Origin of the sequence: Amycolatopsis sp. NPDC048633, from assembly GCF_040650695.1 — a bacterium.
In the GTDB taxonomy this organism is placed as follows: Bacteria; Actinomycetota; Actinomycetes; order Mycobacteriales; family Pseudonocardiaceae; genus Amycolatopsis.
Genome location: NZ_JBEZHS010000018.1, coordinates 112,309 through 167,710, shown reverse-complemented (window position 1 = coordinate 167,710; position 55,402 = coordinate 112,309). Strand labels below are relative to the sequence as shown.

Sequence of the window (55,402 nt, the reverse complement as noted above, 5' to 3'; positions counted from 1 at the left end):
CGTCCGTCCGGCCGTTCCCGCCCGGGCTGGTGATGGTGCAGGGTGACGCCAAGCTGCAGGTACCCACCCCGAAGGGGCAGGGAAACCAATTCTGGTGCGCGGGCAGCGCCGAGGTCGGGCGGAGCGCCGACGGGAACTGGCCGGTGTGTGCCCCTGGTGGGAACCTGATCTTTCAACTCCCGTTCAAGGACTGCTGGGACGGCAAGCACATCGACTCGCCCGACCACAAGTCGCACATGGGGGACCCGGTCGCCGGCAAGTGCCAGGGAGCTTACCCGGTCGCGGTACCGAACCTGTCGTACATGGTCAACTACGACATCCTGGGCGGCGACGGCCTCGCGCTGTCGTCCGGAATGGCGTCGTCGATGCACGGTGACTTCATGAACGGCTGGGACCACATCAAACTGGCCGCACTGGTCAAGACCTGCCTGAACCAGAACGCGAAGTGCGGGACCACGCCGAGCTTCACCGGTGGCTGAGAGCGAAGGCAGGTGGCCGCCGTGCCGTGTCGTCCCGATCGGCCGACACGGCGGCCTTCGTCCCGGACTTCAGGAAATGACGTGATCTCAACTGAAAACTGCGCCACGCTTGGCCTCTCGTGAGCGGGAGTGGTACGCCGGTGCCTTGCGGGAGGAGGTACTGGTGGGCATTCGACCAGATTTTCGCGGTCGTCGCCTCGGAGATGATGGCCTAGGCGCACTTCACGGTGCACCGGCCGAAAGCGTTGCTGCCGCTCCAGAACGGGGTGACGCTGCAGCGCGCTTCAGCTGATCCTTCCCGGCGATCGCGATCGCGGGAGCCGGCAAGTGGTCGATCGACGAGCTCAGGGCGAGGCGTTCCGCGCGGCGCGGCCTAACCTCGGATGGTGACGGCTCGACGTCCGGCCTGATCGCGCTGGCGTGGCACCCCGCCGGGTGCCGCTAGTGAACCAGCGCCGAGAGATGGTCTTGTTCTTGCAGGACTTGCGAAGCCAGGCTCACGGTCTGTGGTTCTTTGCCGGACGACTTCTCGCCGAGCGCCAAACGTCCTGTTTGGTCCAGGTGATCGCGCAGGCACTTTTTGAAGTAGTTGTCGAAATCCGCCTCGCGCAAAGCGCCGGCGTGCGTGATCTGGCTCGAGGTAACCATCCCCGGCATCTCCATCCCCTTGTGGGGGTTTTCCGCCGGGAGGCCGGCCTGATCGTGAAGCCGCCGCAGATCCAACAGCGCCGATTTCGTCGAAGCGTCGGCTTTTTTGCCGAGGTCGCGGACAGCCGCGGATCCAGTGTGGCCGTCGACAAGGTTCAGCATCGGAACAAGCTGCTCGTCCATGGCTATGTTGATCTCAATCCACGCGCGGTCCGTAGCAGTGAACAACGACACCGCAGTGGAGGCGGATGGACTTGTGGACGGATTGCTGGTGGCGCAGCCACCGACGCATATCATGCCTATGATGCCCAATCCAAGAAAAATGCGCATACACCGATTACAGGCTATGCCCGCCGGTGAAGTCAACATGCTGACCGCTCAGCCCGTGTAAGCCTCGGGGGCGGGTGCAATACGTTGATCAACCCGACCGAGCTCGCGTTGGACATGCTGCCGGACCGCGTCCGCCAACAGGCGCGCTACGTCGACGACGTCCCCGCGCCCAGCGTCATCGCGCTCGACTGCGTCGCAGCGGGCGAAGCCGTCGATCACTTCATGCTCGCCGTCACCAACCTCCACAGCACCAACGAAGAACACTCTCTCTCCTACGATTCCCGCGCAGCGGCCGGGACATAGCCCAGCAGGCACGACGCGACCCGAGCTGCCAGCCGTGCTCTCACCAAGGGATTCTGGGCCTGGGCGGCAAGGCGTAGCGGGCAGCTCGGTCTTAGTACTCGATCACCAGGCGTGCCGGAACACGGTTGGCCAAGACCTCTTCGAACGCGTCGTTGATGTCCTCCAGCTTGCGGGTACCAGACGCTCTTCCGCGACCGGAAGGTCCACAAGGAGTACGAGGCGATCGCGCCGTACGGCCCGGCGCTGACGCTGCTGCGGACCGTCCGCAGCTGCATCATCAAGGAACGCGGGGACCTGCTCCCCCACGGCGAGCTCTACCGCGAAGCGGTCGAACACGCGGTGCGCACCCAGGTGCCGGGCGCCGACTGGCTCCGGGTGGAGGTCTCCTTGACGTCGCTGGGCACGGACGTCGTGGCGGCCGGCGCGGCCATGCAGGTGCTCAACGCCCGCTACGGCCTCCCCGACCCGACCCGACCCGGCCACGCGAGCCCGCCGCGGCAAGCCGTAGACGCACGCCGCATCAGCTGCGATGAGGTACGACCCCGCTCTCCCCACCAGCCGGGACATGCGTCCTGCTCACCTCCTTGATCACGAGTCAGGTCCCGGACTTGTAGTCCGCGTCCATCGCGGCCAGCACCTTGTCCGGGGTCGACTGCTTGCTGAAGACCTCCTGGATGCCGGTCAGCATCGTCTGCTGGACCTTCGGGTTCGGCCACAGCTGATCCATGAACGGCACCGTCTTGTTCTGGTTGATGTACGTCGACAGCTCCGTCAGCGACGGGCGCTGCGTGTCACCTTCCCGAACGCAGCCCTGCGGTACGAGCCAGGGGTCGACTTGCACGAGGGTCTCTCGGAGCTACCCCTGTCCCGGATCGTGAACCCCGCGACGGGCGAACCGGGGCTGCGGGTGACCTTCTGCGACGCCGAGGGGGTCGAGCTTTTCTCCGAAGACCGCCTCTCGACGGCGTTGGTCTGGTTCGGCGGCGACGCACCGATCCTGGCGAGCCGCACCGTCGTGCTCGAAACCTCGTTCACGCCGGAGCACTCCGGCGAGATCCGGCTGGGGTTCGCCGGCGCGAACCCCGGACGGCTGTACGTCGACGGAGACCTCATCCTCGACGATGCTCCCGGCGCCCCGGGAGACTCCCGCGGCGCTTCCATCCTCGATCCCCCGTCACTGACCACCGGCGTGGTCGTCGAAGCCGGGCGTCCGATCGAGATCCGGGGCGAGTTCTCCCGGGAGGTGCGCACTGTGATCGACGGCGCGCTGAGCATCACGCTCGGCATCGAGCCGCAATGGACAGACCCCGAGCTGCTCCTCGCCCGCGCCGTCGAAGCGGCTCAGTGCGCTGAAATCGCGGTCGTCGTCGTCGGCACCAGTCCGCAAGTGGAGAGCGAAGGCCACGATCGGACGAGTCTCGATCTGCCCGGGCGTCAGAACGACCTCGTACGCGCCGTCGCCGCGACCGGCACTCCGACCGTCGTCATCGTCAACGCGGGTTCGCCCGTCGTCCTGCCTTGGGCGGACGAGGTCGCCGCGATTCTGCAGGGGTACTTCGGCGGTCAGGAGTTCGGTCATGCGATCGCCGACGTACTGGCCGGCGCGGCCGAGCCGGGTGGGCGCCTGCCCACGACGTGGCCCGCGTCGCTCTCCGATGTGCCGGTGACCGACGTTCATCCGATCGACGGTCGGCTCGTGTACCGCGAGGGCCTGCACATCGGTTACCGGGCTTGGTTGCGGGCCGCCGCCGAACCGGCGTGGCCGTTCGGACACGGCCTTGGGTACACCTCGTGGTCGTGGAGCCTGGCGCGGCGCCACGGCGACCGCCTGCAGGTCGTCGTGACCAACACCGGTGCCCGCGCGGGCAAGCAGGTCGTGCAGGTGTACGCCGAGCGGGGCCTCTCCGCCGTGGAGCGCCCGGTGCGCTGGCTCGTCGGCTTCGCGGTCGTCCGGGCCGAGGTAGGCGAGTCCGTCACCGCGACGATCGCGGTGCCACCCCGCAGGCTGGCGCACTGGGCGGACGAGTGGCTGGTGGAGCCCGGTACCTACACGCTCCGCGCCGGCACGTCCGTCGCCGAGCTTCCGCTGTCCGTGAACTGGGAGGTCGCCGGCTGACGGATCAGGGGTCCACGCGCCGGGTCAGGTCGACGCACCCAGGGGCGGCAGTCTCGAACATCTGCATGACCGCCGGGCCGCCTGAACGCGCAGGTCAGAGCGCCCGACCATCGTCGCGGAGCAAGGGCTCCGTTGTCAGATGGCGACGAAATGGCGATCGGTTCCCGACCGAGGCGACCACCCGGCGTCAGACGGCGGCGACACCGAACCAGCTGACCTTCACAACTTGGTGTCGTCATGTCTCCTTGCTGCTTCTCAGGCGGAGTTGGTCAGTGAGCTACGCGTCGCCGAAGTCGACCTGAGCGGGTACTTCCCTCTGGCAGCTACGACGGTGTCGTGGACGATCCATGCACACCGACCAGGCCCTGGGGCGGACATGACGACTCCTTCGAATACCTCGCCACCATCAGACGGAACACCCCGCCGTCCACGACCACCGGCACTCCAAGACGTCGCCTCGATCTGGTCGGCGGCGCAACATCATCCCTCGGGATCTCGGAGGAAAACGCTCAAGCACTGGCGGCTCACCGGGGATGGCCCGCCGTGGGCGCGGCTTGGCAAGCACGTCCGCTACGACCCGGTAAGCGTACGGGCCTGGCTGGCAAGCCTTGAAGCGGCCTGACAACCGCCGTACATGAACAGCCCTGGTTTCCCCGTTGAAGCGGCCGACCGGTTCGAGAGAAGACGGATCTGTTCGGCAAGGGCGACCGCTACTACGACTCCGGCGGAAAGGAGCAGTCCAAGTCTTTTCCTGACAAGGACCTGACCCGCGCGAAAGTGTTCCTCACAAAGATGCAGCACGACGTGCTCTCGAACGATTACGTCGACCCGAATGCTGGTGAGCTACCGTTCCGCGCCCACACCCGCGAGTGGCGCAAAGGCCAGTCGACAGACGCATCGACTCGTCAGACTGTAACCAGCCATCTCGGCAACGGCATCTTTCCGTTTCTCGGCGATAAGTCGCTGCGAGCCGTCGGGAAGACGGAAACAATCCGTGACTGGCTCGACTGGATGGAGCGTCCGAAGAGTGAGGGTGGACGCCGGTTGGCCGCATCCTATCGAGCTGTCCTGTTCGACATGGTCTCGGCGATCCTCGAAGCCGCGCGGGTCGACCAGAAGATCCGCAGCAACCCGTGCAAGGCGAAGAGCATCAAACGCCCCAAGCCCGAACAGCGGAAGATCGTTCCTTGGAAAGCGTCCCAAATACACCGGCTGAAGCTCGCCCTGCCCGCTTCACAACAGGTGGTCGTGCCACTCGGGGCCGGTCTGGGACTGCGGCAGATGGAGATCTTCGGGTTCAGCCCGGAAGACGTCGATCGTGAGGAGATGGTGGCAAACATCCAGCGCCAGATCCGCTGGATCGGCAACACGCCCGCGTTCGCTCCACCGAAGGGCGGGAAGACCCGGTTGGTGCCAATCGGCGCCGGGGTGCTGGAGGAGATCGACGCCCACTTGGACAACTTCGAGCCCATCACAGTGCCCCTGCCTTGGCTTGAACCCGCGGGGCGTCCGGAAACCGCGCGGCTGCTCATCCGGAGGCCCCAGGGTCTTCAGTGCCACGGCGCTCGCGCTGTCAGCGATGCGATCAGCGGTCCGGATTTCAACAACCTCATCTGGCGGCCTTCTTACCGTACGGCAGAACTTGACTACGTTATGCGACGGGAAGGGATGCACGGCATGAGGCACTTCTACGCCTCGATCGCACTGGCATCCGGGGTGTCGGTCAAGGAACTGGCCGAGTACCTCGGTCACCGCGACCCGGGCTACACGCTCCGGATCTACACCCACGTGGTCCCGTCGAGCCATCGTCGAGCGCGGGAGGCAGCCGACGGGATCTTCAAGCCGCGCCACACCGGGGCGGCACGGCTTGAAGATCCCGAGACGGCCTAGCGACGGCCTGACGCGATCAAAAACTACAAAACAGCAGGTCAGACCCTATCTCTCCTACTTGTGCCAGAACTTCACCCCGCTCCACTGCACGGTGATCGGCCCCGCGCCGCTGGACGTGCGGTAGCTGCCGAACTTGTCGTAGTAACTGCCGCCCGGGCTCGAGATCGTCTGCTTCAGCGAACCGTTGAGGTACACCTTGTGCGAGCTGCCGACCTGGTTGATCGTGTTGACCCGCACCGACGTGCCGACGGTCGCGCCGCTGCCCAGCGTCGCCCCGCCTTCCACCGCGTACATCCGGCCGCCCTTCTCGACGGCCAGCATGAAGTACGGCCCCGCGTTCGAGCCGTCCCGGAACGTCTGCTTGAGACTGATCCGGGAGCCGGTCATGCTGGTGACCTTGAAGGAACCCTCGAACTGGTGGGTTCCGCCGGAATACGTGGTGTAGCGGCGTTCCGCGCGCTGGTCACCGCTGGCCGTCGAGCACGTCAGCTTGAAGGTGAGCCCGGAGACGTCGCCGCACCCCCGCTCCTGCTCCGAATAGCCCGGTGAGTCCGAAACCCACGGGCCGGTCCCGACCTGGGCGTCCGCCGTCGGGGCGAGCACCGCCAGCCCTGCCGCGACCGTCACGAGCACGCCCGCACCGCGAAGTCTGCGCACCGTCGACCTCCTGTATCACTCGAGGCGGCGGTGGCGGGACACAGGTTCAGACCTTTGTCCGGCGTGGGTGTGACTGTACGAGTCCGGGTCGCCACGGACAAGACCCACTTCTTCCCGGCCGAGTACGTCGGAAGATTTCGCGCGTGTGCTGTCGAATCCGGCGGCGGCCGTTCGACACACTGGTGGAAGCACGCAAGATCGACCTAGGAGCACCCCATGCGCACCCTGATCTCCACCTCGTTCGTCTCCCTCGACGGCGTCGTCGAAGGCCCCGGCGGAGAGCCGGGCTACCGCAACTCGGGCTGGACCTTCAAGGACATCGAGTTCGACCCCGCCGCCTACGCGATGAAGGGCACCGAACAGGAAGAGGCGACGGCGCTGCTGCTGGGCCGGGTCAGCTACGAGGCGTTCGCGCCGGTGTGGCCGGGCATGACGGTCGAGTTCGCGGCCTACAACGCGATGCCGAAGTACGTCGTGTCGACCACGCTCCAGGAGTCCGACCTGGTGACGAACTGGGGCGAGACGACCATCCTCCGCTCCCTGGACGACGTCGCCGCGCTCAAGGAGACCGAGGGCGGGCCGATCATCATCAACGGCAGCGCCGCGCTGAACCGCGCGCTGGCCGACGCCGGCCTGGTCGACCGCTACCACCTGCTGGTGTTCCCGGTCCTGCTCGGCGCGGGCAAGCGGCTGTTCGGCGAGACCGACAAGGACAAGCAGAGCCTGAAGCTCGTCGAGAGCGAGTCCTACGGGAACGGGATCCAGAAGCTCGTCTACGACGTCATTCACTAGAACAGGTGTTCGACTCTGGTGTAGGCTGGAGGCCATGAACCCGGGTCTCCAGTCTTCACTGTTCGCCACCCAGGGCTCGATCTCGCCGCGCCCGCTCGCGCCCGAGCGGACCGACCTCGGTTCGGGCGCATGGGTCGACATCCAGCCCGGCTGGCTCGAGGGCGCCGACGAGCTGTTCGCGGCACTCGTCGACGGTGTGCCGTGGCAAGCGGAGAAGCGGAAGATGTACGACCGCGTCGTCGCCGTGCCGCGGTTGCTGAGCTACTACCGCGAGAACGTGCCGCTCCCCCACCCCGTGCTGGACGCGGCGCGGGACGCGCTGAGCAAGCATTACCTGGGAGAGCTGCGCGAGCCGTTCCGCACGGCGGGCCTGTGCTACTACCGCGACGGCCGCGACAGCGTGGCCTGGCACGGCGACCGGATCGGGCGAGGAGCCCGCGAAGACACGATGGTCGCGATCCTCTCGGTCGGCGCGGCGCGCACCCTGGCCTTGCGCCCCCGCGGCGGCGGCAAGACACTGGCGCGCCCCGTGGGTCACGGCGATCTGCTGGTGATGGGCGGAAGCTGCCAGCGCACCTGGGAGCACGCGATCCCGAAGACGGCCAAGCCGGTCGGGCCGCGGATCAGCATCCAGTTCCGGCCCCGCGGGGTGAACTGAGCCCGGACTTCGCGTGCTCAGGACCGGAACTCGCGTGATTGCAAGCGGAACTCACCGGTCCGGTGAGTTCCGGCCTCGATCACGCGAGTTCCGGCCTTGATCACGCCAGTTCCGCTTTCGAGCACGCGAGTTCCGGTTCGACCTCCCGAGCGCACCGTCGGGATCGCGTGCGACCGCGACCGCGGCGAGCCATCCCGCACTGAGGCTCAGTCCACTAGCACCGGCAGCTCGTCCAGACCGTACACAATGGACACGTTGCGGAACGAAAGCTCCTCCGCCGGCACCGCGAGCCGCAGGTTCGGGAACCGGCGGACCAGCGCCGGGTATGCCGTGCGCAGCTCCATCCGGGCCAGCTCCGCGCCGATGCAGCGGTGGATGCCGTAGCTGAACGCCAGGTGCGACGTCGGCTCGCGGGTGGCGTCGAACGTCTCCATGTCCGGGCCCAGCTTCGGGTCGCGGTCCGCGGCCGACAGCGACACCAGCACGATGTCGCCCTCGGTGATGTGGACGCCGCCGATCTCCATGTCCTGCTTGGCGAACCGCGGGAACGCCATCTGCACCACGGTCAGGTAACGCAGCAGCTCCTCGACGAACCGGTGCACGGACTCGTCGTCGCCGCGGACGGCGTCGAACGCCTTCTCGTCGCGCAGCAGCACCAAAGCGCCGAGGGCGAGCATGCTGGCCGTGGTCTCCAGGCCGCCGGTGAGCACGCCGTCGGCGAGGCCGGCCAGCTCGCGGTCGGAGATCTCGTCGCCGTGTTCCTTGATCAGCATGCCGAGCAGGCCGTCGCCGGGCTCTTCCCGCTGCTTCTTGACGATGTCGAGCAGGTAGGTCAGCGACTCCGACATCGCGCCGAGCGAGGCGCTCGCGCCGCCGAAGAGGTCGAAGCGCGCGGTGCCCAGCCGCTGGAAGTCCTCGCGGTCCTCGTAGGACACGCCGAGCAGCTCACAGATGGTGAGCGACGGGATCGGCAGCGCGAACGCCTGCCACAGGTCGACCGGGCCCTCGGTCTTGGCCATCGCGTCGAGCTGTTCGGCGACGATCTCGTCGATGCGCGGGGTCAGGCGGTTGAGCCGGCGCATCGTGAACTCCGGCGTGAGCAGCTTGCGCAGCCGGGTGTGCACGGGCGGGTCCGCGAAGCCGAGGCCGCCCGGGTTCTGGTCCTCGGTCACCCCGGCGCTGCCCACCAGGTTGGTGAAGTCGGTGGAGAACTCCGTCACCTTGCCGAGCACGGCCTTCGCCTCGTCGTAACCGGTGACCAGCCAGGCGTTCATCCCGAACGGCAGGTCGAGCTTGCTGATCGGCGCCTCGGCCCGGATCGCGCCGATCTCGGCGACCGGGTCGAGGCTGTCGCGCCTCAGCGGCATCAATGCCGATTCGGGCAGAAAGGACGACATCTTCTCGAGGTCGAAGCCCTTTTTCGACTGACGCGCGAGATACCGTCGCCCGACCCAGCCCAGGACCCGTGAGCGGAGACTCCCCATGTACCCGACAGTACCGCACTAGCCCGATCGGGTGAGGCGCCGCGAGACGGGACTCACCTCCGGCGCGGGAGCTCCCGGTTCTCGGTGATCAGCCCGTGCTCGCTCGCGACGTAGTGGAAGTACGGCCGGCCGAGGTCGTCGGAACCGGCGAACGACGTGCGCGACCGGCCGTCGGCCTCCGTGTTGACCCCGTTCGTGCGGGCCAGCACGCCGGACGAGCTCAGCCACTCGCTCGACGCGCGGACCGGCCGCCAGCCCCGGCCGTCGCCGGTGAGGTCGGCGAGGATCTGCGTCATCTCGGCCGAGCCGGAGATCCGCAGGTTCTGGTCGTCGGTGATGTTCGCCGTCGCGTCGGTGGTCAGCGGGTAGGACCACGTGTGCCGGGCGGCCGAGCGCACCCGGCCGTCCACAGTGGACGTCGACGTCTGCTGCCCCGAGTCGCCCTGCACGACGTGCTGGGTGAAGCCGCCGCCGGTCACGTCGTCGCTGTTGCGGTAGTCGCGGGTGCGCTCGACGCGGGAGTACACGCGGCCCGCGGAGGTGTCGACGTAGCCCGCGGTGACGTCGTGGCGCTTCGCCGTCACCGTCACGTTCACGCCGCCGGCGATGTCCTTCACCGCCGTCTGCCGCACCGGCGCCGCCGCGACGTCGTGCTGGGTCACGGCTCCGGAGGTCTGCGCGGCTTTTTTGTCGGTGTAGAGCAGTAGCGTCGGGACGACGGTGAATTCGCCGCCGATGTCCGGGAAGGAGAACGAGAGGTCGTGTGTGCCACCGTCCACGAGCCGGCCCGCGAACGGCGTGATGTCGTAGGTTTCGGCCTGCAGGCTGAAGGTGTCGATCGCGACGATCGGCCGCCACAGCTGCGGCACGATCCCGCCGGAGTAGATGTGCGGGAAGGTGAACGCGCTGCCGGCGGGCGTCCCGTCGATCGCGAAGTTCGCTTCGCGGTACGGGCCCTTGCCGCAGAGCCCTGCCGCCGGGTACTTCGCCGACACCGCGTCCGGGACGTCGTCGAACCACTGCTCGTCGCACGCGTGGCCTTCGAGGGTCACCTCGAGGTAGGCGCGGGTGATGTTGCGCGGCAGGTCCTTCGCGCTGAAGTGCACGGTGGGCGCCGCGGGCGTCGCGTCGACGTGCCCGAACCCGGCCACGTGGTCGGCGGTCTCGGGCGCGGGGTGCCGGCGGTCGGCCTGGTAGTAGGTGAGCGTCACGGTCTGGGCGTACACGCCGGTGTAGATCGGCGAGTTGTAGTTCTCGATCCCGCCGTGGAACGGCTGCGGTGTGCGCAGCAGCGCGGCGTACGGCGTGAGGTCCTTGTCGAAGTGGTAGGTGATCGGCCGGGTGCCTTCGCCACTGGGTTCCTCGGTGGTCCCCCACCAGACCTCGGTGCCGCCGATCTTCAGGTCGCCGATCCGGTCGTACTGCCGGCCGCCCACCGTCACGGTCTGGTCCATCACGACCTTCGCCCACGGGCCCGCGCAGTCCTTCGGCGGGGTGAGCGTGCCTTCGTAGAACTGCGAGGTGCCGTCGGCGGTGTTGGAGCGGAAGGCATCCGCCAGCGTGACGCTGCAGTGCGGGGTGTCCGGCCGGGTGACCGCGGGCGCCGGCGTCACGGGATTGTCGGTGCTGCCCTCCACAATGGGCCCGGCAGAAAGGGGCGCGGCCGAGGCGGCCGCCCCGGAGAGCACCCACGCGAGCACCACGGACAGGACGATCGTGAAGATCCGCACCGGACTCCTCCCAGCGGCAGGCACACCGCTGCGCAGCCTAGTGCGGTAATCATGCGACGAACGGCGGGAAAGCGTGAGAGGCTCGGCACCGGAATCGGGAGGAACCGGACATGACAGCCGCGCTCATCGGGCGGGCACACCCCGCGGCCGCGCTGCGGGCCGAGCTCGACCGGGCCGTCGCGAGCCACGGCGGCCTGGTGCTGGTCACCGGCGAGGCCGGGATCGGCAAGACGACGCTCGTCACCGGCCTGGCCGACGACGCGCGCCGGCGCGGCGCGCTCGTGCTCGCGGGCGCCTGCTGGGACTCCGACAGCGCACCCGGGTACTGGCCGTGGGTCCAGGTCCTGCGCGCGCTGCGACGTGAACTGCCGGAAGAGGAGTGGGCGCGGGCCGACACAGCAACTCTGTCGGCGCTGCTCGGCGAGTCGGCGGGCGCGCCGGCCGAGGACGGCTTCCGGCTGCACGACGCGGTCACGACCGCGCTGGCCGCCGCGGCGCACGACCGCACGGTCGTCGTGGTGCTCGACGACCTGCACTGGGCCGACGCGGCGTCGCTGCGGCTGCTGGAGTTCGCCGCGCGGCACACGTGGTTCGAGCGGCTGCTGCTCGTCGGCGCGTACCGCGACGTCGAGGTCGAAGCGCCCGGGCACCCGCTGCGCGAGCTCGTCCTGCCGCTGGTGGCGAAGGCGACCACGGTGACGCTGACCGGGCTCGCGCCGGACGAGGTGGCCGAGCTGATGAGCCGCACCGCCGGCACCGAGCCGGACCCGGCGCTGGCCGCCGAGGTGCACCTTCGGACCGGCGGGAACCCGTTCTTCGTCGAGCAGACCGCGCGGCTGTGGCACAGCGGCAGCCCGGTGTCGGCCGTCGCGCCCGGCGTGCGGGACGCGTTGCAGCGGCGGCTTTCCCTGCTGCCGGCGCCGGTCACCCGGCTGCTGACCGACGCCGCGGTGCTCGGCCGGGAGTTCCACCGCCGGATCCTCGCCGCGCTGACCGGGGTGCCGGTGCCGGAGGTCGACCAGCTGCTGGCCCGCGCCGCCGCGGCCCGGCTGGTGACCGCGCTCGGCGACGGCCGGTTCGCCTTCGCCCACGACCTCGTCCGCGAGTCCCGGTACGCCGATCTGGAGCCGGCCGAGGTCCGGCGAAGACACGCCGCGGTGGTGCGCGCGCTCGACGCGTCACCCGAGCTGGTGCCGCTGGTGTTCGCGGCCGACCGCGCCCGCCACGCGTACCTGGCGGGCGACGAGGTCGAGCCCGCCTGCGCGGCCGGCCTGCTGGTGGCCGCGGCACGCGACGCGAGCGCGCGGCTGGCGAGCGACGAGTCGATCGGCCACTACCGGCGGGCGCTGGAGCGGGCTGCCGCGCCGCGGCAGCGCGTCGTGATCGCGCTCGACCTCGGCACCATGCTGAGCCGCTGGGGCGAGGGCGAAGAGGCGTGGCAGTACTTCGACGAAGCGGTCGCCCTGGTGCGCGAGCTCGACGACGACGCGCTGCTCGCCCGGGCCGCGCTCACGCTGTCCCGCACCGCCCCGACGGGGCCGCGCCTCGAGCTGACGTCCGAGCTGCTGGTGACGGCGCACGAGCGGCTGGCGGGGAAACCGGCCGAGCCGTTGTCGCTCGACCGCGTCACGCTGGAGCTCACCGCGCGGGCCGCGGTGTTGGCGCGCGACGGTGCCGACGACCAGGAGCTGTCGTTCACGCTGTGGGCGCGGCACGACCTGATCTGGGGCCCGGGCACGGCGCGGGAGCGGGAGCGGCTGACCGACGAGCTGGCCGTGCTGGCCCGGCGGACCGGCGATCGCGAGAACGAGTACTTCGCGTCGTCGCTCAAGTGGGTCGCGCTGCTGGAGCAGGGCGACCCGCGGTACCTCGACCAGTTCCGGGCGTTCCAGGCGCTGACCACCGACAGCGGCCTGCGCGGCGCCGAGTTCGCGGCGGTGCTCGACCGCAGCATCATCCGCGCGCTGCGGGGCCGGTTCGCCGAGGCGCACGCGGACCTGGACCGGGTCGAGGCGGGGTTCGGCCGGGAGTTCGGCGGCTACATGGTCGACCAGGTGCGCTGGAGCTTCCTGCTGCTGCAAGGGCGGTTCGACGACGTCGCCGGCCACGTGGCGCGGCTCGCCGCCGGCGACCACCCGCACCCGGAGCTGCTGAGCGCACTGGCCGCGGCTCAGCGGGGTGACGCCGCCGCGGCTCGCGAAGCGGTGGGACCGTTCTCCCGCGAGTTCGCGCCGATGTGGCTGCGGTGCCAGGCCCAGGTGGCCGCGCTGACCGGCGACCGCGACGCGTGCGAACGGCTCCTGGGCGAGCTGACGCCGTACTCCGGTGAGTGGCTGGTGGCGTTGTACGGCTGCGAGATCAGCGGCCCGGTCGACCTCTGGGCGGGCCTCCTCGAAGCCGCGCTCGGCCGCCGGGATTCAGCGGTCGAGCGCCTGAGCGCCGCGGCCGCCTCGGCGGACCGGATGCGCATGCGGCCCTGGGCCGCGGAGATCCGCAGCCGGCTCGCGTCCGTGCTGGCCGCCCGGGACGCCCCAGGTGACGCGGAACGAGCGGCAGCGCTGACCGGCGCGGTCCGTGCGGAGGCCGCGGAGCTGGACATGCCGCACCTCGCTTCCCGGCCGCCGGTACGGGTTTCGCTGCCGGACAACGAGTTCCGCCGGACCGACGAGGTGTGGACGCTGCGGTTCGCCGGCCGCGAAGTCCGGGTGCCGGACGCAAAGGGCTTGCGGGACCTGCACATCCTGCTGAGCAGCCCGGGTTCCGAGGTTCCCGCGGTGCGCCTGCTCGCGCCGGAGGGCGGTGAACCGGTGGTCGCGGCCCGGAGCCTCGGCGGTGATCCCGTCCTCGACGAGACGGCGAAGGCCGCGTACCGCCGCCGTCTCGATCACCTGGACACGGCGATCGACCAGGCCGCAGACCGCGGCGACGACACCCGGGCGGCGACCCTGGACCGCGAGCGTGAGGCGCTGTTGCAGGAGCTGCGGACGGCCGCCGGCCTGGGCGGCCGAACCCGGCGCCTCGGTGACGAGGCAGAGCGGGCTCGGAAGGCCGTGACGGGCCGCATCCGCGACACACTCCGCAAGCTGACGGACTCGCACCCGGAACTGGCCGAGCACCTCAACGAGAGGGTGACGACCGGTTCGTCGTGCCGCTACGCCCCGGACCCGGAGACCCACTGGCAGTTGTAACAACCGCGCCCGGCGGGCGACCCCGTCGCCATGACTCCCCGGCGGCTGGCCGTCGAGCAGCACGGGATCGACATCCGGGCCGGCTGGTGGCGCGAGACGCTCGACCGGCTGGAGCCGCCGGGTGAACGCCCCGCCGGTCCGACGTTGACCCGCGCCGAGGTGTGGGCGCCGACCGACGACGTGTTCACGCTGCTGTGGCGGACGCTGGCGAGGCCGTCCTGACCGAGGCGGCGGAGGCGTCACGGGGTGGACCCGGTGCGCGCCGTCACACTCCTGCGACCGGGCCGCCACAACAGGTTCCGGTCCTTCGGCCCGTCATTCTTCACGAAGTTCCTGTACTTCGCCGGCGGCGGCGCGCCGGAGCACCGGTACCTCATCCCCGACCGGGTGGTCGCGACCGCGTTGCGCGACCACTGCGGATGGACTGCGCCCTGCTCGCCCGCTGGGCCGGGGCCGCCGGATGCGCCGCCGACGAACTGGAGCTCACCCTCTTCTCCGGCAATCACTTGCGGTTGTAGAGCCGCATGGTCAGCGTGCCGAACACCGCCACCAGCAGCGCCGACGCGCCGAGCGTGATCAGCACCGCCGGGATGTCCCACGTGCCCGCCATCATCGACCGCACGCCCGTCACCAGGTGCGAGATCGGGTTGATGTCGACGAACACCCGCAGCCAGCCGGGCATCGTCGTGGGGCTGACGTAGATGTTGGACAGGAACGTCAGCGGGAAGATCACCATCATGCTGACGCCCATGACCGACTTCTCCGAGCGCAGCATCAGCCCGAACATCGTCCACACCCACGAGAACGCGAACGAGAACACCATCAGCAGCGCCACCCCGGCGGCCACGCCCAGGAACCCGCCGCCGGGCCGGAACCCGAGCACCAGACCCACCAGCATGATCACCACGGACGCGATCAGATAACGCAGCACGTCGCCGAGCAGGTAGCCGACCATCGCCGACGGGCGCCAGATCGGCAACGTGCGGAAGCGGTCGAAGACGCCCTTCTCGATGTCGGTGTTCACCGCGAGGCCGGTGTACATCGTGATCATCACGACGCTGCTGGCGAGGATGCCGGGCAGGAAGAACTGCAGGTACTCCCCCGGCGAACCGGCCAGCGCGCCACCGAAGAGGTAGGTGAACATCAGCGTCATCATGATCGGGAACGCGGTGACGTCGAACAGCTGCTCGGGCACGTGCTTGATCTTCAGCACCGCCCGCCAGCCGAAGGTGAACGACGTCGAGAGCGCGCCCGGCCGCGGTGGCCGGTGGGTGGCGACGAGCACCGCGGCCAGGTCTTCGGCCTTCGGTGCGGCGAGTTCGGTCTCCTTGACTGCGGTGGCGCTCACGCTGCTTCCTCTCCGCTCGCGGTGTGGTCGGTCAGGGCCAGGAACACCTCGTCGAGGCTGGGCTGGCCGAGTGAGAACGTGTCGACGGTGATCCCGGCGGCGGCCAGTTCGGCCAGCGCGCGGGCGGACTGCTCCGCGGCGGCCGCGTCGCCGGCCGCCGCGGTGAGCCGCGCGGTGAGCGCGACCGGGTCCGGCTCGTGCTGGACGGCCGCGTCGAGCACCCGGGTGAGCACCTGCTCGGCGGCCTCGCGCTGGGCGGCGTCGCGCAGCCGAAGGTGGATCGCGCCCGCGCCGACCGAGGCCTTCAGCTCCCCCTTCGTGCCTTCGGCGATCACGCGGCCGTGGTCGATCACCGCGATCCGCGACGCCAGCTGGTCGGCTTCGTCGAGGTACTGCGTGGTGAGCAGCACGGTGGTGCCCTGCGCGACGATCGCGCGCACGATGTCCCACACCTGGTTGCGGCTGCGCGGATCGAGCCCGGTGGTGGGCTCGTCGAGGAACAGCAGGTCCGGGGTGTGGAGGATGCTCGCGGCGATGTCGATTCGCCGCCGCATCCCGCCGGAGTAGTGCTTGACCTGCTTGGCCGCGGCTTCGGTGAGGCCGAACGCGGCGAGCAGCTGCGCGGCCCGGTCGCGCGCCGCCGGCCGGGTGTGGCCGATCAGGCGGCACAGCAGCACCAGGTTTTCGGTGCCGGTCAGGTCTTCGTCCACCGACGCGTACTGGCCGGTGAGGCTGACCCGGCTGCGGACGGCGTCGGCCTCCCGGACGACGTCGTGGCCGAACACCCTGGCCTCGCCGCCGTCCGGGCGGGCCAGGGTGGCGAGCATCCGGACGACGGTGGTCTTGCCGGCGCCATTGGGTCCGAGGAGGCCGTAGACGGTGCCGGCCGGCACCACGAGGTCGACGCCGTCGACCGCGCGGGTGTCGCCGAAAACCTTGGCCAGGCCGGTGGTTTCGATCGCGGGTGAGTTCATCTGCGGTCCTTTCACGCGCAGTAGGGGCGCACCCGGCGGGCGTCGCGCAGCGCGAGGCCCCACCAGGTGAGTTCGTCGAGCAGGGCGGTCACGTGGTCGTCGTCGAACGCCGGGGCGAGCAGGTCGAGGGCGACCGCGTCGCGCATCGTCACGGTGTGCAGCTCCAGGAAGACCTCCCGCAGCTGGTCGACGGCGTGGCGGCCGCGGGCGCGGTAGCCGTAGGAGACGAAGCCGACCGGTTTCGCGTGCCATTCGTCGTAGGCGAAGTCGATCGCCTGCTTGAGCGGCCCGGGGAAGCTGCGGTTGTATTCGGGGGTGACGACGACGTACGCCTCCGCCCGGGCGATGCGCTCCCGGAACCGGTTCAGCGCCGGGGTCGGCTCCGCCGGGTAAGCCGCCGGGAGGTCCGCGTCGGCGAGGTCGAGGGGGTCGAGGTCGAGCCCCGCGCGCCGGGCGGCCGCGGCCGTGAACCACCGGCCGACGCGCCCGCCGGCCCGGCCTTCGCGGGTGCTGCCGATGAGCACCGTCACCCGCAACGCGTCGTCCATGCCGTCCTCCTCTCGCTTCACTGGCAGGGCGCGAGACCCGCCGCCAGATCGGATCTGGCTGAAACGTTTCACCGCGCGTGATACGCTCACGCCTTCTCTGCGAGGGGGTGCGGTGGTCGGCATCAAGGACGTCGCCAAGCGGGCCGGCGTCTCGATCGGCACGGTGTCCAATGTGGTCAACCGGCCGCACGTGGTCGCGGTGGCCACCCGGAACCGGGTGCTGTCGGTGATCGAAGAGCTCGGCTACGTCCGCGACGAGTCGGCGCGCCAGCTGCGCGCCGGCCGCAGCCGGATCATGGGCCTGCTCGTGCTGGACCTCGGCAACCCGTTCTTCGTCGACGTCGCCCGGGGCGCCGAGCAGGCCGCGCACGCCGAGGGCCTCAACGTCATCACGGCGAACAGCAGCCAGCGGTCCGACCTCGAAGCGTCGTACCTGGCGATGTTCGCCGAGCAGCGGGTCCGCGGCGTGCTGCTGAGCCCGGTCGCGACGTCCGGCGAAGCCCTGCGCGCGTTCCGCCGCAGCGGGACGCCGTACGTGTTCGTCGACCGCAAGGCACCGGCGTCGGAGGCGAGCTCGGTCGCGGTGGACGACATCGCGGGCGGCGGCCTCGCGGCCCGCCACCTCCTCGAGACCGGCCACCGGCGCATCGCGTTCGTCAACGGCCCCGCGATCCTCGCCCAGTGCCGCGACCGCGAGCAGGGCGTCCGCGCGGCGCTGGAAGGTTCGGGGGCGGAGCTGACGGTGCTGGAGGCGATCGGCCTCGACGTCTCCTCGGGCCGCGACGCGGGTGCCCGCCTGCTGGGCACGAGCCCCCGCCCGACGGCGGTGTTCTGCGCGAACGACCTGCTGGCCCTGGGAGTGCTGCAGGCCATGGTGGGCGCGGGCGTCCGCATCCCGGAGGAGATGGCGATCGTGGGCTACGACGACATCGAGTTCGCCGGCGCGGCGGCGGTCCCCCTGACCTCGGTCCGCCAGCCGGCGAAGCGCCTCGGCCGCACGGCGGCGGAGCTGCTGCTGGCGGAGACGGCGGACACGACGGTGGAGCACCAGGCGGTGGTGTTCACGCCGGAGCTGGTCGTGCGGGAGTCGACCCGGGTGCGTCGCTGAGCGTGACCGGCACTTCCGGAAAATAGTTTGGCTTGCTTACGACTTTTCGGCACACTGCCGATCATGGGGCTTCGCGCGTGACGAACAGGTGGGTGCGGCTGCAGGCCGTCGCGGTGTCCGGTTCCTCCGCCGAAGGGCTGATGCTCGCCGCGCTGCCCTTGCTGGCCGTTTCCCTCACCACCGATCCGCGGGAGATCTCGCTCGTCGGCATCGCCGGGCAGGCGCCGTGGCTGCTGCTGTCGCTCTTCGCCGGGGTGCTCATCGACCGCGTGCGGCGGACCGCCGTGCTCGCTTGGGCCTACGCCGTTCAGGTCGGGGCCGCGCTCGTGCTCGCCGCGGTCGCGTCGGCCGGGCTCCTCAGCCTGCCCGTGCTGCTCGTCGTCGCCTTCATCGTCACCTCCGCGCAGGTGCTCGGGGACGGCGCCAGCGGGGCGCTCGTACCCGAGCTCGTCGAACCGGACCGGCTCGCCCACGCCAACGCGCGCCTCACCGTGATCGACCGGGGTGTCGTGCAGTTCGTCGTGCCGCCGCTGACCGGGTTCCTGATCGCCGTCAGTGCCGGGGCGCCCGCGTGGCTGGCGGCCGGCTGCGCGCTGGCCGCGCTCCTCATGGCGCGGCGCATCCCGTCCGAGTCGAGGACCATCGCGCGCACCCATCCGCTGCGGGACCTGTCGGCCGGGCTCACGCACCTGGTGCGGACGCCGCTGCTGCGGTCGATCACGATCAACGTCGCGCTCGGCTCGTTCGCCGCCAGCGCCGGCAACTCGATGATGGTGCTCTACGCGACGCAGGTGCTGCACGTCGGTTCGGTCGGCTACGGCCTGCTGCTCGCCTGCCTGGCGATCGGCTGGGTGGCGTCGTCGTTCGTCGTGCAGAAGATCGTCGACCGGCTCGGGTACTCGTGGTCGATGCGGTGGGCGCAGAGCCTCGGCGCGGTCGCACCGCTGCTGCTGGCCGTGCTGCCGCCGTGGCCGCCCCTGATCGGCGTGGTGCTGGTCTTCCTGACCTCGACGGTGCTGGTCTGGAACGTCTGCTCGCAGTCCAGCCGCCAGCGCTTCACCCCGGCGCCGCTGCTCGGCCGGGTGCTGACCAGCCACCGCGCGCTCGCCTGGGGCCTGACCCCGCTGGGCGCGCTGACCGGCGGCCTGGTCGCGGCCCACTGGAGCCTGCGGGGCGTCTGGCTGGTGGTGGCGGCGATCCAGGCCGTCAGCGCGGTGCTGGTGTGGTTCCAGCTCTCCCCGGAAGCCTTCCGCCGCACCGAACTCGCGACGGCCGAAGCCTGACCGTGCGCAGCGCGGCAACCTACCGGATCTTCGGCGCACCGGGGCTGACCGCCGCCGAGGTCACCCGCCGGCTCGGCGTCCGCCCGACGACCGCGGCGGAAGCGGGAACACCGCTGGGCCGCCGGACGAGCGCGGTCCGCGCGGAATCCCTGTGGTGCCTCTCGACGTCCGCGGCCGACACCGAACCGGCTGCGCACCTCGGGCAGCTGCTGGACGTCCTCGAGCCGCGCCGGGCCGAGCTGTGGGAGCTGGCCGAGGCCGGCTACCGGGCCGATTGGTTCTGCCTGGTCGCGTCCCACGCCGCCGAGCACGCGGTCGAACTGGATCGCGGGTTGCTCACGCGGCTCCTCTCGCTACCCGGTGAACTGCTGCTCGACGTCTGCGGCGACGAGACGGCTTGATGCCGGGTGGCGCGCCGGGTCGGGGCACCGGCGCACCACCCGGACGGCTACCCGCCCAGCGCCAGCGCCACCGCGCCCAGCAGCGCCGCGTCCTGGTCGAACCTCGCCGACACCAGCTCCGGCGGGAACGGCACCGCGTGGGCCAGCCGGTCCGCCAACGCCGGCAGCAGCACGTCGGCCGACCGCACCAGCCCGCCGCCGACCGCGATGCGGTGCGGGTCCAGCATGATCGCCAGGTTGGCCACGTGCATCGACAGCTCGTCGAGCGCGGCCGTCACCAGTTCCTTGGCCTCGACGTTCTCCTTGGCCAGGGCGAACAGTTCGCCCGCGGTGACCGGGCGGCCGAGCAGACTGCTCGCCCGGCCGCCCAGCCCACGCCCACCGACGGCTTCTTCGAGCGGCGCCGCTCCGCTTGCGAAGCCCTCGGTGTCCTGCGGCGAGAGCAGGTTGTACCCGATCTCGCCCGCAGCTCCGTTGGCGCCGGTCAGCAACCGGCCGCCGACCAGCACCGCCGCCGCGATGCCGGTGCCCAGGGAGAGGAACACCGCCGGGTCGGCCCCGGCCAGTGCGCCCCACCGCCATTCCGCCAGCGCGGCCGCCTTCGCGTCGGTCCCGACCGAGATCGGCACGGCCGGGAACTCGGCCGCCACCAGCTCGGCCAGGTGCAGCTCCTCCCAGCCCGGCACGTTCGGCGCGAGCAGGATCCGGTCCGGCAGCACGATCCCCGGGCTGACGACACCGATCGCGGTGGGGGTGACGCCCTCGTCCGCCAGGAGCGCATGCGCCCCGGCGAGCGCCCGCACCACCACCTGCTCGGCCCCCGCCTGCGCGTCGGTGTCCAGCCGGCGCGTGGCCAGCAGGTTCCCGTCGCGGTCGGCGAGCCCCAGCGCCACTTTCGTGCCGCCGAAGTCGATGCCGAGAATCAATTCCCGTGTCACTCCCTGGTCCCCTCGATCTGCGGCGCCACCGCCGCGTCCCCGTGGTGGCCGTGCCCGCCGGCCGCCTTCACCACGATCCGGCCCGTGTTGAACCCGTCGACGCTGATCACCGGCGTCGCGCCCCGCAGGTCGGACGCCTTGTACGTGGCGGTCAGCGTCTGCGACTGGCCCGGCCACAGCGTGATGTCGTTGTCGTCCCAGGTCGCGTTCGCGAGCTGGTTGTCGCCCGGTCCCTCGTGCCCGTCCGGCGTGCCGCGGCGGACGTCGGCCCGCAGGAAGAACGCCGCCCCCGGCGTCTTCGCCGTGTTGGTCACGGTCACCGTGGTGGTGACGTTCCCGCCACCGCTCGAGCGCGTCGAAGCCACCGCGCCGACCTGCGACTTCGGCAGGTTCTGCAGCGCCTGCAGGTTGCTGTACTGCGACAGCGTCGCCTGCGGGTTGCCCAGCGTCTTGCCCCAGTCGACGACGTCCTTCTGCGTCGAGAGCCAGTAGACGTTGCGGTCGACGACCTTCCCGCCCTGCTTCACCTGCAGCTCGACGAAGTAGACCTGCGCGGCCGCCGGCGCCTTCGTCTCGGCCGGCACCTTCGGCTTCAGGACCCCGGTCTTCACGCCCTGCGAACCCAGCGAGAGCCCGGACGCCGTCTGGTCGTCCAGCACCTTGCCCGCGGTGTCGAGGACGCGGGCCTGCACCGAAAGCCCGGACTGCGTGCCCGCGCCGAGGTTGTCCAGGGTCACGGAACCGTTGTCGTAGCCGTAGATCGCGTGCAGCGGCTTGTTCGCCTTCTTCGCGCCGAAGAACGCGCCCGCCTGGTCGCCGTCGTCGTTGTAGAGCGACCACAGCAGCGTCGGCCAGCCCTTGTTCAGCTGCCAGTAGACGACCCCGGTGGACGGGTTGTCCTTGTCCGTCGAGTGGTGCAGGAACGCCTCGAACTGCGAGCGGGTGTTCTCGTAGTTCGCGATGTTCGCGAGGTCCACATAGGACTTGAGCGAGTTCCACTTCCCGTACCGCTGGGTGATCGACTGGTCCAGCGTGTACAGCGTGCCGAACTTGTAGCCGCCGTGGCCGGGCTCGAAGTTGGCGTGGTACTGGTTGTACGCCGGGTCCTGCCACAGCTTCGCCTGCTCGGCGGGCGACAGGAACCGCTTGATCGAGTCGAGCGTCGGCACGGTGTGCCCGGCGCTCTGCTCGCTCGCGAAGCCCCACGAACCACCGACGTTGGTGCGACTGGAGTCGTCCGCGTCGAAGTGCGAGGTGTCGTACCAGTAGGACGGCGGGACCCAGTCGTACGGGCCTTCCTTCTCCCCCGACTGCCCGAGCGCCGGCGTGCTCTTGTACTCCGCCGAGGCGATCACCGGCACCTGGAAGTCGGCTTCCTTGAACGCCTTCAGCGTCTCGGACTCCTGGCGCGGCACCGGCTCGTTGTCGCTCCAGCCGTAGTTGAAGACGCTCGGGTGGTTCCGCTCCATCTGCGCGATCGTGTACGCCGAGTCGTGCATGATCCGGTAGTCGCGCTCGGTCAGCGTCGAGGCGTCCTCGGGCTGCCAGGCGTCACAGCACAGGAATCCGCCGATCACGAGCAGCCCGGCGCGGTCGGCCTGGTCGTAGAAGTCCTGCGGCATGTCGTGGCCCTCGAGGCGGACGCCGGAGAGGCCCATGTTCTTGATCAGCGCGATCTGGTGCGCGGTGTCGGCCTGGTCGTAGCGCAGGAACAGGTCCGGCGCGAAGCCGCCGCCGCGGAACACGAAGTCCTTGCCGTTGATGGTGAACTGCCGCGCGCCCTCGGGCAGCGGCGCGGACTTCCCGACCAGGCGCGAGGTGACCGTGCGGATGCCGAAGGTGCTCTTCGACGACGTCGACAGCACGCCGTCCTGCGAGACCGCGGTGGTCAGCGTGTACAGCGGCTGGTCGCCCATCGAGTAGGGCCACCAGACGCGCGGCTTGCTGATCTTCACCGGGGCGAACGTCACCGTCCGCTTGGTGTTCGCCGGGATCGTCACGCGCTGGTGGACGACGACCGGCGCACCCGAAGGCGGGTTCACCGTGGCCGCGACGTCGCCGGTCTGCGCGGCGCCCGCGTTATTGGTGACGTCAACCTTGACCGTGAGCGAAGAGCTGGACAGGTCAGGCGCGTTGTCCTGCACGACGTGCGCGTTGTCGCCGGTGAGCGCGTCGGACACCTGCAGCGTCGGCGGGAACTGGATGCCGGTGTTGTTGTCCGGCGGGATCTGGCCCCAGTCGACCTGGTCGAGGGTGTACATCTTCAGCGGGTCGTTGGGGTAGACCTTGATCGCCAGGGTGTTCTTGCCCGGCTTCACCAGCTTCGAGACGTCGAACGTGTGCCCGGCGAACGCGCCGCTCACGACGTCCTTCGTGGCGACGAGCTTGCCGTTCACCCAGACGTCGCCCTCGCCGACGATGCCCGGGATGGTCAGCTTCGCGTGCTGGCCGTTCCTGAAGTCCGGGGTGAAGTCGGTGCGGTACCACCACGGGTCCGAGAACGGCTTCGTGACCACAGGCCCGAGCTTGTCGACGTACCCGAAGCACTTGCGCATGTTGTCGGAGTAGAAGACGTCCGGGCACTTTCCGTTCTGCACCAGGGCGTTGATCTCGGTGCCCGGCGCGCCCGCGTCGTCCGGCTTGACGGGCAGCCAGCCGCGCGTGCCGTAGCCGGGCGTCGAGACCTTGTCGCCGCCGTCCTTGACGTTCGCGGTAGTGAGGACCTGCCAGCCTTGCAGGCCGATCGTGCTGAGGCCGTGCGGTTTCGCCGCTTCGGTGTGGACGTCCTGCGCCGAGGCCGGCGCGGCGACGCTCAGCACCCCCGGCACCAGGAGCAGCGCGGCCAGCGCCGCGAGCTTCTTCGTCATGCCTGAGCCCCTTCGGTTTCGGTGTCGGCGAAGGCTTCCTTGATCTCCTTCGGCCCGAACGGCCAGGTGTTCTCGGTTTTGGCGTAGACCAGGTACGCGATCGCGCCGACGGCGATCCAGCCCAGCGAGAGCCCGATCGAGAGCCAGGTCGCCGAGACGTAGATGTAGACCCAGCCGACCAGCGCGACGATCGTCGGCACCGGGTAGAGCCACTGCCGGTACGGCCGCTTCAGGTTCGGCTGGCGGCGGCGCAGCGTCACGATCGCCGCGACCTGGGCCAGCGACTGGATGATCACCAGGGTGGCGACGGCGGCGTTGATGACGTCGGTCAGCGTGAACAGCGAGCCGATGATGGTGATCGCGCCCATGGTGAGCACGCCGGCGGTCGGCAGGTTCAGCTTCGGGTGCAGCTTGCCGAACATCGACAGGAACACCTTGTCCCGCGCGGCTTCGAACGGCACGCGCGAGCCGCCGAGCAGGCCGGCGAACACCGAGCCGACGGCCGCGACGACGATGAAGACGGTGACGATCTTCGCCGTGACGGTGCCCCACGCCTGCTCGAGCACGGTCGAGGCGACCGAGGTGGCGGTCTTCAGCTCCTCCAGCGGGACCGAGCCGAGCACGCCGACCTGCAGCAGGAAGTAGAGGCTCATGATGCCGACGATCGAGAAGAGGATCGAGCGCGGGAGCGTCCGGCCGGGGTTGCGGACCTCGCCGCCGAGGTAGGCCGTCGTGTTGTAGCCGAGGTAGTCGTAGATCGCGATGATCAGGCCGGCGCCGAGGCCGCCCCAGAACGTGCCCTCGCCGGCCGAGCTGAACGCGCCCGGGGTGAAGGCGAACGCCTGCGCGCCGCTGAAGTGCGTGAACGCGGCGACGACGGTGGTGAGCACCGCGATCAGCATGACCACGAACAGCACGGTCGTGAGCTTGCCGATCTGGCCGATCTTGCGGAACAGCGCGGCGACGATGACGAGCGTGATGCCGACGCCGATGATCTTGCCCAGCGGCGTGGTGCCCGCGTCGTCGGTGACGCCGGGGATCAGGTAGCCGAGGTACTGGACGAGGCCGATGATGCCGGTCGACATGATCAGCGGGATGAACAGCACCGCGCTCCAGACGAACAGGAACGGCATCAGCCGCCCGGTCCGGTACTGGAAGGCTTCGCGCAGGTAGAGGTAGGTGCCGCCGGCGCCCGGCATCGCGGCGCCGAGCTCGGCCCAGATGAGCCCGTCGGCCAGCGCGACGATCGCCCCGATGATCCAGCCGAACATCGCCTGCGGGCCGCCCATGGTGGCGACCATGGCCGGGATCGTGACGAACGGGCCGATACCGCACATCTGGGTCATGTTGATCGCGGTGGCCTGCATCGGGCCGATCCTGCGCTCGAGGGCGGGTTGCGGCTCCCCTGAGCGAGTGGGTGAACTCACGACGTGCCTCCGTCTAGTAGTTAGTAAAGTTTCTTAACATAGAACGTGCGGAGTCGAAAGAGTTCCGTGGATAAACTTGCGGCAACGCGGATCGGAGATGGGGACGTCGTGGGGCGAATCGGGCCGCGGGTGGGAACTCCGGCGAGCATGCGGGCGCTGAACCGGCGCTTGGTGCTGGAGCGGCTGCGCGGGCAGGGCGAAGCGACGCGACCGCAGATCGCGGCCGCGACAGGACTGTCGAAACCCACGGTCGGACAGGCGCTCCTCGATCTTGAGCAGCACGGATTGGTCCGGACCACTGGGCGCAGCGTGGCCGGCCCGGGCCGCGCGGCGGTCGTCTACCGGGCGGCACCGGACGCGGGGCACGTCGTCGGCGTCGACATCGGACGGCGGGCGATCCGGATCGCCGTGGCCGACCTGGAAGGCAGCATCGTCGCGCGGCTCGACGAGCCCAACCGGTGCCGCTCCGCGAGCGCTTTGGTGCGCACCGTAAGCGAATCCGTCGAACGGGCGGTGACCTCGGCCGGGCTGGCCCCGCACGACGTCGTCTCGACGGTGGTCGGCACGCCGGGCGTCCCCGACCCGGCGAGCGGAACGGTCCACCGCGCGCCGAACCTGCCGGGCTGGGAGCGGCGCGGGCTGCTGCCCGAACTGGTCGCGGCACTGGCCGGCGCGGGCTCGGACGTCGTGGTCGAGAACGACGCGAACCTCTGCGCGGTGGGCGAGCACGCGCTCGGGGCCGCGCTGGGGGTCGACGTCCTGGCGTGCCTCACGGTCGGCACGGGAATCGGCATGGGATTGCTGGTCGATGGCCGCCTGTTCCGGGGAGCCCACGGCGCGGCGGGCGAGATCGCGGACTTGCCGTTCGGCCCCCTCCCGGCTTCACCCGGAGCGCGTCGCCCTGGCCCGACGGAGACGGCGGCGGCGGGCCAGGCGGTGGTCTCGGCGGCCCGTTCGCTGGGACTGGCGGTGCGGTCGGCGAAGGACGTGTTCCGGTTGGCGCGTGCCGGGGACTCTCGGGCGCTGCGGGTGGTCGCGGAGGAAGCGGAGAAGCTCGCGTACGTGGTCGCGGCGGTGACGGCGGTGCTCGACCCGCGGCTGATCGTGCTGGGTGGCGGCATCGGCGGGAACGCGGACTTGCTGGCTTCGCCGATGCGGGAGGCGCTGGCCGCGACGGTGCCGGTGGTACCGGAGATCGTGGCGGGACAGCTGGGCGAGGACGCGGTACTCGCGGGCGCCATCGCGACGGCACTGGGCACGGCCCGGGAGCTGGTGTTCGACCGGCGGGGCTTGCAGCGCGCGACCAGTGGGGCTTAGTCCGGGGTTGCGGCCGGGTGGGGCTCAGTCCGAGGGACCCCGAAGGGTCAGCACCACCCGCAGCACGTGCTCGACCGCCGTCGGGAACGGGGCTCCCCTCAGCTCTCCCCGCTCCGCCAAGTTCTCCGACGCGAACTCCAGCACCCGCTCCGGCCCGCCCCTCCGCACCACGAGCGCCGCCAGGTCCTCGAGGTCCAGGTCCGGGTGGTCCAGGCGCGTCAAGGCGAACTCGATCATCAGCTCCTCCGACGTCATGTCCACCTCCTCACTCCATCCTAAGCACTTCGAGCTAACACTTGATCGAACAGACTTCGAGCCCCGATGTGGTGACGTACACACGACATCCGGACACACACAGCAGGCACGATTGGGCCGTTCGGCGAAGATTTCGGGCGATCGTGTACGGAACGCGAATACCCGGTAACCCGGACGAGCCGGTCAGTCATGATGTTGGACCCACCCGACGGCGGATCGGAGGCGACATGGCCCTGCACCGGCAACCCACGCGAACCAGGATCCGGCGCCCGCGCCACGCCCTCCCCGCCCGCTGGTGGCCGCCGGTCCTGGTGGCCGCCTCGGTCGCCGCCGTGGTTCCCGGCGACACCGTCGGGGGCCTGCTCGTGGGCACGAGCGTCCTCGTGACCTTGACCGCGCTCGCCGCGGCGCGGCGGGTGCTGGGCCACGCCGCCGTGCACGTCAACCTGATCCTCGCGCAGGAACTGGCCGGGACGCGCCTCGACGACTGATCTCGCGCTTCGCCGGCACTGTGACCTGGTTTACGTCGCTTACTGTACCGTCCAGACGGTATAGTAAGTCCCATGACCGCCATCCTGCCGACCCCGGGCCCCGTCCTGAGCCACCGCCGCCGCTGGGCCGCGCTGGGCGTGCTGGTCGGCGCGGTGCTGCTGCTCGCCGTCGACGGCACCGTGCTGTACCTCGCCGTGCCCTCGCTGACCCGCGAGCTCGCGCCGACCGCGACCGAGATCCTCTGGATCGGCGACGTCTACTCCCTCGCCCTGGCCGGCCTGCTGGTCACCGCCGGGAACCTCGCCGACCGCTTCGGCCGCAAGCGAGTCCTGCTCATCGGCACGGCCGCGTTCGGGCTGGCGTCCGCACTCGCCGCCTTCTCCCCCACCGCGGGCGTGCTCGTCGTGGCCCGCCTGCTGCTCGGGGTCGCGGGCGCGACGATCATGCCGTCGACGCTCTCGATCATCCGCACCCTGTTCGCCGACCCGCGCGAGCGCACCCGCGCCATCGCGATCTGGTCGGCCGGGTCCGGCGGCGGCATCGCGCTCGGCCCGCTCGTCGGCGGGGTGCTGCTGGAGCACTACTGGTGGGGCTCGGTGTTCCTGATCAACGTGCCGATCGTCATCGGCTTCCTGATCGCGGGCGCCCTGCTGCTGCCGGAGTCGCGCGATCCGCACCCCGGCCGCTTCGACCTGCTCTCGGCCGGGCTGTCGATGGCCGCGATCGTCCCGCTGGTCTACGCGGTCAAGCACGCCGTCAGCTCGGGGATCGACGCGCAGGTGGGTGTCACGGCCGCCGCCGGAGCCGTGTCCGGCATCCTGTTCGTGCGCCGTCAGCGACGGGCGGCGAACCCGCTGATCGACGTCACGCTGTTCCGCAACGCGGCGTTCAGCGGCGCCGTCCTCGCCAGCTTCGTCGCGGTGTTCGCGTTGATGGGCCTGCTGTTCTTCTTCTCCCAGTACCTGCAGCTCGTCCGTGGCTTCTCGCCGCTGCAAGCCGGGTTCGCGGAGATGCCGGCGACGCTGGCCTCGATCGTCGTCGTGGCCGCGGTCGGGGTGGTCGTCGCCCGGCTCGGCCGGGGCCGCGCCGTCGCGGTGGCTCTCGCCGTCGCCGCGCTGGGGCTCGCGCTGGTCGCGGTGGCCGAACGGGCGCCGCAGTACTGGTGGCTGGGCCTGACGCTGGTGCCGGTCGGGCTCGGCGTCGGTCTCGCGCTGACGCTCACCGTCGACTCGGTGCTGTCCGCCGTCCCGCGGGACAAAGCCGGCTCGGCGTCGGCGATCTCGGAGACGGCGTACGAACTCGGTGCGGCACTGGGCATCGCGATCCTCGGCTCGCTGGTCACCGTCGTCTACCGGGCGAACTTGCCGGCCGCGGCGCCCGGCGAGGTGCGCGACTCCCTCGCCGCCGCGGTGAACGTGCTCGACCCGGCGTCCGACCTCGCCCGCACCGCACGAGAAGCGTTCACCGGCGCGATGCAGGTGACGTCGCTCGCGGCGGCGGCCGTCACCGCCGTCGCCGCGGTGATCGCCTGGCGTACGATTCCGTCCGGAAAGGACTGAGCATGCCTCGCAAAGCCGGGCGCGGCCCGGAGGAAACGCGCCGGGCCCTGCTCGACGCGGCCGGGACCGTCATCCGCACCCGGGGGATCTCCGCGTCGCTCGACGACATCGCGAAGGCGGCCGGCGTGTCGAAAGGCGGGCTGCTGTACCACTTTCCCGCCAAGGACGCGCTGGTCCGCGCGCTCGCCCAGGACATCCTGGACACCTACCGCGCCGAGGTGCGAGCGGCACTGGACCCCGAAGACACGGCACCGGGGCGGCTGACCCGCGCGTACGTCCGCGCGTCGCTGGACACGTCCTACAACGAGATCGCGATCCGCGAGAACATCGCCTTGGTCGCCCAGCTGATCTCGATCCCCAAGATCGCCGAGCTCGCCCGCGCGGACGCCGAGCAGTGGAACGAGGAGCTGCGCGCCGACGGCCTCCCCGACCACGTGGTAACCCTGGTCATCGCGGCGGCCGACGGCGCCAGCACGGCGCCGCTGTGGGGGGTCGGCATCGAGGTGGCCGCCGCGCGGAGACTGGAACAGCAGCTCATCGACCTCACGCTGGACGCCTGACTCAGACGACGAGTCCCGCCAGCAGCACGTCGATCGCCTTGACCTGGGTGTCCGGGTCGCCGGCGGTCAACGTCATGCGCACGAACCGGGCGATGTCGTCGACCGTGATCCCGGCCCGCAGGCCCCCGGCGTCGCGCAGGCGGGTGGTGGCCGGCCCGACGACCGCGGCGATCAGGCCTTGGGCGTGGGCGTCGGACCGCGGGCCGGCGGCGGCGAGCCGGGCGAACGTCGCCATGTCGCGCTCGGTCAGGTCGCAGCCGCGGGTGAACACCGCCCGGAACGCGGCGCGCGGGTCGGCGTCGTCCGCCAGACGTTCCGCGTTTTCCCGCACCGAGGCGATCAGGTCGTCGAGCACCGCCTCGATCAGGTCGTCCTTCCCGGGGAAGTGCCGATACAGCGTCGTCGGGCCGACCCCGGCCCGGCGCGCGATCTCCTCCAGGCTGGCCTCGGAACCGTGCTCACCGAAGGCGTCCCGGGCGGCCGACACCAGCCGCTGCCGGTTCCGCAGCTGGTCCTTGCGCATGTGATCCACCCCTCCGAATGAAACGGTAGCGACACTACCGTTTTAGGGATACGCTGAAACGGCAGTGCCACTACCATATATCTCCGGAGGTCCGGCCATGACCGCGCTGGAGCAGCTGAACCGGAGCCACCACGTGCTCCTCACCACCTACCGCCGGGACGGCCGCCCGGTCCCGACGGTGCTCGGCGTCGCCGTAGACGAACTCGGACAGGTCTGCATGCTGACCAAACCCGCCACCGGCAAGGTCAAGCGGATCCGCGCCGGTTCGCGCGTCACCGTGACCCCGTGCGACGGCCGCGGCCGGATCGCCGACGGCGCCACGGGCGTCGACGGCACCGCCCGGCTGCTCGACGACGCCGGGACCCGCCGGGTCCGCCGGCTGATGACCCGGAAGTACCTCACCGCCCGGCTGGTGTTGTGGACCGACGGCTTGCGGCCGCGGAACCGGCGCTGGGTCGGCATCTCGGTCACCCTCTGTACGGAGCAGCGCCCGTAGATCATCCACAAAGGACCGTCGCGACCGCGCTCGCGATGGGCGTCGCCGGTGTCCTGACCCCGGACCGGCAGGTGCGGCTGATGGGGTTCACCGGCTCCCGGACCGCGCGCCACCTGCTGACGGTCAGCTCGCTCGCCGCCGTGAACACCGGCCTGCTCAACCTGCTCGGCGCCGCGAAGGGGTGGCCGGGCTTCCCCGCGTTCACCGTCCGCGCCCGGCTCCTGATGGGTGGCGGCCTGGTCGCCCTCGCCGGCGCGGTGGTGACCGCGGCAGCGCTCGGCCGCGAGCGGAAGCGCGCCGCCTGGCGTTTGTCAACCCGCAGTTAGTGTTGGTAAATCACCACTCCGACCGCCCTACGGAAGTCGGCTCCGGTTCCGGCGAACAACCGGTAAATTTTCGACAGCGCGCGCAAATCCGGCAAATCCCCGTCCCCCACGAGGAGTCTTCCGATGTCGAGGAAGTTCGCCCTGGCCGGCGCTGTCGCGCTGGCCCTGGCCGTGACGCCGATCGCCGCGGGCACCGCGTCCGCCGCTCCGGCCGGCACCCAGCAGGAAGCCGCCGTCACCACGGTCTACTACAGCACTGCCAGCGCACCGTCGTTCCGCTCGGTGATCAACGCCGGTGCCGCCAACTGGAACCGCAGCGTGACCAACGTCAGACTGGTCGAACGCAGCTCCGGCGCCAGCCTGCGCTACACCGAGGGCAACGACCCCCGGGGCTCCTACGCCTCGACCAACGGGCACGGCAGCGGCACCATCTTCATCGACTACACCCAGGCCCGCCAGTACAACCCGACGCGGATCGCGGCGCACGAGACCGGGCACGCCCTCGGGCTGCCCGACCACTACTCGGGCCCGTGCTCCGAACTGATGTCCGGCGGCGGCCCCGGCACGTCCTGCACCAACGCGGTGCCGAACGCGGCCGAGCGCAGCCGGGTGAACTCGCTGTGGGCCAACGGTCTCGCGGCGACGAACCAGCAGCAGGTCTTCGAAACGATCTACGGCTTCTGATCCAGTCGCACAGCGCGCCGGTGGCCCCCGTGGTCACCGGCGCGTTTCACGTCCGGGACGGCTCCAGGCGCCGGTGGCGAACCGGCCGACCCTGACCGGGACGAAATCGGTGATCATCCCGATGGCGTGGCGCGCCCGCGTCAATACGGTCAAACCATGCGAAAAGCACTCGTCGCCGGGCTCACCGGCGTCCTCCTGACCACCACGGCCGCAGCCGCCGCGGCCACTCCGGCCCGGCTCGGCCTGCCCGCGCCGACCGGCCCGTACGCCGTCGGAACCACCGATCTGCACCTCGTCGACCACGCCCGGCAGGATCCGTGGGTCGCGGGCACCACGCGGGAGCTGATGGTGACCGTCCGGTACCCGGCGCGGCCGGGCAGCGGCCCGAAAGCGCCGTACCTGACGCCGGGTGCCGCGAAGGTCGTGTCCGAAGAGGACGCGGCGCAGCTCGGCATTTCCGCGGACCGCCTGGACTACACGTTTCCCACGCACGCCCGCACCGGTGCTCCCGCCGCCGGCGGACGGCGCCCCGTCGTGCTCTACTCCCCCAGCGCCAAGTACCCGCGTTCGGTCGGCACCGCGCAGCTGGAGCAGCTCACGAGCGAGGGCTACGTGACGGTGGCGATCGACCACACCCACGAGTCGGCGGCGGTGGAGTTCCCCGGCGGCCGCGTCGAACGGCGGGTGCTGCCCCCGGGCACCGACGGCAAGCTGCTGATCGCCACCCGGGTGGCCGACACCCGGTTCGTCCTCGACGAGCTGAAGTCCCTGAAACTCCCGGCGGGGCTGTCCCTCGACCTGACCCGCATCGGCATGTTCGGCCATTCCGCGGGCGGGTTCACCACCGGCGAGACGATGGTGTCGGACCCTCGCATCGAGGCGGGCGCGGACCTCGACGGCAGCATGGCCTACTCCCAGTCGGCCCGCGACTTCGGCCGCGTCGCGAACGAAGGGCTCGACCGGCCGTTCCTGCTGCTGAGCGCGGGCGACCACAGCGCGGCGTCCGACGGTTCGTGGCAGGAGTTCCTGAGCCACCAGCGCGGCCCGGTCCGCGAGTACCGCCTCCCGGACGGTGAGCACTTCAGCTACACCGACTACCAGGCGCTCCTCCCCCAGCTCGGCCTGGACCCGGCGGCGATCGCGCCGTTCATCGGCACCGTGGACGCCGGGCAGAGCGTCTGCACGCAGCGCACGCAGCTCGGCGCGTTCTTCGCGCAGTACCTCCGGTGACGGACCGGTTCGTGGCGGCCACCCGGCCGCCACGAACCGGGGACGTCAGGTGAGCTGGAGGTAGTCGAGCTCGGCGTAGCCGGTGCCGCCGGCGAAGTACGGCGCGCCCTTGGCCAGCCGGATCGTGTTGTAGCCCGCGTGCAGGGTGACGCTCGTCGAGACGGCCGAGCCGAACTGGCCCCAGCCGGCGGTCGGCGGGTAGCTGACCGTCGACCAGCCGCCGCCGTTGTAGGCCAGGCCCTGGGTCGACGTCGCTCCCGTGCCGTTCGCGTAGCCGATGGTCATCGTGTAGGCGCGGGCGCTCGGGACGTTCACCACGAAGTCGAGGTAGCTGTCGCTGCGCGGGTCACCGCTGTTGTCGATGCGGCCGACGTAACCGCCGTTGGACGCACTGCCGCTGGAGAGCCGCTGTGCGCGGAACACCGACGCGTTCTCCGCCTCGTACCGCTGCTGGTAGGCGGGCACACCGCTGGTCGGCTCGACGACCAGGTGGTACGCGCTCGTCGCCGACATGTTCGGCACGGGCACGGTGATCTGCCCGTTCGCGACGGTGTAGGTCGACATCGACAGCACGGTCGGCGCGGTCACCGCGGTGAACCGGCCCGACGACGGCGTCGACTCCAGCGTGACGCGGACCGTGCCGCTGAGCCCGGTCACCCGCACCGAGTTGGTGCCCGCCTCGTCGCCGAACACGACGTCGACGCGCTTGCGGGTGGTGTCGTAGGAGGCGAACCCGTCCAGGCCGGACTGCGCGGGCGGCGTGGTGCTCACCATCGAGCCCGCCATGTCGCCGTACCACTTGTACAGCCACCACGTCCCGGTCGGCTGGGTGGTGTTGACGACCAGGCCGTTCACCGTCCCGTACTCGTACCAGAACGCCCGGTCGGCGGCCGCCACCCCGGCGCGTTCCAGCTTCGAGACGTAGTTCGCGACGCGCCCGGGTACGTCGACCTCGTCGGTCCACGCGTATTCGTTGATGAAGATCTGCCGCGGGCTGATGCCGAGCGACGACTCCAGCGAGCGGTACGCCGCGACGTCGGCCGCGATCGCCCCGCTGCTGTGGTTCAGCTCGTGCCAGATCACGAGGTCGGGCACGGTGTTCGTGGTCTTCGCGTTCGTCAGGAACGCCCGCATCCGCGTGGCGTCCCAGCCCGCGTAGCCGGGCCCCGCGACCGGGGTGAGGGTGTCGCGGGTCCGGATCCGCTGGACCGTGCGCGTCCACCCGGAGGTGAAGTCGCCCGCCTTGGCGGTGTCCCAGGTCCAGTCAGGCTCGTTCCAGATCTCCCACGCGGCCACGTTGCTCACCGAAGTGGCGGCCAGCCGCTTCGAGACCATGGTGTCCACTTTGGCCAGCCAGTCGTCCCAGCTCACCCACTTGTAGGGGAAGTCCGGGTAGATGTCCGGCATCCGGATCACCTGCGCGGCGCCGGCGCGGTCCGCCTGCGGCGCGATCTTCAGCGCGTCCCCGCCGGCCGGCTGGCCGTTCGGCTTCTGCCCGACGTCCGGCGGCGGCTGCGTGAGGGTGTTCAGCTTGAGGGGCAACAGCGTCGAATCCGCCGGCCGGTTGTTCTCGGCCAGCGCGTAGAGGCCGCCGGCGGCGGCGTGCGTGACCGGCCGGAACGGCGCCGCGGCGTTCACCACGAGGGTGTGCCCGGCGGCTTGCGCCGGAACCACCACCGTGAGGGCGGTGAGAACGGCGACCGCGAGCGGGAGAGTGCGTCGTGACATCGGTACCTCGATCCTGACGGGGGACGGGGTCACTCCGTGGTGGCGACCGGGATCCAGACCCGCATCGGGCCGGGAGTCCGGTTGCCCCACAGGAAGTACGGGATCGCGGTCAGCTCGACCGGTTCGCCGGGAGCACTGGCGCCGGCGCCGTACAGCTCGTCCGACGCGGGCGCCTCGACGAAGCCCCGCGCGGTGAGGGTCACCGGCACGTCCGGCAGCTCCCCCTCGGCGAGCCGCGCCGCCGGGTCGATCCGCACGTCTTCCAGCGTGACGCCGTCGGGCAGGTCGGCCTGCTCCAAGCAGTACACGAGCGGCCCGCGCGTCACGGCGACGCAGCCGCGCACGGCGTCGATCCGCGGGTGGGGCCGCACGACGCGGGCGGGCATCGGCAGCTCCAGGGTCACCGTGGCGCCCGCGGACCAGTCGCGGCGCACCTCGGCGTAGCCGTCGCGGACGTCGGCGGGCGCGCCGTCGACCAGCGCGCCGGACGCCCAGGCCGGGACGCGCAGGGCCAGCATGAGCGCGGCGTCCGTCGTCACGGTCAGCTCGATCCGGCCGTCCCACGGGTATCCGGTGCGCGTGACGACGTGGACGTCGGCACCGTCCACAGTGGTCCGCAGCGAACCGGCGGCGTACAGGTGCACCTGGAGGCCGCCCTGGTCGGTGGTCGCCACGTACCCGGACAGCGACGCGACCAGCCGGGCGAGGTTGGGCGGGCAGCAGGCGCACGAGTACCACGGCAGCCGCCGCGACGGCGCGTCCTCGTGCGAGCCGTCGTGACCGGTGCGCAGGTGCAGCGGGTTGGAGTAGAAGAAGTGCGCGCCGTCGAGCGCGGTCGAGCCGGCGATCACGTTGTACAGCGCCCGTTCCATCTCGTCGGCGTACCGGCCCTCGCCGGTGGCCAGCAACAACCGCCAGTTGCCCTGGAAGCTCGCGATCGCCGCGCAGGTCTCGCCGTACGCGCGGTCGGGCGGCAGCTCGTACGGGTCGCCGAACGCCTCGTCGCGGTGCCGGGAGCCCTGGGCACCGGTCAGGTAGGTCTTCGCGCCGAACGCGTCGGCCCACAGGCGGCGGGCCGCGTCCAGCAGCTCCTCGTCGCGAGTCTCGACGGCGACGTCCACGACGCCGGCGAGCAGGTACAGCTGGCGCACGACGTGCCCGGCGACCTCGTCCGCCGCCCGTACCGGCACGTGGTCCTGCAGGTACCGCGGGCCGAACCGCTCACCGTTGGGCAGGCCGTGCCCGCGCAGGTCGAGGAACCGCCGTGCCATCTCCAGGTAGGGCCGGTGTCCGGTCACCCGGTAGAGCTCGACCAGCGCGGTCTCGATCTCCGGGTGTCCGTCGACGTCGTCCACGGTCGAAAACCGGTCCACGATCAGGTCCGCGAAGCGCCGGGCGACCGTGACGAGCTCCGAGCCCACCCCGGCCCGCGCGGCGGCGACGGCAGCCTGGATCAGGTGGCCCGCGCAGTACAGCTCGTGGCTCCAATGCAGCTCCCGCCACCGCAGCTCGGGCTTGTCGACGGCGAAGTACGAGTTCAGGTAGCCGTCCTCCCCCTGCGCCTTCGCCACCAGCGCGGCGGTGGTGTCGAGGAACGCGCGCAGCTCGGCGTCGTCCGGGGTCCGGCCGAGCTGCCAGGCGGCGGCTTCGAGGGTCTTGTAGACGTCGGAGTCGGCGAACCACATGTTCCGGTGGCCGCCGTCGACCTCGCCGGTGACGCGCCGGAGGTTGTCCAGGGCGCCCGCGGCGTCGAGCTTGCCGGCGCAGTGCGGCAAGGTCCGGGTCGCGTTGCGCTCCTGCCAGTCGCCGAGCGGGCTGCCCGGCGCGAAGGTGACGGCGCCGAGGAACAGCGGCCACAGGATGGACGTCGCGGCGGACGTGGGGTGGGCGGGGCCGAGGACGCGTTCGGTCATCGAGTGCTCCTGTCACAGCCTTGAATTTCTCAGCCCTTGAGGGCTCCCGAGGTGAAGCCGCGGACGTAGTACCGCTGCAGGACGAGGAAGACAGCCACGCACGGCAGGGCGGAGACCACCACTCCCGCTTGCAGGGCCCCGAAGTCGACCGAGCCGAGGCTGCCGGACTGGAGGTTGAACAGGGCGACCGGCAGCGTGAACTTCTCGCCGTCGGTGAGGAAGATCAGCGGCGCGACGAACTCGTTCCACGCGGCCAGGAAAGAAAACAGCGCGATGGTGACGACGCCCGGGAGGACCCCGCGCAGCAGCACCCGCCGCAGCGCGCCGCCGACCGAGCAGCCGTCGATCAGCGCCGCCTCCTCGAGCTCGATCGGCAGCGCTTCGAAGGAGTTGCGCATCATGAACAGCCCGAACGGCAGCTGGAGCACGGCCATCACCAGGCCCAGCCCGATCAGCGAGTTCTGCAGGCCGAGCCAGCCGAGCAGGATGTAGAGCGGCACCAGGATCGTCGTGTAGGGCACCATCAGGATGGCCAGCGTCACCAGGAACAGCACGTTGCGCCCGGGGAAGGCGAGCCGGGCCATGGCGTACCCGCCGAGCGTGGTCGTCACGACGGTGACGACCACCGCGACGAGCGCGACCACGGTTGTGTTGAGCAGGTAGGTGCCGAGGCCGGTGCCGTACTCGGCGAGCCGCCGGTAGTTGTCGGTCCCGGAGTCGCCGGCCTCCCGCCCGGTGAGGGACGAGTAGAGCGTCCACAGCAACGGTAGCAGGAACAACACGGCCAGCGCCGCGCTCGTGACGTACCGGCCCACGCCCCGGATCACCGGCCCTCCCGGCGGATCAGGCGCAGCTGGGCGACGTTGAGGACGACCAGCACGGCGAGCGTCGCGACCGACACCGCGGCGGCCCGGCCCAGGTCCTGCGACAGGAACGCTTCGCGGTAGATGTCGATGACGACCGTGGCGGTGTCGTGCCGGCCGCCGGTGAGGATGAAGAACTGGTCGAACGCCAGCAGCGAGCCGGTCAGCGACAGCACCGCCGCGAGCGCGAGCGTCGGGCGCAGCAGCGGGAGCGTCACCCGCCACAGGATCTGCCACCGGGTGGCGCCGTCGATGCGCGCGGCCTCGTACAGCGCCGGGTCGATGCTCTGCAGGCCGGTCAGCAGGATGAGCATGTAGAACCCGGCGAACCGCCAGGTGATCATCCCGACGGTCGAGCCGAGCGCGCCGCCGCCCGAGCCGAGCCAGTCCACGCGGCCGAAGCCGAGGAAGCCGACCAGGTGGTTGAGGGCGGACGAGTCCGTGTTGAACAGCCCGTAGAACAGCAGGCTGGTCGACGCGAGCCCGACCGCGCTGGGCAGGAAGAACACCGTGCGGGCCACGCCGGTGCCGGGCCGGTCGTGCTGGACCAGCAGCGCCAGCCCGAAGGCGACGACGCCGAGCACCACGGTCGTGACCAGCGTGTACTTGACGGTGAACCAGACCGCGCGCAGGAACAGCGGGTCGCTCAGCGCGTCGTAGTTCTCGACTCCGTTGGGCGCCGAGACGCCGACCAGCGGCCAGTGGTTGACCGACATCCACAGCATCAACCCGAGCGGGATCACGAAGAAGACGGCGACCAGCACGGCCATCGGCGTGGTGTAGGCGATCCCCAACCGGCGCCGGTTCCGGGCGATCGAGCCGCGGCGGCGGGGCGCCGGTGCCGAGGCCTCCGGCGCCGGCACCCGCGAAGACACCAGCGACACCATCGTCAGCTGCCGCCGGCGAGGGACTCGGTGACGGCCGCGTTGTGCTGCTTCAGGGTCGAGCCGACGTCACCACCGCCGAACACCGCGTCGATCACCGTCGCGGTCCAGGGACCGTTGGTGTCGTTGAACGTCTTGCCGAAGTTGACCGAGATCGGCGTCTGTCCCTGGCCGGCGAGCCGGTTGAACACGCCGAGCCGCGGGTCCTGCTTCGCGTAGGTGTTGTCGGCGAGGTCGGCGCGGACGGTGATGTTCTTGCTCTTCGCCACGACGTCGACCTGGGCGTGGTCGGACAGCGTCCAGGCGATGAAGTCCCACGCGGCCGCGGCGTGCCGGCTGTTGCTGCCGATGCCGACGACGTCCCCGCCGACGAACGACGAGCTGCCGCCGGTCAGGCCGGGGATCGGCGCGACGCCGACCTGCAGGTCCGGCCCTTCTTTGATGCCCTGCAACGCGGTCGCGCCCATCGGCTGGATGCCGATCTTGCCGTCCACGAACGGCTGCGTCCACGTCGGCCCGGACTCGTTCTTGGCCGACGTCGGCACGACGCCCTCGGTGTAGAGCTGCCTCAGCAGCGAGTAGACCTGGGCGGCCTGGGGGCTGTCGAGCGTGGCCGCGGTGCCCTGGTCGTTGAGCACCGTGCCGCCGGAGGCCCAGATCATCGGCCAGCTGGTGAACAGCTGACAGCCCGGGCAGGCACCGCCGAAGAAGTAGCCCTTGACGTCCCCGCCGAGCGCGGCGATCTTGCGGGCGGCCGCGGCCAGCTCGTCCAAAGTGGACGGCGGTTTCGCGGGATCGAGGCCGGCGCGGGTGAACAGGACCTTGTTGTAGAACACCGCGGACAGGTCGATGTCGTGCGGGACCGCGTAGTGCTTGTTCTCGTGGGTGGCCGCCTTCATGTGCGCCGGGGCGAGGGAACCCTTGAACGACAGCTGGTTCACGCGGTCGGTGAGGTCGAGGAACAGGCCTTTCGCCGCGTAGTTCGGCGCGTAGACGACGTCGGCGGCGAGCAGGTCCGGCAGCTGCCGGGCGCCCGCGGCGGTACCGACCTTCTGCTGGTAGGAGTCGGCCGGGAAGACGGTCAGCTTCACCTTGTTCTTGTGGCTCGCGTTGTAGGCGTCGATCAGCGTCTGGCTGAAGGTGGCCGTCGGCGACCGGGTCCACATGGTGATCGTGGTGCCGTCGTCCACCCCGGCGGTGTCCCCCGCCGCCGGCCCGGACGGCCCGCTCTGGCAGGCCGCGAGGACGAGCACGCCCGCAAGGGCGGCCACGACCCGCCCGGCCCTGGTTCGGATGTGCGAAGTCATCGACTCTCCTAACGGGAGGCCGCCGCCTGTGGACGTCGAGGAGCGCAGTGAGGCGATTTCCAGGAAAACTAGGAAACCGGTTGCCGAACCAAGTTAGGCTCTTCCTCACCGGGCCGTCAAGCGCCGTTTGCACCACTGCGTCGGCGTTGCTGGTGGTCGTCGATCGAGGCCGGAGGTACTGTGCCACCATGCCCCCGAGGAAACTTTCGGAAACTCCCGGAAACGTCGCCAAGCCGGCCACGATCAGCGAGGTCGCACTGCTGGCCGGCGTCTCGGTCGGCACCGCGTCCAAGGCGCTCAACGGCCGCGGGTCGCTGCGCCCGGAGACCCGCCAGCGCGTGCTGTCCGCCGCCGAACAGCTGGGCTTCCAGCCCAACCGGGCCGCCGTCACCCTCAACTCGGGCCGCACCTACACCGTCGGCATGATCACCACCGACACGATCGGCCGGTTCAGCATCCCGCTGATGATGGGCGCGGAGGACGCGCTGGGCGCCGGCGAGATGTCGGTCTTCCTGTGCGACGCCCGCGACGACCCGATCCGCGAGCAGTACTACCTGCGCACGCTGCTGTCGCGCCGGGTCGACGGCATCATCGTCACCGGCCGCCGCACCCAGGCCCGACCGCCGATCGGCGCGGCCCTGCCCATCCCCGTCGTGTACGCGTTCATCAGCTCGGCCGACCCGCACGACTGTTCCGTGGTGCCGGACGAGGCGGGCGGCGCCCGCAAGGCCGTCGAGCACCTCCTGGCCACCGGACGGCGTCGCGTCGCCCACGTCACCGGCCCCGAGCACCACCATTCGGCGACAGTGCGCGCTTCGGCCGCCACCGAGCGGCTGGGGGAAGCCGGACTCGAACTCGTCGGCGCGCCGATGTTCGGCGAGTGGAGCGAGGCGTGGGGCCGCCAGGCGGTCCGGATGCTGCTCGGCGCGAACGCCCCCTTCGACGCGGTGTTCTGCGGCAGCGACCAGATCGCCCGCGGCGTCGCCGACGCGCTGCAGGCGGCCGGGCGTCGCGTGCCCGAGGACGTCGCGCTGGTCGGCTTCGACAACTGGGACGTCATGGCGCTGGCCTGCCAGCCGCCGCTGACGAGCGTCGACATGGAACTGGAGGCGCTCGGGCGGACCGCCGCCGACCTGCTGCTGGCCGCGATCAACGGCGCACCATCTCCAGGCCGGCACACGCGGCCGTGCCGGCTGGTGATCCGGGACTCGACCGCGTAGGTCACCGCCGGGTCCACTGCTGGTTGGCCCCGCCGCCGCAGGCCCAGAGGATGGTCTTCGTGCCGTTGGCGGTCCCGGCGCCGCTCGCGTCCAGGCAAAGCCCGGACAGCGCGTTGGTGATCGTGCCGTTCGCGTTCAGGGTCCACTGCTGGTTGCGCTGGCCGTTGCAGTCCCAGATGACGACGGCGGTGCCGTTCGCCGTGCCGTTGTTGTACGCGTCCAAGCACTTCGTGCCGTTGACCACGAGCTGCCCGCGCGCCGGTGCCCACGTCTGGTTGGGGCCGGCGGCGCAGTCCCACAACTGCGTCTGGACACCGTTGGCGATGCTGTTGTCGTCGACGTCGAGGCACCGGTTCGACTGCGTGCCGGCCACCTGGACGCCGTTGCTGCCCGGCAAGGGCAGGATCGCGACGTCGGTCAGCTGCGGCGAGGTGCCGGTGAACGCCAGGGAGTTCGTCCCCTTGCCCAGGGAAACCACGGCGGAGACGGTCTTGGCCACTCCCCCGGTCGCCGGGAAGGCCACGACGGTCGGCTGCTGGCCGTTGACCGCGAGGGCAGGCGTCCGGGTGGTCGTCGCACTGTAGGTGAAGGTCGCGACGGCCAGACCCGTTGCGGCCGCGGTGATCCCGGTGAGCTTCGTGCCGTAGTGCGCCGAGGCGGCGTCGGTCCCTTGAACGGTCAGGAGCACCGAGTCATTGGCCGGGACGCTCACGCTGTAGCCGGTGGCGAAGGCGCCGTTGTCCTTAGCCGCCCAGAGATTGCGCACCTTCGCCGACGCCGCCGTCAGGCCGAGATCGGCCCAGCGCGCGGTCATCGTCGCGGCCGACGACGTCCGGTTGAGCAGCAGCACCGCGCGTTTCCCTTCGCCGGCAAGAACCTTGCCGTAGACCTGGAGGCCGGCGGCGTCCTCGGCGACCTTCACCCCTTGCAGGCCACGCGGATCCTGGTCGACGGCGATCACCTCGCGATTCTTCAAGACCGCCGCCGTCTCCGCGCTCATCGTCGCGAGGTTGTTGCCCGCCAGCAGCGGCGCGCCGGAGACCGCCCACATGCCCAGCTCGGTCCGGCCCTGGGCGGCGGTCAGCCCGGGCATCCCGACGGTGAGCATGTCGGGGTCGTTGACGTACCCGGTGTGCTGCGAGACGGGGTGCTGCGCCTGGTCGAAGTTGGTCAGCGCCTGCGGGAGGGTCGCCGTCTGGCCGTAGTAGATGATGTCCGTGCTGGTGCGCCACATCGGGGCCGTGCCCCGCGCCCCAGTTCCACGGGTTCTTCTTGCCCCAGTCGCAGATCGAGAGGACGAGCGAGCGGCCCGTCTGCGCGGTCGCGGCGCGGTTGGCGTCGCTGATGGCGCGGTAGGTGCTCGCCGGGTCGAGGCCCTCGGCGTCGCCGCCGCACCAGTCCACCTTGACGAAGTCGAAGCCCCAGCGCTGGAACTGCAGCATGTCCTGCAGGTAGTGGCCTTCGCTCCCGGAGCCGGGCGCCGCGGGCCGGCCGGTCGGGAAGTAGTAGCCGCAGCCGTCGCGCCCGGCGTCGGTGTAGATGCCGGCCTTCAACCCCTTGCCGTGCAGGTAGTCCGCGATCGCCTTCATCCCGCCGGGCCATTCGGTCTGGTCGACAGTGATGTTGCCCGCGCTGTCGCGGGTTCCCTGCCACCAGCCTTCGTCGATGTTGACGTAGCTGTAGCCGGCGTCCTTCAGGCCGGACGACACCAGTGCGTCGGCTTGCGTCTTGATGACGTTGTAGTCGATCTTCGCGGCGAAGGAGTTCCATGAGGCCCAGCCCATCGCTGGAGCCGGTCCCGCGGTTTCCGCGGCGCTCGCGGTTTCTGCTCCCAGGAGCGTTCCGGCGATCAGGAGGAGCGCGGACATCGCTTGGCGCAGCTTCATGGCTTTGCTCCTCGCCGCCTATGTTAACGTGAACATTTCTGGCTACGGCTGAATTGTTGACCTCTTACGGGTTCCGCGTCAACCCCCTGGGCTGGGTTCTACTGATACGGCTTCGCCGGGGCGTGGGAAATCGGCGCTTCGTGTTGTTGCTTGCCGCTCGGTGCGGGAGCGCCGATTCCCCACGCAACGGTGCCCCTGCCGCGCCGCCGCTTCCACCTGATCGTGTGATGCCCATGCGTTCGACCGTCGGTAATCTTGTTGCGTGGACAGCGAAACGGTGTGGAAAGCGGATGCGGTGGCCTTGGCCGATCGCATCTCTGCGCTGCTCACTGTTGTGCGGTCTGCCGAGGCGGAGATCGGTTCTCTGCTCGTCGAAATCGAGTCCCGCGGTGTCATGGAACTCTTCGGATACCGCTCTGTGGCGCGGCTTTTCGAACACCTCGCCGATGTTCCCAAGTCCGCCGCCGAGGCGGTAGTCAAACGAGCTCGAGCCCTCACACCCGGCCGCAACCTCGACGGCACTCCCATCCCCGCGGTAGCTCCCGCCACCGGTCTCGCCGCCGCGGACGGCCGGTTGAGCACCCCGATGATCGACACCATCGTTGGTGTAGTGACTCAACTTTCGCCCGAGCACCGCGACGAGGCCGAGCAACACATGCTGACCTTCGCCTCGGATGCCGGGCACAAACAGGTCGCCGCGTTGGGCGCACGCATCGTGGCCCACCTCGATCCCGACGGCACCGAACCCGACGAGACTGAACCGGCCACCCCCACCCGCGAACTGTCGTTGCGCCGCAAGAGAACCGGGGTGTGGGAGCTGAGCGGCCGCTTCGACGACGAGACCGGCATGCGCGCCAGCGCCCTGCTCGATACGCTGGCCCAGCGCCGCGCCACCGACGAGGGCCCAGATCTCCGCTCGCCCCAGGAACGCTACGGCGATGCCTTCTCCGACGCCATCGACCTCGCGCTCAACACCCCGGACCTGCCGATGCAGGCCGGCGAACGAGCCCACGTGATGATCGCGGTCTCATTGGAAGACCTGAAGTCCGGCATCGGCCGGGCCATCCTCGGCGACACCGGCACCATCTCCGCGGCCGAAGCGCGGATCCACGCCTGCGACTGCAAACTCATCCCCGCCGTGTTGGGCGAGAAGAGCGAACCCCTGGACCTCGGCCGCCAAAGCCGGTTGGTCACCCCCGGAATCCGCCGCGCCCTCTACCTACGCGACCGCGGTTGTGCCTTCCCCGGCTGCCACCGCCCACCGCGCCATTGTCAGGGTCACCACATCCGCCACTGGGCTGATGGCGGCCCGACCGAGCTGGGCAATCTGGTCCTGATGTGCGCTCATCACCATCGGCTGTTGCATCGTTCGGGTTGGCAGGTCCGCATCGCTGCCGACGGTCTGCCGGAGTTCTTGCCGCCGGTGTTCCTGGACAGGCGCCGAAAACCCAGGCGCAACAACCTCCACCAACCCTTGCCCTTCGCAGCCTGAGCATGGGAAAGGCCCGCAGCCACCGGCTACGGGCCTACACCCACGCCCAAACACAGCCCACAACAGCTAAGCCGAACCCCGAGAGTCGGCGGGCGTCACGAGACCCGCTCAACTCCAGGTCAGGAACCGGTAGTGCAACCCGGTCGACGACTCCTGCCACTCCCCCACGGAATCCGGCTCACGGCCCACCTCCGGTGCCCGCGTGTCGCCGTCGAAGGTCTCGCGGATCTCCGTCACCACGATCCGGTCCGCGAACGGCAGCGCCGCCCGGTACACCGCCGCGCCGCCGATCACCCACCCGTCGCCGGACACCGCGGCGAGCGCGTCCGGCAAAGCCGTGAACGTCTCCACGCCCTCCTGCGGCGTCTGCGACAGCACCAGGTTGCGCCGGCCGGGCAGCGGCCGGAACCGCGGCGGCAGCGACTCCCACGTACGGCGTCCCATCAGGACGGTCGCGCCCGCGGTCAGCGTGCGGAAGTGCTTCAGGTCCTCCGGCAGGTGCCACGGCAGTGTGCCGTCGCGGCCGATGATGCCGTTCGCCGACTGCGCCCAGACCAGTCCGATCACACCGCCACCGGGGCCTTGATGCCCGGGTGCGGGTCGTAGCCGTCGAGCGCGATGTCGTCGTAGGCGTAGTCGAACAGGCTGCCCGCCGGCTTCAGGCCCAGCGTCGGGAACGGCCGCGCGTCGCGAGCCAGCTGCTTGCGGACCTGCTCTTCGTGGTTGTCGTAGATGTGACAGTCGCCGCCGGTCCAGATGAAGTCGCCGACGCCGAGACCCACCTGCGAAGCGATCATGTGCGTCAGCAGCGCGTAGCTGGCGATGTTGAACGGCACGCCGAGGAACAGGTCCGCGCTGCGCTGGTACAGCTGGCAGGACAGCTCACCGTCGGCGACGTAGAACTGGAAGAACGCGTGGCACGGCGGCAGCGCCATCTGCGGGATCTCCCCGACGTTCCACGCCGACACGATGATCCGCCGTGAGTCCGGGTTCTCGCGCAGCGTGCGCAGGACCTCGGCGATCTGGTCCACGTGCCCGCCGTCCGGCGTCGGCCACGACCGCCACTGGACGCCGTAGACCGGGCCGAGGTCGCCGTCCGGCGCCGCCCACTCGTCCCAGATCGTCACGCCGTTGTCCTGGAGCCACTGGACGTTGCCGTCGCCGCGCAGGAACCACAGCAGCTCGTACGCGACCGAGCGGAAGTGGACCTTTTTCGTGGTGATCAGCGGGAAGCCGTCGGCCAGGCGGTAGCGCAGCTGGTGTCCGAAGATCGACCGCGTGCCCGTGCCGGTGCGGTCGGCCTTGCGGGCTCCCGTGTCGAGAACGTGGCGGAGCAGGTCTTCGTACTGCGTGTCGGGCATGCCCGCGAGCCTAGACGAGCCGCTCCAGGTAGGCCCGCAGCATCGCCTTCAGCTGGTCGAGCAGCGCGGCGGCACCGCCGGGATCCGCGCGGAACGCCTCCTGGATCACGGCGTCGGCGGCCAGGAACGCGGTGCGGCACGCCATCGCGGCCGCTTCGTCGTCGCGGAGCAGGCCCTGCGCGACGAGCACGCGGTGCACTCCCGCGGCCATCACACGCTTGTGGGCGACGTCGGCTTCCCGCGTCGCCGCGGTCAGCCCGCGGCCCAGCCACAGGGCGCGGAACCCCGGTTCGGCGCGGTAGAGCGCGGCGAACGCGTCGACGAGCAGGCCCACCGGGTCGTCCCAGGTCTCCTTCGCTGCCTGGTCGGCGAAGGACGTCATCAGGTCTTCGAGCCGGGTCAGGTAGCCGTCGGCCAGGGCTTCGGTGATGGCGTCGCGGTCCGGCAGGTACTGGTAGAGCGTCCCGACCGAGACGCCGGCCGCGGCGGCGACCCGGGTCGTCGTCAGCGCCTCGACGCCCTCCTCGGCGAGCAGCCGGTCGGCGGCCTCCAGCACCCGGGCCAGCTTCTCCCGGGCCCGGGCCTGACGCGGTACTCGCCGCTGCATGCCGCTCCAAACCTGAACGTGACTTTGTTTCGCATTTATTCTAGCCTCGGACCATGGCAGTGGGAAGTTCCGTACTCGAGGACGCGCGGCGGGCGGTGGCCCGCGCGAGCAACGGCCTCGCCGGCGAGGGCCTGCTGATCGGCACGGCGGGCAACGTGAGCGTCCGGACCGGCGAACACGTGGCGGTGACCGCGACGGGAGTCGTGCTGGGCGCGGCCACGCCGGACGACGTGACCGTCGTCGACCTCGACGGCACGGTCGTCGCCGGGGACCTGGAGCCGACCTCGGAGCTGGAGCTGCACCTGGGGATCTACCGGCGCTACGACGCGGGCGCGGTGGTGCACACGCACTCACCGCAGGCCACCGCGGTGTCGCTGGTGCTCGACGAGCTGCCCTGCGTGCACTACCAGCAGCTCGCACTGGGCGGCTCGGTCCGGGTGGCGCCGTTCGCCGTCTTCGGGTCCGCGGAGCTGGCCGCGAGCACCCTCGCGGCGCTCGACGGCAAGGCGGCGGCGCTGCTGGCCAACCACGGCGCGATCGTCCACGGCCCGACGCTGGAGGCGGCGATGGACAACGCGCTGCTGCTGGAGTGGGCGTGCGGCCTGTACGTCCGCGCGGCCGCGTTCGGCGCGCCGCGCGTGCTGGACGACCTGCAGCAGGAAGCCGTCGTGACCGCCGCCGTGCAGCGCGGGTACGGCCGGACCCGGCGAATCGAGGACCGGTGACGCAGACGATCGTGACGCTGGGGGCGCACGTGTTCGACGTGCAGGTCCGGCCGGTCGAGGCCATCCCGGAGGGCCAGGGCGCGGCGCTGGTCGAGCAGATCCGGTTCGGCCCGGCGGGCACGGCCGCGGGCACGGCGGTGACGCTGGCCAAGCTCGGCGCCCGGGTCCGGTCGGCGGGCGCGGTCGGCGACGACCCCATCGGCGACCTGCTGCTGGCGATGCTCGCCCGGTACGGCGTCGACACGTCGCTGGTGCTGCGTCGCGCGGGCGTGCAGACGTCGGCGTCGGTGCTGCCGATCCGCGCGGACGGCAGCCGGCCCGCGTTCCACGTGCCGGGCGCGAACCTGGACTACGAGCCGTCAGAGGCTCCGGTCACTGAAATTTCAGCTGCGACTCACCTGCACCTCGGCGGGCCGGAGCTGATGGGCGGCGAGAAGGCGGCGGCGATCCTGGCGCCGGCGTGCGCTGCCGGTGTCGTGACGTCGGCCGATCTGCTGGCGCCCGGCGACCCGGGAGTACTCGCCTGGCTCGACCCCGCGCTGTCCTCTTTGGACTACCTGCTGCCGAACGAAGAGCAGCTGCTGGGGTTGACGAGCGCGGTCTCGGCGGAGGACGGCGCCCGCGCACTGCTGGAGCGCGGGGTCGGCTGCGTCGCGGTCACCCGGGGTGCACGAGGAGCACTGGTGGTGACGGCGGAGTCGACGATCGCGGTACCGGCGTTCGAGGCCCCGGTGGTCGACACGACCGGCTGCGGCGACGCGTTCTCGGCGGGCTTCCTGCGGGGCGTGGGTCTGGGTCGCTCGCTGCGGGAGGCGGCGGTGCTGGGCTGCGCGGCGGCCGGTCTGGTGGCCCAGGGGCTGGGCAGCGACCACGGCGAGTTCGACCTGGCAACGGCTGACGCCTTCGCGGCGGCCACGCCGGTGCTCCCGACACACTGATCCCCAGCGCCCCAATGTGGCCTTCGGTGCGTTCAACGCACCGAAGGGCCCCTTGGGTGCGTTCAACGCAACCAAGGCCACATTGGGGCGCTTGCCCCTCGCCGCCTCGCAATCCAGGCCGTCTTGCAGCTTTCATGCACTCCTACCCCTTGACTTGACGTTTTCCTGCATTCAGGATGCCTCCTGTGCAGAACGAAGGCAAAGCGACCGAGCTGGACCGCCGCATCGTCGCGGCCCTCCAGCTCAACGGCCGGGCGTCCTGGGGAGCCATCGCCCGCCACGTCGGGGCCAGCGAGTCCACCGTCCTCCGGCGGGCCGAAAAGCTCACCGAGAGCGGTCGCTTGCGGGTCATCGGCGTCGTCGACGTGCTCCGGTGCGGCCTCGGCGTCCCCGTCATCGCCCGGCTGAAGTGCCGCCCCGGCACCGCCACCACCGTCGCCGAAGCGCTCGCCGCGCGGCCCGATGTGCGGTACGCGACCGTGCTCGCCGGGAGCGCCGACTGCTCCGCCGAGTTCGTCCTGCCCTCCTACGCCGACATCGCGAGCCTGCAGGACCATGGCTTCCCCGCCGCCGAGGCCGTCCGGGACGCCGAGACCTTCGCCGTCATGCGCACCTTCACCTCCAACCACGACTGGGACTCCGGCGAGCTGACCCCCGAGGCGGCGAAGGACCTGCGCGGCGGCGACGTGCGGCCGTTCGAGGAACAGCACTGGGAGCGCCCGCCCGAGCAGCTCGGCGAGCTCGACCTCGCGCTCTGCGCCGCCCTCGGCGAAGACGGCCGGCTGCCGTTCAAGGAGGTCTCCCGGCTGGTCGGCACCAGCGAGTCCACCGTGGCCCGCCGCGTCGACTCGCTCGTGCGCCGGGGCTGCCTGCGGTTCCGGACGCTGGCCGAACCCGCCATGTTCGGCTACGCGCTCGAGTTCATGCTCTGGCTCTCGATCGTCCCCGGCGAGCTCGACCGCGCCGGCCAGCAGCTCGCCGCCCACCCCGGCACGAAGTACCTGAGCGCCACCACCGGCCGGTTCAACCTCGTCGGCCAGATCGTGCTGCGCCACTACGGCGAGCTCTACCGCCACACCACCGACGTCGTCGGCGCGCTGCCCGGGCTCCGGGAGGCCGACGTGACCCTGCAGGTATCGACGCTCAAGCGCGCGTGGGCCCCGACGCCCGCCGCCAGCTTGGAGGACGCATGACCGAACAACCGTGGCAGTGGGACGAACAGACGTGGCGCGGGCACGTCGAGCACGTCCGGGCCGGACGCTCGCTGCGCCCGGCGTCGTGGCCCGGCAGCGCGAAGGTCGCCGTGGCGCTGTCCTTCGACTCCGACCACGAGACGCCCGCCCTGCGCGACGGCGACGTCCTGCCGGGCAAGATGGCGCAGGGCGAGTACGGCGCCCGCGTCGGCGTACCGCGCATCCTGAAACTCCTGCAGCGGCACAACGCGCCCGCGTCCTTCTTCATGCCCGCCGTGTCGGCGCTGCTGCACGACGGCGAAGTCAAGTCCTATGTGGACGCCGGGCACGAGGTCGCGCTGCACGGCTGGATCCACGAACGCAACACCGCGCTCTCCGAGACCGAGGAGCGCGACCTCGCCTTCCGCGCCGCCGACGTCCTCGAACGCCTCGCCGGCACCCGGCCGGTCGGCATCCGGACGCCGTCCTGGGACTTCTCCGCGCACACCCTCGCCATCACGCGCGAGCTGGGCCTCAAGTACGACTCGTCGCTGATGGCCGACGACGACTGCTACGAGCTCATCGAGAACGGCGAACCCACCGGCATCGTCGAGCTGCCGGTGGAATGGATCCGCGACGACGCGCCGTACTTCATGATGGACCGGTTCGCGTCCCTGCGGCCCTACACCCCGCCGCGCGGCGTGCTGTCGATCTGGCGCGACGAGTTCGACGCGGCCTACGCCGAAGGCGGCATCTTCCAGCTCACGATGCACCCCCACATCATCGGCCACCGCTCGCGGATCGCGATCCTGGCCGAGCTCCTCGACCACATCACCGGCCACGACGGCGTCTGGTTCGCCACGCACGCGCAGATCGTCGACCACGTCCTGCGGGAGCAGTCATGACCACTGTGGACACCACCGTCGTCTCGCACCGGCTGACGACCCAGCAGCGCAAGGCGATCGTCGCCGGCGCCGTCGGCAACACCGTCGAATGGGTCGACTGGGCCGTCTACGCCACGTTCGCCCCGGTCTTCGCCGGCCAGTTCTTCGCCGGGGGCAACGAAACTACGGCCCTGCTGTCCACTTTGGCCGTCTTCGCCGTCGGGTTCGTCATGCGGCCGATCGGCGGCGCGGTGCTCGGCGCGTACGCCGACCGGAACGGCCGCAAGAAGGGCCTGACCCTCACCATCTCGCTGATGGCCGTGGCGTCGCTCGTCATCGCGCTGTGCCCGACCTACACGCAGATCGGCGTGCTCGCGCCGATCGTGCTGCTGCTGGCGCGGCTCGTGCAGGGCTTCTCCGCGGGCGGCGAATTCGGTTCGTCGTCGGCGTTCCTCATCGAGTCGGCCGCGCCCGGGCGCCGGGCGTTCGCCGGTTCGTGGCAGCAGGTCTCGGTCGGGCTCGGCTCGCTGCTGGCCGCGCTGATGGGCACGATCCTCAACTCGACGCTGTCCGACGCCGACCTGCACGGCTGGGGCTGGCGGCTCGCGTTCGGCCTCGCCGGGCTGCTCGGCCTGGTCGGGCTGTGGCTGCGGGTCTCGGTGCACGAAACCGAGGCGTTCACCAAGATCGCCGAGAAGCCCCGGCGCAACCCGGTGGTCGCGATGCTGCGCGACCACCCGAAAGCCGCCTTGCGCGTGGCCGGCGTGACCATCGCGGGGACGCTGATCTACTACGTGTGGGTCTCCTACATGCCGGCCTACGCCCACCTGGCCACCGGCATCCCGCTCAAGACGGCGCTGCTGGCCAACACCCTCGCCATGGTCGTGTTCATCGCGTTGCTGCCGTTCGGCGGCCTGCTGTCCGACCGGCTCGGGCGCAAGCCGACGATGACGATGTTCGCCGGCGGCTTCGTGGTGTTCGCCTGGCCCGCGTTCCACTTCCTGGGCAACAGCTTCTGGAGCGTGTTCGTCATCGAGCTGATCGGGCTGGTCCTGATCGTCGGGTACTCGGCGAACTGCGCGGTGATCATGGCCGAGCAGTTTCCGCCCGAGGTCCGCACCACCGGCATCGGCCTGCCGTACGCGCTCGCCGTGGCGATCTTCGGCGGGACCGCGCCGTACGTCACGACCTGGCTGAACGCGAACCACCTCGGCAACCTCGTGTGGGTCTACGTCGCGGCCGCCGCGCTCGTCGGCGTCGCGGTCTACCTCACCATGCCCGAGACGAAGGGGAAGGAGCTGTAGTGCGGACCGTGCTCGTCACCGGGGCCGGCGGCGGTATCGGCGCCGCGATCGCGGCCCGGTTCGCCGCCGCCGGCGACCGCCTCGTCCTGTCCGACCTCCGCGCGGCGGAACTGTCCACAGTGGCGGCCGGACTGTCCACTGAGGTCGTCGAACTGCCCGGCGACCTCGCCGACGCGGAATACGCCGAAGGCCTGGTCGAGCAGGCGGGTCCGGTCGACGTCCTCGTCAACGCCGCCGGGATCTACCCCGCCACTCCCCTGCTCGACATGACCGCCGCGATCTGGGACCGCGTGCAGGACGTCAACGTCCGGGCCGCGCTGCTCACGACCGTCGCGTTCGGACGCGCACACGTAAAGGCCGGGACCACCGGCAACGTCGTCAACATCTCCTCCGGCGCGGCCACCCGGGCGCGCCCCGGCGCCGCGCACTACGCGACGTCGAAGGCGGCACTGGAGATGGTCACCAAGGCCTGCGCGGTGGAGCTCGGCCCGCACGGCATCCGCGTGAACGCGGTGAGCCCGGGATTCGTGACCGTGGACAGCGACGCGACCCCCGTCACCGAGGCGTACGCGGCGGCGGTGTCGGTCAACCCGCTCGGCCGGCGCGGCGAGCCACGCGAGATCGCCGACGCGGTGTTCTGGCTCGCCGGTCCCGAGGCGGGCTGGATCTCCGGCGCCGTCCTGCGCGTCGACGGCGGTTCGACCGCGGGCGCGGCCGGGCTGCCGCTGCACTGGACCGGCGAGACACACGTGCAACAAGGAAAGGAAGCGCATGTCTGACCGGCGCTCGTACACGGTGGTCGGGGGCGGCGCGATCGGTGGGACGCTCGCGTTCCACCTCGCGCGGGCCGGGCACCCGGTGTCCATCGTGGACACCGACGCAGGCCACGTGGCCGCGATCGCGGACCGCGGCCTCACCCTGCGCCGCCCGGACGGCGACGAGACCGTCGAGCTGCCCGCGTTCCTCCCGGACGCGGCCCCGCCGGTGTTCGGCCGCGTGCTGCTGGCCGTCAAGGCCCAGGCCACCGAAGCCGTGTTGCCGTGGCTGGCGCCGCGGCTCGCGTCCGACGGTTTCGTCGTCTCGCTGCAGAACGGGCTGAACGAAGGGCTGATCGCGGCGCACGTCGGTCCGGAACGGACGGTCGGGGCGTTCGTGAACCTCTTCGCCGACGTCGTCGAGCCCGGTGTCGTGCGGGACGGGGGCCTCGGCGCGCTGGTCGTCGGCGAGCCCGGCGGCCGGATCACCGACCGCGTCGAGCAGGTCGTCGCGGACCTGCAGGCGTGGGGCCCGGCGAAGGCGACCGCCAACGTCGAGGGCTACCTGTGGGCGAAGCTCGGCTTCGGCGCGATGCTCACGACGACGGCGCTGGCCGACGCGCCGATGGCCGACCTGATCGACCGGCACCGCCCGCTCATGTACGCGTTGACGGCCGAAGTGTTCGCGGCGGCCGGCGACCGCGTCCTGGAGCCGTTCGACCAGTTCGACCCGGCGGCCTACCTGCCGGGCGCGACCGGGCGCGAGGCGGCGACCGACCGCCTGGTCGCGTGGCTGCGGACCCAGCCGAAGGATCGCAGCGGCATCTGGCGCGACATCGCCGTGCGGCACCGCCCGGTCGAGGTGCACCACCACTACGCGCCGGTGCTCGCGGCGGCGGACGTGCCCCTGCTGCGGGCGATGCTGACGCGGTTGCGCGACGTCGAGACCGGCGCCGCCGCGATGTCCGAAGACCACCTGACCGAACTGGAGCGAGCGCTGTGATCCGCGAACTGCACGAGTGGGTGCGCACGCACCTCGACGAGATCTTGGCCGACGTCGCGACCTACGTCGGCATCGAGACGCCCAGTGACGACAAGTCCGCTTTGGACCGCGGACTGTCCTGGGTGGACGGCTGGCTGCGCGAACGGCTGGGCTCCCCCGGCACCGTCCGGGACGTCGACGGCGGGCAGTACGGCGACATCAAGGTCTACGACTTCCCCGGTGCCGGCGAGCCGGTGCTCCTGCTCTGCCACTACGACACGGTGTGGCCGCTCGGGACCCTGGAAGCCTGGCCGTTCACCGTGGACGGTGACCGCGCGACCGGCCCGGGGATCTTCGACATGAAGTCGGGCCTGGTGCACGCGGTGTGGGCGTTGCGCGCGCTCGACGCGGCCGGGCTGCCACGGCCGGCCGTGCGGCTGGTGCTCAACGGCGACGAGGAGATCGGCAGCCCGGCGTCCCGCCCGGTGATCGAGGAGGCCGCCGCGGGCACCCGCGCGACGCTGGTGTTCGAGGCGAGCGCCGACGGCGCGGTGAAGACCGCGCGCAAGGGCGTCGGCCTGTTCCGGGTGCGCACGACGGGCGTCGAGGCGCACGCGGGACTCGACCCCACCAAGGGCGCGAGCGCGATCGACGAGCTGGCGCGCGCGATCCTCGCCCTGCACGGACTGTCCGATCCGGACGCCGGCACCACGGTGAACGTCGGCGTGATCGCCGGCGGCACCCGGCAGAACGTGATCGCGGGCGCGGCGTCCGGCGAAGTCGACGTCCGCGTGTCCAGCGCGGCCGAAGCGGCCCGCATCGACGCCGGACTCGCGGCGCTGAAAGCCCACGACTCCCGGGCGGCGGTCGAGGTGACCGGCGGCTGGAACCGGCCGGTGATGGAACGGTCGGAAAGCATCGCGCGGCTGTACGAGCTGGCCCGCGAGGAAGCCGCGGAACTGGACGTCACGCTGCGGGAATGCTCGGTCGGCGGCGCCAGCGACGGCAACTTCGTGGCAGCTCTGGGCCACCCGGTCCTGGACGGCTTCGGCGCGGTCGGCGACGGCGCGCACGCGCGCCACGAGCACATCAGCATCGCCGGGATGCTCGAACGGACCGCGCTGGCGGCCGCCGTCCTCCACCGGCTGGCCGGATGACCGCTCTCGGTTTACAACCGGTCGCGGAGGGGTAATACTGCTCTCATAACGCAACCAGTTGTGAGGTGGGAGCAGTGCGGGACGCACGGTCGGGCTGTCCGATCAACCTGTCGCTCGAGATCTTCGGCGACCGGTGGACGCTGCTCGTCCTGCGTGACGTCGTCTTCGGCGGGGCCCGGCACTTCCGCGAGCTGCTCGGCGGTGAGGAGCGGATCTCGTCGAACGTGCTGGCCGACCGGCTGGCCGTGCTCGTCGAGCACGGCCTGCTGACCCGGGCCGGCGATCCGTCGCACAAGCAGAAGGTCACCTACAGCCTGACCGAGCGGGCGATCGAGCTGGTCCCGGTGCTCGTGCAGCTCAGCTCGTGGGGCGTCCGGCACCTGCCCGTAGCCGACGAGTACGCGGCCCGGGCCGGGGTGCTCACCGCCGGCGGTCCCCCGCTGTGGGAAGCCTTCATGGACGAACTGCGCGAAGCCCACCTCGGCACCCGCCGTGGACAGGCGCCGGACGGCCCGACCGTCGCCGCGCGCCTCGAAGCCGCCTACACGGCATCCGTGCGCGACCGACGATCGGAGTGACCATGGAAACCCGGCTCGACGAACGGTTCAGCGACCCCGGCACCGAGGCCACCGCCTGGGCCGAAACCGTGCAAGCGCTGGAAGCGGCGCAGATCAGCTGGCTCACGACGGTGCGGGCCGACGGCCGGCCGCACGTGACCCCGCTGGTCGCGATCTGGCTCGACGGCGCCCTGCACTTTTCGACCGGCGAAACCGAGCAGAAGTACCTCAACCTGCTGGCGAACCCGAACGTCGTGCTGACCACGGGCCGCGACTCGTGGGACGACGCCCTGGACGTGATGGTCGAAGGCGTCGCCGAGCGCGTCACCGGCCGGGCCAAGCTGGCACGGCTCGCCGAAGCCTGGCTGGCCAAGTGGGACGGCAGCTGGGTCTACGAGGCGACCGACGAAACGCTCCGGCAGGGCGAGCACGACGCGGTGGTGTTCGCGGTCGAGCCGGCGAAGGTGCTCGCCTTCGGCCGCAAGCGCTCGAGGACGGACGAGTCGATGCTGTCCACAGTGGAGTTCACCCACACCAGCCAGGCCCCCGCGGCCCGCTGACCGGCACCAGACGCCATGAAAGGGTCGTTCACCGCGCCGGGCGTGGTGAACGACCCTTTCATGACGTGCAAGCTCAAGCCCGGCCGAAGACGCGGCCACGCCGCCGGGTGCGCAGCCGGCCGGCGACCGCGTCCTCCAGCAGCGCTCCGACCGTCTCGCGGGCGCACGCCTTGTTCGCACCGATCCCGCCCGACGGCCCGCGCTTGATCCACCCCGCCACATAGGTGCCCGGCGCGACCCGGCCGGCCGTGTTCGGGACCGTCCCGGTGGCCTCGTCGAACGGCAGGCCCGGCACCGGGGCGCCGCGGAACCCGGCCGCCCGGACGACGCGTCCGGCGGTGATCTCGACGTCGCCGGTCACGCGGACGCCCCGGACCTCGCTGTCGCCCGTGAACGCGACCGGGGAGGAGTGGAACCGCAGCACGACCCGCCGCCCGGCAACGGGCGGAGACGACCAGTCCACCGTCTCCCGCGGCAGATCCCGCAACCAAGCGGC

General features: G+C 70.9%; 55 protein-coding genes and 2 pseudogenes (2 of these 57 running past the window's edge). 33 read left to right on the top strand and 24 right to left on the bottom strand.

The features are described from left to right. Positions 1-479: the 3' portion of a DUF1996 domain-containing protein gene (locus AB0C38_RS28965; protein WP_360679087.1), read on the top strand. It extends 448 nt beyond the left edge of the window; 479 of the gene's 927 nt are visible here — the last part of the coding sequence; its start codon lies beyond the left edge, outside the window; it ends in the stop codon at positions 477-479. A gap of 441 nt (positions 480-920) precedes the next feature. On the opposite strand, the gene AB0C38_RS28960 is transcribed toward AB0C38_RS28965, so the two are convergent. After that, positions 921-1,457 carry a DUF305 domain-containing protein gene (locus AB0C38_RS28960; protein ID WP_360679084.1) on the bottom strand — a complete coding sequence of 179 codons (537 nt, stop codon included), beginning with the start codon at positions 1,455-1,457 and terminating at the stop codon, positions 921-923. Between the two features lie 84 nt (positions 1,458-1,541). Between AB0C38_RS28960 and AB0C38_RS28955 the strand changes: the two genes are divergently transcribed. Both AB0C38_RS28955 and AB0C38_RS28950 read left to right on the top strand, forming a co-directional pair. Next, positions 1,542-1,760, top strand: a complete 219-nt coding sequence (locus AB0C38_RS28955; protein WP_360679081.1) for a hypothetical protein — start codon at positions 1,542-1,544, stop codon at positions 1,758-1,760. Between the two features lie 159 nt (positions 1,761-1,919). Beyond that, a pseudogene (locus tag AB0C38_RS28950) lies at positions 1,920-2,057 on the top strand (pseudouridylate synthase); the annotation flags it as partial. A 298-nt stretch (positions 2,058-2,355) separates the two neighbouring features. Here AB0C38_RS28950 and AB0C38_RS28945 read toward each other — a convergent pair. Next, positions 2,356-2,601, bottom strand: coding sequence for a hypothetical protein (locus AB0C38_RS28945; RefSeq protein ID WP_360679078.1), 246 nt, complete (start codon positions 2,599-2,601; stop codon positions 2,356-2,358). On the opposite strand from AB0C38_RS28945, the gene AB0C38_RS28940 reads away from it, so the two are divergent. After that, positions 2,596-3,876, top strand: coding sequence for a glycoside hydrolase family 3 C-terminal domain-containing protein (locus AB0C38_RS28940; protein ID WP_360679075.1), 1,281 nt, complete (start codon positions 2,596-2,598; stop codon positions 3,874-3,876). The two genes, AB0C38_RS28945 and AB0C38_RS28940, sit on opposite strands and share 6 nt — an antisense overlap. 792 nt (positions 3,877-4,668) lie before the next feature. Next, positions 4,669-5,766 (top strand): tyrosine-type recombinase/integrase, encoded by a 1,098-nt coding sequence (locus AB0C38_RS28935; protein ID WP_360679071.1) that lies wholly within the window; start codon positions 4,669-4,671, stop codon positions 5,764-5,766. Positions 5,767-5,820: 54 nt separating this feature from the next. Here AB0C38_RS28935 and AB0C38_RS28930 read toward each other — a convergent pair whose 3' ends face one another. Beyond that, on the bottom strand, positions 5,821-6,399 hold the full coding sequence (locus tag AB0C38_RS28930) for a hypothetical protein (RefSeq protein ID WP_360679126.1): 579 nt from the start codon (positions 6,397-6,399) through the stop codon (positions 5,821-5,823). Between the two features lie 240 nt (positions 6,400-6,639). Between AB0C38_RS28930 and AB0C38_RS28925 the strand changes: the two genes are divergently transcribed. Then, the gene (locus AB0C38_RS28925) at positions 6,640-7,215 is read left to right on the top strand and encodes a dihydrofolate reductase family protein (RefSeq protein WP_360679068.1); all 576 of its coding nucleotides are present in this window, start codon (positions 6,640-6,642) and stop codon (positions 7,213-7,215) included. A 34-nt stretch (positions 7,216-7,249) separates the two neighbouring features. Next, entirely contained in the window at positions 7,250-7,873 is a 624-nt protein-coding gene (locus AB0C38_RS28920; protein WP_360679065.1) for an alpha-ketoglutarate-dependent dioxygenase AlkB, read from the top strand. 206 nt (positions 7,874-8,079) lie between these two features. Here AB0C38_RS28920 and AB0C38_RS28915 read toward each other — a convergent pair whose 3' ends face one another. Both AB0C38_RS28915 and AB0C38_RS28910 read right to left on the bottom strand, forming a co-directional pair. Further along, the gene (locus AB0C38_RS28915) at positions 8,080-9,357 is read right to left on the bottom strand and encodes a cytochrome P450 (protein WP_360679062.1); all 1,278 of its coding nucleotides are present in this window, start codon (positions 9,355-9,357) and stop codon (positions 8,080-8,082) included. A 53-nt stretch (positions 9,358-9,410) separates the two neighbouring features. Further along, positions 9,411-11,087, bottom strand: coding sequence for a peptide-N4-asparagine amidase (locus AB0C38_RS28910; protein ID WP_360679059.1), 1,677 nt, complete (start codon positions 11,085-11,087; stop codon positions 9,411-9,413). A gap of 110 nt (positions 11,088-11,197) precedes the next feature. Here AB0C38_RS28910 and AB0C38_RS28905 point away from each other — a divergent pair, with 110 nt between their 5' ends. The 3 genes from AB0C38_RS28905 to AB0C38_RS28895 are packed head-to-tail and all read left to right on the top strand — an operon-like array spanning position 11,198 to position 14,851. Beyond that, positions 11,198-14,275: an AAA family ATPase gene (locus tag AB0C38_RS28905; protein WP_360679056.1), complete on the top strand. Its 3,078-nt coding sequence runs from the start codon at positions 11,198-11,200 to the stop codon at positions 14,273-14,275. A 30-nt stretch (positions 14,276-14,305) separates the two neighbouring features. Then, a complete protein-coding gene (locus tag AB0C38_RS28900) occupies positions 14,306-14,497 on the top strand; it encodes a hypothetical protein (RefSeq protein WP_360679054.1) in 192 nt (63 codons plus the stop codon). A 24-nt stretch (positions 14,498-14,521) separates the two neighbouring features. After that, complete coding sequence (locus tag AB0C38_RS28895; RefSeq protein ID WP_360679051.1) at positions 14,522-14,851, top strand: hypothetical protein; 330 nt, start codon at positions 14,522-14,524, stop codon at positions 14,849-14,851. Here AB0C38_RS28895 and AB0C38_RS28890 read toward each other — a convergent pair. From AB0C38_RS28890 to AB0C38_RS28880, 3 genes are read right to left on the bottom strand one after another with little or no spacing between them, the layout of a single operon-like run. Then, positions 14,778-15,623, bottom strand: a complete 846-nt coding sequence (locus AB0C38_RS28890) for an ABC transporter permease (RefSeq protein WP_360679049.1) — start codon at positions 15,621-15,623, stop codon at positions 14,778-14,780. The genes AB0C38_RS28895 and AB0C38_RS28890 overlap by 74 nt on opposite strands. Then, complete coding sequence (locus AB0C38_RS28885) at positions 15,620-16,597, bottom strand: ATP-binding cassette domain-containing protein (protein WP_360679047.1); 978 nt, start codon at positions 16,595-16,597, stop codon at positions 15,620-15,622. The genes AB0C38_RS28890 and AB0C38_RS28885 overlap by 4 nt, the downstream gene beginning before the upstream one ends. 11 nt (positions 16,598-16,608) lie before the next feature. After that, entirely contained in the window at positions 16,609-17,145 is a 537-nt protein-coding gene (locus AB0C38_RS28880) for an NAD(P)H-dependent oxidoreductase (RefSeq protein ID WP_360679044.1), read from the bottom strand. A gap of 112 nt (positions 17,146-17,257) precedes the next feature. On the opposite strand from AB0C38_RS28880, the gene AB0C38_RS28875 reads away from it, so the two are divergent. The 3 genes from AB0C38_RS28875 to AB0C38_RS28865 all read left to right on the top strand — a co-directional run bounded on the left by AB0C38_RS28875 (position 17,258) and on the right by AB0C38_RS28865 (position 19,937). Then, positions 17,258-18,253: a LacI family DNA-binding transcriptional regulator gene (locus AB0C38_RS28875; protein ID WP_360679042.1), complete on the top strand. Its 996-nt coding sequence runs from the start codon at positions 17,258-17,260 to the stop codon at positions 18,251-18,253. A 77-nt stretch (positions 18,254-18,330) separates the two neighbouring features. Continuing rightward, entirely contained in the window at positions 18,331-19,536 is a 1,206-nt protein-coding gene (locus AB0C38_RS28870; RefSeq protein ID WP_360679039.1) for an MFS transporter, read from the top strand. 2 nt (positions 19,537-19,538) lie between these two features. Next, entirely contained in the window at positions 19,539-19,937 is a 399-nt protein-coding gene (locus AB0C38_RS28865) for a DUF4279 domain-containing protein (RefSeq protein WP_360679037.1), read from the top strand. A gap of 47 nt (positions 19,938-19,984) precedes the next feature. Here AB0C38_RS28865 and AB0C38_RS28860 read toward each other — a convergent pair whose 3' ends face one another. The 3 genes from AB0C38_RS28860 to AB0C38_RS28850 are packed head-to-tail and all read right to left on the bottom strand — an operon-like array spanning position 19,985 to position 25,109. Continuing rightward, positions 19,985-20,875 carry an ROK family protein gene (locus AB0C38_RS28860; protein WP_360679035.1) on the bottom strand — a complete coding sequence of 297 codons (891 nt, stop codon included), beginning with the start codon at positions 20,873-20,875 and terminating at the stop codon, positions 19,985-19,987. After that, positions 20,872-23,742, bottom strand: a complete 2,871-nt coding sequence (locus AB0C38_RS28855; RefSeq protein WP_360679032.1) for a beta-mannosidase — start codon at positions 23,740-23,742, stop codon at positions 20,872-20,874. Before AB0C38_RS28855 ends, AB0C38_RS28860 begins: the two co-directional genes overlap by 4 nt. After that, a complete protein-coding gene (locus AB0C38_RS28850) occupies positions 23,739-25,109 on the bottom strand; it encodes an APC family permease (RefSeq protein WP_360679030.1) in 1,371 nt (456 codons plus the stop codon). The genes AB0C38_RS28855 and AB0C38_RS28850 overlap by 4 nt, the downstream gene beginning before the upstream one ends. Before the next feature lie 207 nt (positions 25,110-25,316). On the opposite strand from AB0C38_RS28850, the gene AB0C38_RS28845 reads away from it, so the two are divergent. Continuing rightward, on the top strand, positions 25,317-26,486 hold the full coding sequence (locus AB0C38_RS28845; RefSeq protein WP_360679125.1) for an ROK family protein: 1,170 nt from the start codon (positions 25,317-25,319) through the stop codon (positions 26,484-26,486). Positions 26,487-26,510: 24 nt separating this feature from the next. Here the strand turns inward: AB0C38_RS28845 and AB0C38_RS28840 are convergent, their stop codons facing one another. Continuing rightward, on the bottom strand, positions 26,511-26,741 hold the full coding sequence (locus tag AB0C38_RS28840) for a hypothetical protein (RefSeq protein ID WP_360679027.1): 231 nt from the start codon (positions 26,739-26,741) through the stop codon (positions 26,511-26,513). A 227-nt stretch (positions 26,742-26,968) separates the two neighbouring features. Here AB0C38_RS28840 and AB0C38_RS28835 point away from each other — a divergent pair, with 227 nt between their 5' ends. The 3 genes from AB0C38_RS28835 (at position 26,969) to AB0C38_RS28825 (ending at position 29,352) form a co-directional block, all read left to right on the top strand. Then, entirely contained in the window at positions 26,969-27,232 is a 264-nt protein-coding gene (locus AB0C38_RS28835) for a hypothetical protein (RefSeq protein ID WP_360679025.1), read from the top strand. Positions 27,233-27,304: 72 nt separating this feature from the next. Further along, positions 27,305-28,792 carry an MFS transporter gene (locus tag AB0C38_RS28830; RefSeq protein ID WP_360679023.1) on the top strand — a complete coding sequence of 496 codons (1,488 nt, stop codon included), beginning with the start codon at positions 27,305-27,307 and terminating at the stop codon, positions 28,790-28,792. Positions 28,793-28,794: 2 nt separating this feature from the next. Next, entirely contained in the window at positions 28,795-29,352 is a 558-nt protein-coding gene (locus AB0C38_RS28825; protein ID WP_360679020.1) for a TetR/AcrR family transcriptional regulator, read from the top strand. Position 29,353: 1 nt separating this feature from the next. On the opposite strand, the gene AB0C38_RS28820 is transcribed toward AB0C38_RS28825, so the two are convergent. Next, entirely contained in the window at positions 29,354-29,875 is a 522-nt protein-coding gene (locus tag AB0C38_RS28820; RefSeq protein ID WP_360679018.1) for a helix-turn-helix domain-containing protein, read from the bottom strand. 97 nt (positions 29,876-29,972) lie between these two features. On the opposite strand from AB0C38_RS28820, the gene AB0C38_RS28815 reads away from it, so the two are divergent. The 4 genes from AB0C38_RS28815 (at position 29,973) to AB0C38_RS28800 (ending at position 32,611) form a co-directional block, all read left to right on the top strand. Beyond that, positions 29,973-30,371 (top strand): PPOX class F420-dependent oxidoreductase, encoded by a 399-nt coding sequence (locus AB0C38_RS28815; protein ID WP_360679015.1) that lies wholly within the window; start codon positions 29,973-29,975, stop codon positions 30,369-30,371. A gap of 35 nt (positions 30,372-30,406) precedes the next feature. Then, positions 30,407-30,697, top strand: a complete 291-nt coding sequence (locus AB0C38_RS28810; RefSeq protein ID WP_360679012.1) for a hypothetical protein — start codon at positions 30,407-30,409, stop codon at positions 30,695-30,697. Positions 30,698-30,820: 123 nt separating this feature from the next. After that, positions 30,821-31,381 carry a snapalysin family zinc-dependent metalloprotease gene (locus AB0C38_RS28805; RefSeq protein ID WP_360679010.1) on the top strand — a complete coding sequence of 187 codons (561 nt, stop codon included), beginning with the start codon at positions 30,821-30,823 and terminating at the stop codon, positions 31,379-31,381. Positions 31,382-31,537: 156 nt separating this feature from the next. Next, the gene (locus AB0C38_RS28800; RefSeq protein WP_360679007.1) at positions 31,538-32,611 is read left to right on the top strand and encodes an alpha/beta hydrolase; all 1,074 of its coding nucleotides are present in this window, start codon (positions 31,538-31,540) and stop codon (positions 32,609-32,611) included. A 45-nt stretch (positions 32,612-32,656) separates the two neighbouring features. Here AB0C38_RS28800 and AB0C38_RS28795 read toward each other — a convergent pair whose 3' ends face one another. Genes AB0C38_RS28795 through AB0C38_RS28775 form a run of 5 tightly spaced genes read right to left on the bottom strand, consistent with a single transcriptional unit; the run spans position 32,657 to position 39,306 of the window. Beyond that, entirely contained in the window at positions 32,657-34,339 is a 1,683-nt protein-coding gene (locus AB0C38_RS28795) for a CBM35 domain-containing protein (protein WP_360679004.1), read from the bottom strand. 29 nt (positions 34,340-34,368) lie between these two features. After that, a complete protein-coding gene (locus AB0C38_RS28790) occupies positions 34,369-36,252 on the bottom strand; it encodes a beta-L-arabinofuranosidase domain-containing protein (RefSeq protein WP_360679001.1) in 1,884 nt (627 codons plus the stop codon). Positions 36,253-36,281: 29 nt separating this feature from the next. Then, complete coding sequence (locus AB0C38_RS28785) at positions 36,282-37,079, bottom strand: carbohydrate ABC transporter permease (RefSeq protein WP_360678998.1); 798 nt, start codon at positions 37,077-37,079, stop codon at positions 36,282-36,284. Beyond that, positions 37,076-37,990, bottom strand: coding sequence for a sugar ABC transporter permease (locus AB0C38_RS28780; protein ID WP_360678995.1), 915 nt, complete (start codon positions 37,988-37,990; stop codon positions 37,076-37,078). Before AB0C38_RS28780 ends, AB0C38_RS28785 begins: the two co-directional genes overlap by 4 nt. Positions 37,991-38,004: 14 nt before the next feature. Further along, entirely contained in the window at positions 38,005-39,306 is a 1,302-nt protein-coding gene (locus tag AB0C38_RS28775) for a sugar ABC transporter substrate-binding protein (protein ID WP_360678993.1), read from the bottom strand. A 188-nt stretch (positions 39,307-39,494) separates the two neighbouring features. Here AB0C38_RS28775 and AB0C38_RS28770 point away from each other — a divergent pair, with 188 nt between their 5' ends. After that, entirely contained in the window at positions 39,495-40,526 is a 1,032-nt protein-coding gene (locus AB0C38_RS28770) for a LacI family DNA-binding transcriptional regulator (protein ID WP_360678990.1), read from the top strand. Position 40,527: 1 nt separating this feature from the next. On the opposite strand, the gene AB0C38_RS28765 is transcribed toward AB0C38_RS28770, so the two are convergent. Both AB0C38_RS28765 and AB0C38_RS28760 read right to left on the bottom strand, forming a co-directional pair. Then, on the bottom strand, positions 40,528-41,760 hold the full coding sequence (locus tag AB0C38_RS28765) for a ricin-type beta-trefoil lectin domain protein (protein WP_360678987.1): 1,233 nt from the start codon (positions 41,758-41,760) through the stop codon (positions 40,528-40,530). Between the two features lie 97 nt (positions 41,761-41,857). Continuing rightward, positions 41,858-42,310, bottom strand: a pseudogene (locus AB0C38_RS28760) (glycoside hydrolase family 27 protein); the annotation flags it as partial. Positions 42,311-42,674: 364 nt separating this feature from the next. Here AB0C38_RS28760 and AB0C38_RS28755 point away from each other — a divergent pair. Then, positions 42,675-43,904: a DUF222 domain-containing protein gene (locus AB0C38_RS28755; RefSeq protein WP_360678984.1), complete on the top strand. Its 1,230-nt coding sequence runs from the start codon at positions 42,675-42,677 to the stop codon at positions 43,902-43,904. A gap of 108 nt (positions 43,905-44,012) precedes the next feature. Here the strand turns inward: AB0C38_RS28755 and AB0C38_RS28750 are convergent, their stop codons facing one another. The 3 genes from AB0C38_RS28750 to AB0C38_RS28740 are packed head-to-tail and all read right to left on the bottom strand — an operon-like array spanning position 44,013 to position 45,872. Beyond that, positions 44,013-44,471 (bottom strand): dihydrofolate reductase, encoded by a 459-nt coding sequence (locus AB0C38_RS28750; RefSeq protein ID WP_360678981.1) that lies wholly within the window; start codon positions 44,469-44,471, stop codon positions 44,013-44,015. Beyond that, positions 44,468-45,265 carry a thymidylate synthase gene (locus AB0C38_RS28745; protein WP_360678978.1) on the bottom strand — a complete coding sequence of 266 codons (798 nt, stop codon included), beginning with the start codon at positions 45,263-45,265 and terminating at the stop codon, positions 44,468-44,470. Before AB0C38_RS28745 ends, AB0C38_RS28750 begins: the two co-directional genes overlap by 4 nt. Positions 45,266-45,275: 10 nt before the next feature. After that, positions 45,276-45,872, bottom strand: coding sequence for a TetR/AcrR family transcriptional regulator (locus AB0C38_RS28740; protein WP_360678976.1), 597 nt, complete (start codon positions 45,870-45,872; stop codon positions 45,276-45,278). A 53-nt stretch (positions 45,873-45,925) separates the two neighbouring features. On the opposite strand from AB0C38_RS28740, the gene AB0C38_RS28735 reads away from it, so the two are divergent. From AB0C38_RS28735 to AB0C38_RS28690, 10 genes are all read left to right on the top strand, one after another. Next, the gene (locus tag AB0C38_RS28735) at positions 45,926-46,597 is read left to right on the top strand and encodes a class II aldolase/adducin family protein (protein ID WP_360678972.1); all 672 of its coding nucleotides are present in this window, start codon (positions 45,926-45,928) and stop codon (positions 46,595-46,597) included. Beyond that, on the top strand, positions 46,594-47,535 hold the full coding sequence (locus AB0C38_RS28730; RefSeq protein ID WP_360678969.1) for a sugar kinase: 942 nt from the start codon (positions 46,594-46,596) through the stop codon (positions 47,533-47,535). The genes AB0C38_RS28735 and AB0C38_RS28730 overlap by 4 nt, the downstream gene beginning before the upstream one ends. A gap of 185 nt (positions 47,536-47,720) precedes the next feature. Beyond that, the gene (locus AB0C38_RS28725; RefSeq protein ID WP_360678967.1) at positions 47,721-48,728 is read left to right on the top strand and encodes an Lrp/AsnC family transcriptional regulator; all 1,008 of its coding nucleotides are present in this window, start codon (positions 47,721-47,723) and stop codon (positions 48,726-48,728) included. Further along, the gene (locus tag AB0C38_RS28720) at positions 48,725-49,612 is read left to right on the top strand and encodes a polysaccharide deacetylase (RefSeq protein ID WP_360678964.1); all 888 of its coding nucleotides are present in this window, start codon (positions 48,725-48,727) and stop codon (positions 49,610-49,612) included. The genes AB0C38_RS28725 and AB0C38_RS28720 overlap by 4 nt, the downstream gene beginning before the upstream one ends. Further along, on the top strand, positions 49,609-50,895 hold the full coding sequence (locus AB0C38_RS28715) for an MFS transporter (protein ID WP_360678962.1): 1,287 nt from the start codon (positions 49,609-49,611) through the stop codon (positions 50,893-50,895). The genes AB0C38_RS28720 and AB0C38_RS28715 overlap by 4 nt, the downstream gene beginning before the upstream one ends. After that, entirely contained in the window at positions 50,895-51,674 is a 780-nt protein-coding gene (locus tag AB0C38_RS28710; protein WP_360678959.1) for an SDR family oxidoreductase, read from the top strand. Before AB0C38_RS28715 ends, AB0C38_RS28710 begins: the two co-directional genes overlap by 1 nt. Continuing rightward, positions 51,667-52,653 (top strand): 2-dehydropantoate 2-reductase N-terminal domain-containing protein, encoded by a 987-nt coding sequence (locus AB0C38_RS28705; protein WP_360678956.1) that lies wholly within the window; start codon positions 51,667-51,669, stop codon positions 52,651-52,653. Before AB0C38_RS28710 ends, AB0C38_RS28705 begins: the two co-directional genes overlap by 8 nt. Next, a complete protein-coding gene (locus AB0C38_RS28700) occupies positions 52,650-53,789 on the top strand; it encodes a M20 family metallopeptidase (protein WP_360678953.1) in 1,140 nt (379 codons plus the stop codon). The genes AB0C38_RS28705 and AB0C38_RS28700 overlap by 4 nt, the downstream gene beginning before the upstream one ends. A 74-nt stretch (positions 53,790-53,863) precedes the next feature. Then, the gene (locus AB0C38_RS28695; protein WP_360678951.1) at positions 53,864-54,367 is read left to right on the top strand and encodes a helix-turn-helix domain-containing protein; all 504 of its coding nucleotides are present in this window, start codon (positions 53,864-53,866) and stop codon (positions 54,365-54,367) included. A 2-nt stretch (positions 54,368-54,369) separates the two neighbouring features. After that, positions 54,370-54,906: a pyridoxamine 5'-phosphate oxidase family protein gene (locus tag AB0C38_RS28690; RefSeq protein ID WP_360678948.1), complete on the top strand. Its 537-nt coding sequence runs from the start codon at positions 54,370-54,372 to the stop codon at positions 54,904-54,906. Between the two features lie 73 nt (positions 54,907-54,979). On the opposite strand, the gene AB0C38_RS28685 is transcribed toward AB0C38_RS28690, so the two are convergent. Continuing rightward, positions 54,980-55,402, bottom strand: partial view of an FAD-dependent oxidoreductase gene (locus AB0C38_RS28685; protein WP_360678945.1) — the 3' portion only. Its footprint extends 1,023 nt past the window's final position; only the last 423 of its 1,446 coding nucleotides appear in the window; its start codon lies beyond the right edge, outside the window; it ends in the stop codon at positions 54,980-54,982.

What these genes read in the sequence shown, in the direction of transcription:
- AB0C38_RS28905 (WP_360679056.1), top strand. Translation starts at nt 11,198, where the DNA reads ATGACAGCCGCGCTCATCGGGCGGGCACACCCCGCGGCCGCGCTGCGG.
- AB0C38_RS28770 (WP_360678990.1), top strand. Translation starts at nt 39,495, where the DNA reads ATGCCCCCGAGGAAACTTTCGGAAACTCCCGGAAACGTCGCCAAGCCG.
- AB0C38_RS28735 (WP_360678972.1), top strand. Translation starts at nt 45,926, where the DNA reads ATGGCAGTGGGAAGTTCCGTACTCGAGGACGCGCGGCGGGCGGTGGCC.
- AB0C38_RS28715 (WP_360678962.1), top strand. Translation starts at nt 49,609, where the DNA reads ATGACCACTGTGGACACCACCGTCGTCTCGCACCGGCTGACGACCCAG.
- AB0C38_RS28775 (WP_360678993.1), bottom strand. Translation starts at nt 39,306, where the DNA reads ATGACTTCGCACATCCGAACCAGGGCCGGGCGGGTCGTGGCCGCCCTT.
- AB0C38_RS28935 (WP_360679071.1), top strand. Translation starts at nt 4,669, where the DNA reads ATGCAGCACGACGTGCTCTCGAACGATTACGTCGACCCGAATGCTGGT.
- AB0C38_RS28925 (WP_360679068.1), top strand. Translation starts at nt 6,640, where the DNA reads ATGCGCACCCTGATCTCCACCTCGTTCGTCTCCCTCGACGGCGTCGTC.
- AB0C38_RS28845 (WP_360679125.1), top strand. Translation starts at nt 25,317, where the DNA reads ATGCGGGCGCTGAACCGGCGCTTGGTGCTGGAGCGGCTGCGCGGGCAG.
- AB0C38_RS28790 (WP_360679001.1), bottom strand. Translation starts at nt 36,252, where the DNA reads ATGACCGAACGCGTCCTCGGCCCCGCCCACCCCACGTCCGCCGCGACG.
- AB0C38_RS28740 (WP_360678976.1), bottom strand. Translation starts at nt 45,872, where the DNA reads ATGCAGCGGCGAGTACCGCGTCAGGCCCGGGCCCGGGAGAAGCTGGCC.
- AB0C38_RS28705 (WP_360678956.1), top strand. Translation starts at nt 51,667, where the DNA reads ATGTCTGACCGGCGCTCGTACACGGTGGTCGGGGGCGGCGCGATCGGT.
- AB0C38_RS28840 (WP_360679027.1), bottom strand. Translation starts at nt 26,741, where the DNA reads ATGACGTCGGAGGAGCTGATGATCGAGTTCGCCTTGACGCGCCTGGAC.
- AB0C38_RS28805 (WP_360679010.1), top strand. Translation starts at nt 30,821, where the DNA reads ATGTCGAGGAAGTTCGCCCTGGCCGGCGCTGTCGCGCTGGCCCTGGCC.
- AB0C38_RS28690 (WP_360678948.1), top strand. Translation starts at nt 54,370, where the DNA reads ATGGAAACCCGGCTCGACGAACGGTTCAGCGACCCCGGCACCGAGGCC.
- AB0C38_RS28720 (WP_360678964.1), top strand. Translation starts at nt 48,725, where the DNA reads ATGACCGAACAACCGTGGCAGTGGGACGAACAGACGTGGCGCGGGCAC.
- AB0C38_RS28745 (WP_360678978.1), bottom strand. Translation starts at nt 45,265, where the DNA reads ATGCCCGACACGCAGTACGAAGACCTGCTCCGCCACGTTCTCGACACG.
- AB0C38_RS28855 (WP_360679032.1), bottom strand. Translation starts at nt 23,742, where the DNA reads ATGACGAAGAAGCTCGCGGCGCTGGCCGCGCTGCTCCTGGTGCCGGGG.
- AB0C38_RS28815 (WP_360679015.1), top strand. Translation starts at nt 29,973, where the DNA reads ATGACCGCGCTGGAGCAGCTGAACCGGAGCCACCACGTGCTCCTCACC.
- AB0C38_RS28835 (WP_360679025.1), top strand. Translation starts at nt 26,969, where the DNA reads ATGGCCCTGCACCGGCAACCCACGCGAACCAGGATCCGGCGCCCGCGC.
- AB0C38_RS28900 (WP_360679054.1), top strand. Translation starts at nt 14,306, where the DNA reads ATGACTCCCCGGCGGCTGGCCGTCGAGCAGCACGGGATCGACATCCGG.
- AB0C38_RS28765 (WP_360678987.1), bottom strand. Translation starts at nt 41,760, where the DNA reads ATGTGGCGCACCAGCACGGACATCATCTACTACGGCCAGACGGCGACC.
- AB0C38_RS28960 (WP_360679084.1), bottom strand. Translation starts at nt 1,457, where the DNA reads ATGCGCATTTTTCTTGGATTGGGCATCATAGGCATGATATGCGTCGGT.
- AB0C38_RS28880 (WP_360679044.1), bottom strand. Translation starts at nt 17,145, where the DNA reads ATGGACGACGCGTTGCGGGTGACGGTGCTCATCGGCAGCACCCGCGAA.
- AB0C38_RS28850 (WP_360679030.1), bottom strand. Translation starts at nt 25,109, where the DNA reads ATGCAGGCCACCGCGATCAACATGACCCAGATGTGCGGTATCGGCCCG.
- AB0C38_RS28825 (WP_360679020.1), top strand. Translation starts at nt 28,795, where the DNA reads ATGCCTCGCAAAGCCGGGCGCGGCCCGGAGGAAACGCGCCGGGCCCTG.
- AB0C38_RS28920 (WP_360679065.1), top strand. Translation starts at nt 7,250, where the DNA reads ATGAACCCGGGTCTCCAGTCTTCACTGTTCGCCACCCAGGGCTCGATC.
- AB0C38_RS28795 (WP_360679004.1), bottom strand. Translation starts at nt 34,339, where the DNA reads ATGTCACGACGCACTCTCCCGCTCGCGGTCGCCGTTCTCACCGCCCTC.
- AB0C38_RS28820 (WP_360679018.1), bottom strand. Translation starts at nt 29,875, where the DNA reads ATGCGCAAGGACCAGCTGCGGAACCGGCAGCGGCTGGTGTCGGCCGCC.
- AB0C38_RS28885 (WP_360679047.1), bottom strand. Translation starts at nt 16,597, where the DNA reads ATGAACTCACCCGCGATCGAAACCACCGGCCTGGCCAAGGTTTTCGGC.
- AB0C38_RS28810 (WP_360679012.1), top strand. Translation starts at nt 30,407, where the DNA reads ATGGGCGTCGCCGGTGTCCTGACCCCGGACCGGCAGGTGCGGCTGATG.
- AB0C38_RS28915 (WP_360679062.1), bottom strand. Translation starts at nt 9,357, where the DNA reads ATGGGGAGTCTCCGCTCACGGGTCCTGGGCTGGGTCGGGCGACGGTAT.
- AB0C38_RS28800 (WP_360679007.1), top strand. Translation starts at nt 31,538, where the DNA reads ATGCGAAAAGCACTCGTCGCCGGGCTCACCGGCGTCCTCCTGACCACC.
- AB0C38_RS28830 (WP_360679023.1), top strand. Translation starts at nt 27,305, where the DNA reads ATGACCGCCATCCTGCCGACCCCGGGCCCCGTCCTGAGCCACCGCCGC.